This window comes from Heyndrickxia sp. NPDC080065, from assembly GCF_050281185.1.
GTDB lineage: Bacteria > Bacillota > Bacilli > Bacillales > Bacillaceae_C > Heyndrickxia.
In genome coordinates this window covers 57,672-115,342 of record NZ_JBNNWS010000007.1, presented here as the reverse complement: position 1 = coordinate 115,342, position 57,671 = coordinate 57,672, and the positions used below count along the sequence as shown (strand labels likewise).

Annotated in this window: 53 protein-coding genes and 1 riboswitch (1 of these 54 only partly in view); of the genes, 27 read left to right on the top strand and 26 right to left on the bottom strand. The window is 35.9% G+C overall.

What is annotated here, in order from left to right; translation table 11 throughout:
* Positions 1 to 508 carry the 3' portion of an HAD family hydrolase gene (locus ACQKP0_RS09905; protein WP_427405673.1) on the top strand. It extends 326 nt beyond the left edge of the window, so only the last 508 of its 834 coding nucleotides appear in the window; the start codon falls outside the window, past its left edge; its stop codon occupies positions 506 to 508.
* Positions 509 to 554: 46 nt separating this feature from the next.
* Here ACQKP0_RS09905 and ACQKP0_RS09900 read toward each other — a convergent pair whose 3' ends face one another.
* The 4 genes from ACQKP0_RS09900 to ACQKP0_RS09885 all read right to left on the bottom strand — a co-directional run bounded on the left by ACQKP0_RS09900 (position 555) and on the right by ACQKP0_RS09885 (position 4,694).
* Entirely contained in the window at positions 555 to 2,210 is a 1,656-nt protein-coding gene (locus ACQKP0_RS09900) for a methyl-accepting chemotaxis protein (RefSeq protein WP_427405672.1), read from the bottom strand.
* 187 nt (positions 2,211 to 2,397) lie between these two features.
* On the bottom strand, positions 2,398 to 3,297 hold the full coding sequence (locus ACQKP0_RS09895; protein WP_427405671.1) for an NAD(P)/FAD-dependent oxidoreductase: 900 nt from the start codon (positions 3,295 to 3,297) through the stop codon (positions 2,398 to 2,400).
* 271 nt (positions 3,298 to 3,568) lie between these two features.
* Positions 3,569 to 4,186 carry a hypothetical protein gene (locus ACQKP0_RS09890; RefSeq protein WP_427405670.1) on the bottom strand — a complete coding sequence of 206 codons (618 nt, stop codon included), beginning with the start codon at positions 4,184 to 4,186 and terminating at the stop codon, positions 3,569 to 3,571.
* Entirely contained in the window at positions 4,161 to 4,694 is a 534-nt protein-coding gene (locus ACQKP0_RS09885; RefSeq protein ID WP_427405669.1) for an RNA polymerase sigma factor, read from the bottom strand. Before ACQKP0_RS09885 ends, ACQKP0_RS09890 begins: the two co-directional genes overlap by 26 nt.
* A 786-nt stretch (positions 4,695 to 5,480) precedes the next feature.
* Here ACQKP0_RS09885 and ACQKP0_RS09880 point away from each other — a divergent pair.
* Positions 5,481 to 5,951, top strand: a complete 471-nt coding sequence (locus tag ACQKP0_RS09880) for a hypothetical protein (protein WP_427405668.1) — start codon at positions 5,481 to 5,483, stop codon at positions 5,949 to 5,951.
* A 60-nt stretch (positions 5,952 to 6,011) separates the two neighbouring features.
* Here the strand turns inward: ACQKP0_RS09880 and ACQKP0_RS09875 are convergent, their stop codons facing one another.
* Positions 6,012 to 6,629 carry a class I SAM-dependent methyltransferase gene (locus ACQKP0_RS09875; protein ID WP_427405818.1) on the bottom strand — a complete coding sequence of 206 codons (618 nt, stop codon included), beginning with the start codon at positions 6,627 to 6,629 and terminating at the stop codon, positions 6,012 to 6,014.
* A 405-nt stretch (positions 6,630 to 7,034) separates the two neighbouring features.
* Between ACQKP0_RS09875 and ACQKP0_RS09870 the strand changes: the two genes are divergently transcribed.
* Complete coding sequence (locus tag ACQKP0_RS09870) at positions 7,035 to 7,949, top strand: nuclease-related domain-containing protein (RefSeq protein ID WP_427405667.1); 915 nt, start codon at positions 7,035 to 7,037, stop codon at positions 7,947 to 7,949.
* A gap of 920 nt (positions 7,950 to 8,869) precedes the next feature.
* Here ACQKP0_RS09870 and ACQKP0_RS09865 read toward each other — a convergent pair.
* Positions 8,870 to 10,594: an ABC transporter ATP-binding protein gene (locus ACQKP0_RS09865; RefSeq protein WP_427405666.1), complete on the bottom strand. Its 1,725-nt coding sequence runs from the start codon at positions 10,592 to 10,594 to the stop codon at positions 8,870 to 8,872.
* 194 nt (positions 10,595 to 10,788) lie between these two features.
* On the opposite strand from ACQKP0_RS09865, the gene ACQKP0_RS09860 reads away from it, so the two are divergent.
* On the top strand, positions 10,789 to 11,331 hold the full coding sequence (locus tag ACQKP0_RS09860) for a hypothetical protein (RefSeq protein ID WP_427405665.1): 543 nt from the start codon (positions 10,789 to 10,791) through the stop codon (positions 11,329 to 11,331).
* A 54-nt stretch (positions 11,332 to 11,385) separates the two neighbouring features.
* Here the strand turns inward: ACQKP0_RS09860 and ACQKP0_RS09855 are convergent, their stop codons facing one another.
* From ACQKP0_RS09855 to ACQKP0_RS09830, 6 genes are all read right to left on the bottom strand, one after another.
* A complete protein-coding gene (locus tag ACQKP0_RS09855) occupies positions 11,386 to 11,853 on the bottom strand; it encodes a (2Fe-2S)-binding protein (protein WP_427405664.1) in 468 nt (155 codons plus the stop codon).
* Between the two features lie 7 nt (positions 11,854 to 11,860).
* Positions 11,861 to 12,694, bottom strand: a complete 834-nt coding sequence (locus ACQKP0_RS09850) for an FAD binding domain-containing protein (RefSeq protein ID WP_427405663.1) — start codon at positions 12,692 to 12,694, stop codon at positions 11,861 to 11,863.
* Complete coding sequence (locus tag ACQKP0_RS09845; RefSeq protein ID WP_427405817.1) at positions 12,681 to 14,948, bottom strand: xanthine dehydrogenase family protein molybdopterin-binding subunit; 2,268 nt, start codon at positions 14,946 to 14,948, stop codon at positions 12,681 to 12,683. Before ACQKP0_RS09845 ends, ACQKP0_RS09850 begins: the two co-directional genes overlap by 14 nt.
* A gap of 59 nt (positions 14,949 to 15,007) precedes the next feature.
* On the bottom strand, positions 15,008 to 15,640 hold the full coding sequence (locus ACQKP0_RS09840; RefSeq protein WP_427405662.1) for a nucleotidyltransferase family protein: 633 nt from the start codon (positions 15,638 to 15,640) through the stop codon (positions 15,008 to 15,010).
* Positions 15,637 to 16,653, bottom strand: a complete 1,017-nt coding sequence (locus ACQKP0_RS09835) for an XdhC family protein (RefSeq protein ID WP_427405661.1) — start codon at positions 16,651 to 16,653, stop codon at positions 15,637 to 15,639. The genes ACQKP0_RS09840 and ACQKP0_RS09835 overlap by 4 nt, the downstream gene beginning before the upstream one ends.
* A 233-nt stretch (positions 16,654 to 16,886) precedes the next feature.
* Positions 16,887 to 17,876 carry an FUSC family protein gene (locus ACQKP0_RS09830; RefSeq protein WP_427405660.1) on the bottom strand — a complete coding sequence of 330 codons (990 nt, stop codon included), beginning with the start codon at positions 17,874 to 17,876 and terminating at the stop codon, positions 16,887 to 16,889.
* A 622-nt stretch (positions 17,877 to 18,498) separates the two neighbouring features.
* Here ACQKP0_RS09830 and ACQKP0_RS09825 point away from each other — a divergent pair.
* From ACQKP0_RS09825 to opp4C, 5 genes are all read left to right on the top strand, one after another.
* Positions 18,499 to 19,470 carry an ABC transporter ATP-binding protein gene (locus ACQKP0_RS09825; protein WP_427405659.1) on the top strand — a complete coding sequence of 324 codons (972 nt, stop codon included), beginning with the start codon at positions 18,499 to 18,501 and terminating at the stop codon, positions 19,468 to 19,470.
* 13 nt (positions 19,471 to 19,483) lie between these two features.
* Positions 19,484 to 20,500 carry an ABC transporter ATP-binding protein gene (locus tag ACQKP0_RS09820; RefSeq protein ID WP_427405658.1) on the top strand — a complete coding sequence of 339 codons (1,017 nt, stop codon included), beginning with the start codon at positions 19,484 to 19,486 and terminating at the stop codon, positions 20,498 to 20,500.
* A gap of 65 nt (positions 20,501 to 20,565) precedes the next feature.
* On the top strand, positions 20,566 to 22,425 hold the full coding sequence (locus ACQKP0_RS09815) for a peptide-binding protein (protein ID WP_427405657.1): 1,860 nt from the start codon (positions 20,566 to 20,568) through the stop codon (positions 22,423 to 22,425).
* A 186-nt stretch (positions 22,426 to 22,611) separates the two neighbouring features.
* A complete protein-coding gene (locus tag ACQKP0_RS09810) occupies positions 22,612 to 23,577 on the top strand; it encodes an ABC transporter permease (RefSeq protein ID WP_427405656.1) in 966 nt (321 codons plus the stop codon).
* Positions 23,578 to 23,588: 11 nt separating this feature from the next.
* Positions 23,589 to 24,512: an oligopeptide ABC transporter permease gene (gene opp4C, locus ACQKP0_RS09805; RefSeq protein ID WP_427405655.1), complete on the top strand. Its 924-nt coding sequence runs from the start codon at positions 23,589 to 23,591 to the stop codon at positions 24,510 to 24,512.
* A gap of 135 nt (positions 24,513 to 24,647) precedes the next feature.
* Here the strand turns inward: opp4C and ACQKP0_RS09800 are convergent, their stop codons facing one another.
* Positions 24,648 to 24,827 carry a small acid-soluble spore protein H gene (locus ACQKP0_RS09800; RefSeq protein WP_427405654.1) on the bottom strand — a complete coding sequence of 60 codons (180 nt, stop codon included), beginning with the start codon at positions 24,825 to 24,827 and terminating at the stop codon, positions 24,648 to 24,650.
* Between the two features lie 224 nt (positions 24,828 to 25,051).
* On the opposite strand from ACQKP0_RS09800, the gene ACQKP0_RS09795 reads away from it, so the two are divergent.
* Positions 25,052 to 25,450, top strand: a complete 399-nt coding sequence (locus tag ACQKP0_RS09795; protein ID WP_427405653.1) for a DoxX family protein — start codon at positions 25,052 to 25,054, stop codon at positions 25,448 to 25,450.
* Positions 25,451 to 25,511: 61 nt separating this feature from the next.
* Here ACQKP0_RS09795 and bioB read toward each other — a convergent pair whose 3' ends face one another.
* The 3 genes from bioB to ACQKP0_RS09780 all read right to left on the bottom strand — a co-directional run bounded on the left by bioB (position 25,512) and on the right by ACQKP0_RS09780 (position 29,484).
* Positions 25,512 to 26,528, bottom strand: a complete 1,017-nt coding sequence (gene bioB / locus ACQKP0_RS09790; RefSeq protein WP_427405652.1) for a biotin synthase BioB — start codon at positions 26,526 to 26,528, stop codon at positions 25,512 to 25,514.
* A 105-nt stretch (positions 26,529 to 26,633) separates the two neighbouring features.
* Positions 26,634 to 28,817, bottom strand: a complete 2,184-nt coding sequence (locus ACQKP0_RS09785; protein ID WP_427405651.1) for a histidine kinase dimerization/phospho-acceptor domain-containing protein — start codon at positions 28,815 to 28,817, stop codon at positions 26,634 to 26,636.
* Positions 28,795 to 29,484 carry a response regulator transcription factor gene (locus ACQKP0_RS09780; protein ID WP_427405650.1) on the bottom strand — a complete coding sequence of 230 codons (690 nt, stop codon included), beginning with the start codon at positions 29,482 to 29,484 and terminating at the stop codon, positions 28,795 to 28,797. The genes ACQKP0_RS09785 and ACQKP0_RS09780 overlap by 23 nt, the downstream gene beginning before the upstream one ends.
* A 473-nt stretch (positions 29,485 to 29,957) precedes the next feature.
* On the opposite strand from ACQKP0_RS09780, the gene ACQKP0_RS09775 reads away from it, so the two are divergent.
* The 4 genes from ACQKP0_RS09775 to ACQKP0_RS09760 all read left to right on the top strand — a co-directional run bounded on the left by ACQKP0_RS09775 (position 29,958) and on the right by ACQKP0_RS09760 (position 33,566).
* Positions 29,958 to 31,328, top strand: coding sequence for an MATE family efflux transporter (locus ACQKP0_RS09775; RefSeq protein ID WP_427405649.1), 1,371 nt, complete (start codon positions 29,958 to 29,960; stop codon positions 31,326 to 31,328).
* A gap of 151 nt (positions 31,329 to 31,479) precedes the next feature.
* Positions 31,480 to 32,718: a peptidase T gene (gene pepT / locus ACQKP0_RS09770; RefSeq protein ID WP_427405648.1), complete on the top strand. Its 1,239-nt coding sequence runs from the start codon at positions 31,480 to 31,482 to the stop codon at positions 32,716 to 32,718.
* A gap of 168 nt (positions 32,719 to 32,886) precedes the next feature.
* On the top strand, positions 32,887 to 33,270 hold the full coding sequence (locus ACQKP0_RS09765) for a hypothetical protein (protein ID WP_427405647.1): 384 nt from the start codon (positions 32,887 to 32,889) through the stop codon (positions 33,268 to 33,270).
* Between the two features lie 8 nt (positions 33,271 to 33,278).
* Positions 33,279 to 33,566 carry a hypothetical protein gene (locus ACQKP0_RS09760; RefSeq protein WP_427405646.1) on the top strand — a complete coding sequence of 96 codons (288 nt, stop codon included), beginning with the start codon at positions 33,279 to 33,281 and terminating at the stop codon, positions 33,564 to 33,566.
* A gap of 148 nt (positions 33,567 to 33,714) precedes the next feature.
* Here ACQKP0_RS09760 and ACQKP0_RS09755 read toward each other — a convergent pair whose 3' ends face one another.
* Positions 33,715 to 34,491: a sulfite exporter TauE/SafE family protein gene (locus ACQKP0_RS09755; protein WP_427405645.1), complete on the bottom strand. Its 777-nt coding sequence runs from the start codon at positions 34,489 to 34,491 to the stop codon at positions 33,715 to 33,717.
* Positions 34,492 to 34,817: 326 nt separating this feature from the next.
* Positions 34,818 to 34,929: riboswitch (SAM riboswitch) on the top strand.
* A gap of 101 nt (positions 34,930 to 35,030) precedes the next feature.
* Between ACQKP0_RS09755 and ACQKP0_RS09750 the strand changes: the two genes are divergently transcribed.
* Positions 35,031 to 36,161, top strand: a complete 1,131-nt coding sequence (locus ACQKP0_RS09750) for a 5-methyltetrahydropteroyltriglutamate--homocysteine S-methyltransferase (protein ID WP_427405644.1) — start codon at positions 35,031 to 35,033, stop codon at positions 36,159 to 36,161.
* A 246-nt stretch (positions 36,162 to 36,407) separates the two neighbouring features.
* Here the strand turns inward: ACQKP0_RS09750 and ACQKP0_RS09745 are convergent, their stop codons facing one another.
* Positions 36,408 to 36,980: a hypothetical protein gene (locus tag ACQKP0_RS09745; RefSeq protein WP_427405643.1), complete on the bottom strand. Its 573-nt coding sequence runs from the start codon at positions 36,978 to 36,980 to the stop codon at positions 36,408 to 36,410.
* 9 nt (positions 36,981 to 36,989) lie between these two features.
* Positions 36,990 to 38,171 carry a ParM/StbA family protein gene (locus ACQKP0_RS09740; RefSeq protein ID WP_427405642.1) on the bottom strand — a complete coding sequence of 394 codons (1,182 nt, stop codon included), beginning with the start codon at positions 38,169 to 38,171 and terminating at the stop codon, positions 36,990 to 36,992.
* A 393-nt stretch (positions 38,172 to 38,564) separates the two neighbouring features.
* Between ACQKP0_RS09740 and ACQKP0_RS09735 the strand changes: the two genes are divergently transcribed.
* On the top strand, positions 38,565 to 38,693 hold the full coding sequence (locus ACQKP0_RS09735) for a DUF4023 family protein (RefSeq protein ID WP_427405641.1): 129 nt from the start codon (positions 38,565 to 38,567) through the stop codon (positions 38,691 to 38,693).
* 97 nt (positions 38,694 to 38,790) lie between these two features.
* Here ACQKP0_RS09735 and ACQKP0_RS09730 read toward each other — a convergent pair whose 3' ends face one another.
* The 3 genes from ACQKP0_RS09730 to ACQKP0_RS09720 all read right to left on the bottom strand — a co-directional run bounded on the left by ACQKP0_RS09730 (position 38,791) and on the right by ACQKP0_RS09720 (position 41,804).
* Complete coding sequence (locus tag ACQKP0_RS09730; protein WP_427405640.1) at positions 38,791 to 39,786, bottom strand: alpha/beta fold hydrolase; 996 nt, start codon at positions 39,784 to 39,786, stop codon at positions 38,791 to 38,793.
* Between the two features lie 206 nt (positions 39,787 to 39,992).
* A complete protein-coding gene (kynU, locus tag ACQKP0_RS09725) occupies positions 39,993 to 41,279 on the bottom strand; it encodes a kynureninase (protein ID WP_427405639.1) in 1,287 nt (428 codons plus the stop codon).
* Positions 41,280 to 41,318: 39 nt separating this feature from the next.
* Positions 41,319 to 41,804: a PaaI family thioesterase gene (locus tag ACQKP0_RS09720; protein WP_427405638.1), complete on the bottom strand. Its 486-nt coding sequence runs from the start codon at positions 41,802 to 41,804 to the stop codon at positions 41,319 to 41,321.
* A gap of 228 nt (positions 41,805 to 42,032) precedes the next feature.
* Between ACQKP0_RS09720 and ACQKP0_RS09715 the strand changes: the two genes are divergently transcribed.
* The 7 genes from ACQKP0_RS09715 (at position 42,033) to ACQKP0_RS09685 (ending at position 48,070) form a co-directional block, all read left to right on the top strand.
* On the top strand, positions 42,033 to 42,419 hold the full coding sequence (locus ACQKP0_RS09715) for a GntR family transcriptional regulator (protein ID WP_427405637.1): 387 nt from the start codon (positions 42,033 to 42,035) through the stop codon (positions 42,417 to 42,419).
* The gene (locus ACQKP0_RS09710; RefSeq protein WP_427405636.1) at positions 42,416 to 43,312 is read left to right on the top strand and encodes an ABC transporter ATP-binding protein; all 897 of its coding nucleotides are present in this window, start codon (positions 42,416 to 42,418) and stop codon (positions 43,310 to 43,312) included. The genes ACQKP0_RS09715 and ACQKP0_RS09710 overlap by 4 nt, the downstream gene beginning before the upstream one ends.
* Entirely contained in the window at positions 43,299 to 44,045 is a 747-nt protein-coding gene (locus ACQKP0_RS09705; protein WP_427405635.1) for a hypothetical protein, read from the top strand. The genes ACQKP0_RS09710 and ACQKP0_RS09705 overlap by 14 nt, the downstream gene beginning before the upstream one ends.
* On the top strand, positions 44,042 to 44,752 hold the full coding sequence (locus ACQKP0_RS09700) for a hypothetical protein (RefSeq protein ID WP_427405634.1): 711 nt from the start codon (positions 44,042 to 44,044) through the stop codon (positions 44,750 to 44,752). Before ACQKP0_RS09705 ends, ACQKP0_RS09700 begins: the two co-directional genes overlap by 4 nt.
* A gap of 385 nt (positions 44,753 to 45,137) precedes the next feature.
* A complete protein-coding gene (locus ACQKP0_RS09695; RefSeq protein ID WP_427405633.1) occupies positions 45,138 to 46,631 on the top strand; it encodes a peptide MFS transporter in 1,494 nt (497 codons plus the stop codon).
* 102 nt (positions 46,632 to 46,733) lie between these two features.
* The gene (locus tag ACQKP0_RS09690; RefSeq protein ID WP_427405632.1) at positions 46,734 to 46,904 is read left to right on the top strand and encodes a hypothetical protein; all 171 of its coding nucleotides are present in this window, start codon (positions 46,734 to 46,736) and stop codon (positions 46,902 to 46,904) included.
* Positions 46,905 to 47,434: 530 nt separating this feature from the next.
* The gene (locus ACQKP0_RS09685; protein ID WP_427405631.1) at positions 47,435 to 48,070 is read left to right on the top strand and encodes a lysoplasmalogenase; all 636 of its coding nucleotides are present in this window, start codon (positions 47,435 to 47,437) and stop codon (positions 48,068 to 48,070) included.
* Between the two features lie 99 nt (positions 48,071 to 48,169).
* Here the strand turns inward: ACQKP0_RS09685 and ACQKP0_RS09680 are convergent, their stop codons facing one another.
* From ACQKP0_RS09680 to ACQKP0_RS09670, 3 genes are all read right to left on the bottom strand, one after another.
* Positions 48,170 to 48,985 carry an ABC transporter permease gene (locus tag ACQKP0_RS09680; protein ID WP_427405630.1) on the bottom strand — a complete coding sequence of 272 codons (816 nt, stop codon included), beginning with the start codon at positions 48,983 to 48,985 and terminating at the stop codon, positions 48,170 to 48,172.
* Positions 48,982 to 50,013, bottom strand: coding sequence for an ATP-binding cassette domain-containing protein (locus tag ACQKP0_RS09675; RefSeq protein ID WP_427405629.1), 1,032 nt, complete (start codon positions 50,011 to 50,013; stop codon positions 48,982 to 48,984). The genes ACQKP0_RS09680 and ACQKP0_RS09675 overlap by 4 nt, the downstream gene beginning before the upstream one ends.
* Before the next feature lie 262 nt (positions 50,014 to 50,275).
* Positions 50,276 to 51,166, bottom strand: a complete 891-nt coding sequence (locus ACQKP0_RS09670) for a LysR family transcriptional regulator (protein WP_427405628.1) — start codon at positions 51,164 to 51,166, stop codon at positions 50,276 to 50,278.
* Positions 51,167 to 51,283: 117 nt separating this feature from the next.
* Between ACQKP0_RS09670 and ACQKP0_RS09665 the strand changes: the two genes are divergently transcribed.
* Positions 51,284 to 52,474: a coenzyme F420-0:L-glutamate ligase gene (locus ACQKP0_RS09665; RefSeq protein ID WP_427405627.1), complete on the top strand. Its 1,191-nt coding sequence runs from the start codon at positions 51,284 to 51,286 to the stop codon at positions 52,472 to 52,474.
* 131 nt (positions 52,475 to 52,605) lie between these two features.
* Here the strand turns inward: ACQKP0_RS09665 and ACQKP0_RS09660 are convergent, their stop codons facing one another.
* Positions 52,606 to 53,511 (bottom strand): alpha/beta hydrolase, encoded by a 906-nt coding sequence (locus ACQKP0_RS09660; RefSeq protein ID WP_427405626.1) that lies wholly within the window; start codon positions 53,509 to 53,511, stop codon positions 52,606 to 52,608.
* A gap of 464 nt (positions 53,512 to 53,975) precedes the next feature.
* On the opposite strand from ACQKP0_RS09660, the gene ACQKP0_RS09655 reads away from it, so the two are divergent.
* The 3 genes from ACQKP0_RS09655 to ACQKP0_RS09645 are packed head-to-tail and all read left to right on the top strand — an operon-like array spanning position 53,976 to position 57,609.
* Complete coding sequence (locus tag ACQKP0_RS09655; protein WP_427405625.1) at positions 53,976 to 54,707, top strand: GntR family transcriptional regulator; 732 nt, start codon at positions 53,976 to 53,978, stop codon at positions 54,705 to 54,707.
* Positions 54,700 to 56,238 carry a gluconokinase gene (gene gntK, locus ACQKP0_RS09650; protein ID WP_427405624.1) on the top strand — a complete coding sequence of 513 codons (1,539 nt, stop codon included), beginning with the start codon at positions 54,700 to 54,702 and terminating at the stop codon, positions 56,236 to 56,238. The genes ACQKP0_RS09655 and gntK overlap by 8 nt, the downstream gene beginning before the upstream one ends.
* A 24-nt stretch (positions 56,239 to 56,262) precedes the next feature.
* A complete protein-coding gene (locus ACQKP0_RS09645) occupies positions 56,263 to 57,609 on the top strand; it encodes a GntP family permease (RefSeq protein WP_427405623.1) in 1,347 nt (448 codons plus the stop codon).
* Positions 57,610 to 57,671 lie beyond the last annotated feature (62 nt).

The following is a 57,671-nucleotide window of genomic DNA, read 5'->3' as shown; positions in this document are numbered from 1 at the left end:
TATCGGAGACCTATGGTGGGTTCCAGCAGCTATCGCCAGACATTATGGAATCGATAACCATGAAGCAGAGGCATCCTTTCGAGAAACTCGCGAATATATGATGAGTGACGAATTTCAAATGAAAGAGGTACCAGGCTTTAAAGAAATGCTTAAGCATTTATCAAACAAAAAAAAGTTAGTATTACTTACAAATTCTCCTGAGAGAGATAGTGAGGTCATTATGTCCAAGCTTGGATTCCAGGAATATTTTGATAAAAAAATATTTGACGGACGAAAGCCAATAAAAACAAAAGAACATTTAAATAAAATTAAAGAATATTATCAAATAGAGTTTAATCAAATACTTTCCATCGGGGATAATGCGATTAATGAAATTTTTCCTGCCAAAGAATTTGGCTGTCAAACAATTCTAATTGATCCACATAAAATAAGTGAACCGTCCCATGGGGATCTAATTGTCAATAATTTATTAGAACTTGTTCATGCATTAGAAACAATTGAATGTTAAAAACCCTCTATTATGAGGGTTTTTGTTTATTTTTGATCGATGGTGCCTATATTTTAAAACTACTTAAGACTGTTTCAAGCTCCTTGGCTAGCTTGTTTAAGGTATTCGCTTCTTTAGATACCTCATCCATAGATGCTTGTTGTTCTTCTGATGCAGCCGAAACATGCTGAATTGCTTCTGCAAATTGTTCAGAAATTGAAGCAATCTCTTTCATTTGAGGAACCATATTTTTCGTTTGTGTACTTACATTTCTTACAATCGTAGAAACATCTTTTGTTTCATTGGTGACTTTTCCTACAGCTTGAACAATTTCCTCAAATGCTTGTTCTGTTTGATGTACCAGCATAGTTCCGTCTTTTAAAACCTTCAATCCTTGTGTGACCGATAAAACTACCTCTTCGGTTTCACTTCTTATTTCATCAGTTATATTTTTGATATGCAATACTGCCTGTCCTGATTGATCTGATAATTTTCTAACCTCTTGTGCTACAACAGCAAATCCTTTTCCATGTTCACCTGCACGTGCAGCTTCAATTGTTGCGTTTAATGATAAGAGACTGGTTGAATGAGAGATCTCACTAATTAAATTTAATATTTGGTCGATATCTTTCGTTTTTTCATATAAAGAGTCAATCATTTCTGCCGTTTTTTCTACTGTTTTTTGTACCAAATTTATTTGTTCTACTGTATGATCTACTAAATCATTTCCTGTATTTGCTTTTTGTAGTGCTCTATTAATAGATTTTTCAACACTATGTATGGAATGTGCGGCCTGATCCATTCCTGTAGATATTCCTGAAATCTGGTCAGTAGCAATTGTTGCATTTCCTACTTGTATCTCTGTCCCTCCCGCTACTTCTTCAATCGCGCTAGATATTTGCTCTACAGCTAATTTAGACTCAGTTGATGTCATTCGGAGCCCATCAGAAGATAAAGTTACTTGATTTGCACTTGCTTCCAAATGCACCATTAAGGAATGAAGACGCTCCACCATTTGATTAAAGCCTATTGATAACGAATGGATTTCTTTACTAGAATGATCTATTTTTATTCTTGTTTGTAGATCCCCTTTTGAAACTTGTTCCATTAATTTTTTTAATGACAAGATCGGATTTGTTACTTTACGAATAGTAAGGAATCCAATAGCACTTGCAAAAAGAACTGTGAGGAAGGTTATCCCAATTAATAGATTTCTATAATTGTATACTGGCTTTAGGTAGTCTTGGTCGTTCAAGGCTATGACGTAGACCGATCCATCTAGTTCTACTTGATAAGAAAATGCTAATGTCAGTCCATTACTATGAAGACTACCTTGCTTTTGTTGGTGAATTTTTTTCAAAGTACTTTCAGAAAGGTGAGGAACGGGACTTTTAAATTCTTCAAATGATTCAATTTTAAGGTCCTTTGAAATTCTAAATTGCATCGGATCTAAATTAGAGGACCTAAAGCTATTTTTATTTTGGGTTAAAGCATAGGATAATTTTTTATTAAACTGTTCCTTTGGTACGGTCGATTTTAACATCGTTATTTTTTCTTTTATTACCTCAGCAGAAGATTTCATTTGCTGCTCCACCGAGAGAATGGTTATTTGCTTATTTTTTTCATAGCTGACATAGGCAATGATGATAGAAGATAGCACAATCACCAAAATAATAGGTACTACTAAAATCGTTCTAAGGCTTAACTTATGCAGGAAAGTCATTCATCTATTACCTCTTTTGTTTTGTTAAAATCTTCTATTATTTATTTAATCCTATAATTGTTAAGGAATTGTATATATTACGTTAAGATTTGATAAAGCAATCGTATTTTATAGGTAAAAAGTTATAGATTAGGCACTAGATTTAATGCTTTAGACCCGTTTTTTGAAGAAGTTTTCTCCCTCTATTTTAGTTACTCTCGAGTAAACTTTTATGGATCCATATAGCTGCCTGGGAGCCTTCTCCCATCGCAATGGTCACTTGTTCAGAGTGGGCAGCGACATCTCCCGCAGCCCATACGTTTTCAATATTTGTCATTTTCGTCCTTGGATTAGTTAAGATATGTTTATTTTCATGCAGCTCTACACCTATGTTTCCTGCCAGTTCAGATCGAATTTCATTGCCTCCTAGTGCAACAAAAGCATGCTTCCCATCTAACACAATTCCACTTTTTAAAACAACCCCCTTAAACTGTGATTCTTTCCCTAGAACCTTGCTGATTGCTTCTTGATAGTACGTGATATTTTCTATCTCTAATTGTTTTTGGAGTTGATCATCAATATTGGTTATTTCATGATTAACGTAGATAATCTCATGTGTCCAATATTTTAAGGTTAGTGCCATATTTGCCCCTGCATTTCCTGCCCCTATAACAATCGTACGTTTATTTTTCACCTCGTAGCCATCACAATCAGGACACACATACACACTTATTCCCAGACATGGTATTAACTCAGGAAAATCTGGTAAACGATCCATAATTCCAGTAGCAAATAATAAACGTTTGCCGATAAATCTTACTCCATCCTTTACCGTACAAACGAACTCATTGTCTTGATTTTCAACAGCTATTACCGTTTGATTAATAAACTCCACTCCTAATTCTTCTGCTTGTTCCCTTCCAGTTCTCCGAAGATAATCACCACTTACACCGTTACCCCATCCCAGAATATTGTGATATGCCCTACATAGGTTTGATCTTCCGTGATTAGAATCAATCACAAGAATTTTATGCTGATATCTGCCTAATTGAATCGCCGCCTGTAATCCTGCAATTCCACCGCCAATAATGATACAATCATAAATCAAAATATTTTCACTCCAAATTGATTAGTATCTTGGTATTTTATCCAATCTGTTACTATTTAGTCTGGAATTTGATGCCTGTTGAGTATTTATTATTGGGATATTTCGCTAAATATTTTTAAGTAATTTATATAGTGAAGGGTCAAATTCAGAGGATAGTGAGAAAATTCCTGTTATGAAATAGGAAATATTATAATTCGATTTGGAAGAGGGCATTAAGTAAAAAATAATCATATACATGAAAAAAACTACAGTCAAAGTTCTGTAGTTCTTTTCATCTTAAAGTAGTTAAATGATTTAAGATATAACCAAATCCTTTCGAAAAATCACTTTTTATGGAGTAGTAAGAGCTTGTTTTAAAATCCTTAAAAATAATTAATTTGTCATTGATCCAGATTTTGAATTTTATAACAGTTTCATTATTAATATAGATCATTAAATCATATCCTGGATCATCTGTAGGAGGATTCTTTATTTCATTCATAAAAATCAAAGCGTCCTTCAAAGTTTCATTCCAACGTATATCGTCCGTTATCATAGCAACTGGATCTGGACTACGATTTAATTGACCTGGGGTAAAGGTATAAGGAGAATTAGATTTTGATATTAAAGATTGGGTGATTTGTTTTCCTTTTATCATTTTCACATAAGGATTATGTGTACTCTTCAATTGTGATGATGAATCAGAATTAAAGACATTTGTCACCGTTAATAGTGTAAATAGTATTGCTATGATAATAGCGCATGTACTTATAAAAAAAGGAATAATCTTTGTTCTTTTTCTCTCTAATCTTTTATTTAACGAAGAAAGAGTAGCATATTTTTGTAGGTTTGAACGTTCTATATTATTTAACTGACTAAATGACTCATCCAATTTCAATGAAGTTCGCATCAAAATCCTCCCCCTTTTCAGATAATATTTTTCTTAGAGATACTATTGCTCTTGATGTTGTATTCTTAACCTTCACTTCACTCCACCCTAATATTATGGAAACCTCTTTAATTGAAAAATCTTTAATTTTTCGTAAAATGATGACCTCCTGATATTCTAACTTTAACTTTTTTATAGCCTCATATAATATTTGTACTCTTTCACCTTTGATAATAATTTCCTGAGGAGTATCATTACTAACTCTTTTATCATTATATTTTTCAATAGAGAAGAAACTTAACACTCTTCTTCTTCGATAGAAGTCATATGTTAAATTTCTACCTATCTTTATCAGCCAGGTGTAAATACTTGCCTCCTCCTTAAAAGAATGAATTTTCCTATAAGCTTTATAAAAAGTTTCTTGAGTTAAATCTTCTGCTAGCTCTTTATTTTTTACTAATAAAAAAATATAACTATAAACTTTGTCGCTATATTCAAGATAAATAGCTTCAAAATCATTATTGAGCATATTTGGTTCCCCCCTTTACATTAATAGACGGATATGATGCATTGAAAGAATCACTTTATGTAAAACAAATGATGGAGATTTTAGGGTCGTAGTACTTTTTATTATTACATCTGCTTTGTTAAGGAGTGTAGAGGAATGGACTATTCTTTTCCCTAAAAGAAAGATCACTACAAACGTAATACACGAATTATGTATGGTTCTTTCTAATAACTTTAGGCTGTTTTCGTAAAGTTTGTTGCTTTTTTAGTGATATTTTATTAACAATCTGAGTTGATTGTAGCGGAGGACACTTGACTCCTGCGGGAAAAAGAGGGAAGTGGGAGACCCCACAGGCGGTAACGCCGAGGAGGCTCCCATCACTCCCCGCGGAAAGCAAGTGTCTGGAGCGGAAATCAACGGACTAAGTTTATAGTCTAAAAGCAACAATTTATACGAAAAGAGCCTAACTTTAAGATCATAGGACATGGTCTGTCTTCTTATTATGTTCGTCAGAGCGAAACAAAATGAAGTCTATATCATATCTTTTATTGATTAAGAGTATCTGAGGATCATTACCTTCTACCAGCCATCATCTTAGATAATGCCTCTTCTCTTTTGAGGTACATCTTTAACTGATTTTACAGATGATGTGCTTCATCCCGCTCTGTTAAGGTACATCTTTGTACGATTTTTCGAATGATAAAGATATATTAGCTTATTGTTAAACAAGTCCCGTACTTAGATTTTGAAAAAATATGGATTATGATATAATTGTGCAATTAAATCATATTTTTACGTGGAGGCTATATGCTTACTTTTGAAGATAAACTAGCAATTATTGAATCCTTTCCAGAGCTGGAAAGGAAAAATGTATCACTGGGGAGAATAAATTTTCATTATGAAGAAAGCTCATCTGATAAAAAGAATGTCGTTTATCATTTACATCCAAATGGGAATGGCTTTGTTTACGCGGGGAATCTGAGCGATTATCAGGTGGATGATAAAGGAATGGTAAACATTCGAGATTTTTCCGAGGAAGAGCTTCGGACCATCATTCAAAAATCTATTCTCTCACTTGCTCCGAAAACAGCCATTGAATCATCCATTGTTGGAGAGCAAACGGAAGAAAAATGGATTAACCAGGACAACCATACATTAATTCTTATAAATGAAGATGATATGTGGAATGTTTATGCAGGCTTAAATCTGGATGGCACATTTAATTCATACCAAGAAGCTGCTGAATATTTGCATGAAGAGGGATTTTCTAGATTATAATGACAAAAAATTCGCCCTGATAGGTTCAAATTTCCGACCTACTTCAGGGCTTTTTTACTCTTACTTTGTACAAACCGCCACTCCAATAAAATATCGGACTCCCTCACGCTGCCTCTCAAATGTCGGTCCTCTTTGATAATAAATTTCTACATTAGAAAAGCGGATAAATAAATCCTCAAACTCTTCTGGTGTAAGCTGATGAACATGGAAAGGTTCACTCGTCGGCATCCCGCGACCTCTTCCAAAAGGACTAGATAACACCAATGTCCCCCCAGGCTTTAACATTTGATACAAATAATCCATAAACAATTGATCATCCTTAACATGTTCAATCGTTTCAAAACTTAAGATTGTATCAAACATTCCTAATTTTTCTGGCAGTTTCGGATCTAAACAGTCTCCTTGTAGATAGGTAATCTTTTGATGATGATATTCCCGGTTGGCATACTCGATTGTTTCTTTATCAATATCCACTCCGATCAATTCCACTAGCTCGCGTTTTCGATCCTTAGCGACCATATGGCAGCCATAGCCTGTGCCACAAGCAATATCCAATACTCTCCCTTTTATATAAGGGGTCGCAAAATAGTACCTCGCAATATGTTCTAATAACATCCCGTTTGTGGGCTTCAGTTGTTTCGGAATAATTCTTTCACCTGTCCATTCAAGCAATGACATCACCATTTTCTTACAATTTTAAGATCTTGATGTCCATTATAATAGGATTTTTAAGAAATTGCGATATTAAACATGGATACCCATTACACAAAAATATAACCGATAATATATCTACGGGATTTCCATGTTATCCGCAACTTTTTGATTTTATCCTCGATACTCTGCCAACACAAACCTTCCGTCCCAAGTGAAAAATACCTCTATTTGTCCAAAGATGATCCCGGTGTACATTTATATAAGATGGATGATACAATCAAATTTTTTGATGGAGCAATATTTATACCTTTGAAGCTAAACTAATTAAAAAAAATTGTGTTCTATAAAGGCTTTTTAAAATAGTCTGAAGTATTATACTATTTAAAGAGAGGAAATTACTAAACTTAATACAGATTGGAGATGTAGAAATTGATTTTTAAACCTCGCAATGAATCAGTAGAATTAAAACTTCTAAGATACTTAAATGAGCGAATGCATTTATCAGAAAAAGATAAAATGAACTATTTAACCTTAGAAAAAGGCTTTAAAGGAGAGCAAACTTTTGATGAGCGGATAAAGAACATTTCGAACGATTGGCTTATATTAAACGATTTACTTCTCGAAAGTAATAATACGATTTGTCAAATTGATTCGCTATTAATCTCTAATCCAACAATATACATGATCGAAATTAAAAATTATGAAGGAGATTATTATATCGAAGCTGATCGATGGTACTCAATATCCGGAAATGAAATAAAAAACCCAATACTCCAGTTAAAACGAAGTGAATCCTTATTTCGAAGACTACTCCAAGATCTTGGATTGAACTATCCAATCGAATCATATGTTATCTTCATTAACCCCGAATTTCACTTATATCAAGCTCCACGAAATCTTCCTATTATTTTTCCAACACAGCTTTCTCGATTTATAAATAAATTTACTCAGAGAACTTCAAAAATGAAAGACAAATACTTAAAATTAGCTGAACAATTAGTTTCCGTTCATTCAGAAGAGTCCCCTTACAAACGGATACCTGACTATACTTTTGATCAACTAAAAAAGGGGGTAGCTTGTGCACGCTGTCGTTCCTTTGTTAACGATTTCAGTAAAAACTCATTAGTTTGTGAAACATGTGATCACAAAGAAAATGTTACAGCTGCAGTAATACGGAGTGTAGAGGAATGGGCAATTCTTTTTCCTGAAAGAAAGATAACTACAAACGAAATACAAGAATGGTGTAAAATAATACCAAGAAGGACCATTCTCAATATTCTTTCAAAGAATTTTAAAATAATAGGGTTTGGACGTACTTCTTATTATATGTCATATGAAACATGATGAATCTTAAATTCTTTTAAAGAATATGAGTAATATAGGAAATATTGCTTCATATACTAGGTTATATTATTGAATGCTTAGGTTTGTTTATTTATTTTGAAGTACATCTTGTCGCGGCTTTCCGCTTGGTGTACTTTTTTTGTTTTTCTGGTAGATCTTGTTGCGGTTTTCCTTCTGGATCTACTTTTTTTCGCGTTTTTCTGGTAGATCTTGTTGCGGTTTCCCTCTTAATCTACTTCTTTCCACGTTTTTCTGGTAAATCTTGTTGCGGTTTCCCTCTTGATCTACTTCTTTCCACGTTTTTCTGGTAGATCTTGTCGCGGGTTCCCTCTGGATCTACTTCTTTTCGCGTTTTTCTGGTAGATCTTGTTGTGGTTTCCCTCTGGATCTACTTCTTTTTGCGTTATTCTGGTAGATCTTGTTACAGTTCCCCCTTAATCTACTTCTTTCCACGTTTTTCTGGTAGATCTTGTTGCGATTTCCCTCTTGATCTACTTCTTTTCGCGTTTTTCTGGTAGATCTTGTCGTGATTTCCCTCTTAATCTACTTCTTTTCGCGTTTTTCTGGTAGATCTTGTTACGGGTTCCCTCTTGATCTACTTCTTTCAGCGGTTTTCTGGTAGATCTTGTTGTGATTTCCCTCTTAATCTACTTCTTTTCGCGTTTTTCTGGTAGATCTTGTTACAGGTTCCCTCTTGATCTACTTCTTTCAGCGTTTTTCTGGTAGATCTTGTTACGGGCTCCCTCTTTGATCTACTTCTTTTCACGCTTTTCTGGTAGATCTTGTTACAATTATCTACTTGATGTACATCTCAGTAGAAGTACATCAAGTACCAATTTTCAATCAATAAAATATAGTCTTACAAGCAGATTCTCACGACTTTGATTGTTTTTTCTACATTAGAAAAGCGAACAGTTTAGTTAAACCCCTTGTTGCTGATATTGTACTTGGTGGAGCTTGGCGAAAATACCACCTTTTGCTATTAATTCATTGTGGGTTCCTTCTTCTGCAATGCCGTCTTCAGTGACGACGATAATTCGATCCGCGTTTTGAATTGTAGCAAGTCTATGGGCGATGATGAGAGTTGTACGGTTTTTGGCTAGTTCATTCAATGCTTGTTGAATAATTCGTTCAGTTTCTGTGTCTAGTGCAGATGTTGCTTCGTCTAAAATTAAAATAGGCGGGTTTTTCAAAAACATACGTGCAATAGCGATTCTCTGTTTTTGCCCTCCTGATAGTTTAAGTCCCCGCTCTCCAATTTGTGTTTCGTAACCAAATGGAAGGGAATGAATGAACTCTTCTAAATGAGCACGTCTTGCTGCTTCTACAATCTCTTCTTCAGTTGCATCCAGCTTCCCGTAAGCGATATTTTCACGCAATGTTCCTGTAAAAAGGAAGACATCCTGCTGAACAATACCGATTTGTGATCGAAGTGATTCTTTCGTCATTTTGCAAATATCGATTCCGTCAATTAATATCTTTCCAGCATCTACATCATAAAATCGTGGAATAAGCGAGCAGATGGTTGTTTTCCCTGCTCCAGAAGGTCCCACGAAAGCAACTGTTTCACCAGACTGAATTTTTAAATCGATGTTCTCAAGAACTGGCTTGTGCTCATCATAACTAAAGGTCACATCTTCAAAAGCAATGTCTCCATGAAGGTACGGAACTTCCATCGCCCCCTTCACATCTACTACTTCCGGCTCTTGGTCAATTAATTCTGTAAAACGTTTGAAGCCAGCCATTCCTTTTGGATACAGTTCCATTAGAGCACTAATTTTATCAATTGGTTTAAAAAGAACATTCATATAAAGTATGAAGCCGACAAGTTCTCCTGGAGAAAGCTTGTTGTTAAAATTAAGCCAAGCACCATATATTAAAACTGCGAGCACAATGAATCTCGTCATCATATAAATTCCCGAACTGCTAAATGACATTACTTTATAGCCGCCAAGCTTCGCTTTTCTAAACTTGCGATTATTCTTAGTAAATCTTGAAATCTCATACCTTTCATTTGTAAACGATTGGACGACACGAACTCCGGATACGCTATCCTCTACCCGTGCATTCACATCCGCAATATCACTATACATTTGTTTCCATGCTTTATTCATTTTTAAATTACAAACAACAATTAACCAAATTAGAAACGGAACAATAACAATCGTTACTAATGCAAGTTGAACATTAATCGTTAACATAATCCAAAATGCTCCAACAAACGTCATTACAGCAATAAACATATCTTCAGGACCATGGTGGGCAAGCTCCCCAATATCAAATAAATCATTCGAAATCCGGCTCATAATATGTCCAGTCTTCGTATTGTCGAAAAAACGAAAGGACTGTTTTTGTACATGCTGAAACAATTGCTGTCTCATATCCGTTTCGATATTAATCCCTAGCTTATGTCCCCAGTAGTTCACAATAAATTGTAAAAAAGTACTCATTAAATACAGTACCAGTAAACCAACACTAACCGAGACAATTGTAGACCAATTTCCTTCTGGTAAAAGATCATCAATAAACCACTGCACAGCAAGTGGAAAAGCTAATTCTAAAATCGCAACTACTACTGCACTACAAAAATCTATAATAAATAGTTTTTTATGCGGCATATAATAAGAAAAAAACCTGCGTAACATAATGCATCTCCCATCTATTTCTATTCATCTTAAGCGATTATAAATTTTATATAAAGAAGCTGCAATGAAAAAGCGAAATTATTCTAATATTTTTTCGGTTCGAAAATATTATTCTACTAACTTACCAAAAAATTTATTTTATTTTCAGAATTATATGTAAATATATGGTATACTATTTATAAGGGGGTGTAATATTGAGGAAAAACTTTATCATTATTCCTTTAGTTTTTATCCTAGCACTTATTATATCCTTTATATTTTCGGAAAAGGATCCTGCAAAAAAGAGAGAAGAAGGAATTCCTGTCGGTGGTGGGGTAGAAGAAAAAATGGTTTTAACTGAAAAAGATAAAAATAGTATTTGGATTGATATTCAGAAAGCAACAGGTAAATTACTGAATTTATCGGTTAATTTTAGTAGGGATGCTTCAAAATTACCTACAAGAGAGGAACTTGACCGTATTTTACCAAATTACTATGATGATCCTATCCTTACTGAACTCAGGGAAAATTGGTATGACAAGATCATTACAGGTTCAAGAACCATATTAGATTCCCTGCCTTTAATCCCTAAAGAACAACCAAAATACACCGTTATAACAAATGAAAAAGTAAAGGTCGTTTGGGATAAAGCAGAATCTCCCTCAGATCCAAAACAAATAGCTAAGCTAGAAATAACCGTTGTAAAAAAAGACGGTAAATGGAAGATCTCTACCCAAGAGATTACACCTGTTCAGTAATCACCAGATTACTAAGCATCTTAACACCACGAAAATAGCGGGTTTCCGCACCCGCTACTCCGAAGACCCTTTCATCTCAAGCACTGATTTAACCGCCATTTCAATTTCTTGATACCCTGTACATCTACAAATATTTGATTCTAGCCATTCTTGAATCACCTGATCAGTTGCATTCGGATGTTTCTGAATTAAAGAATGACAATTCATTATAAATCCCGGTGTACAATAGCCGCACTGAAAAGCAAATGACTCGATAAAGGCTTGTTGGATCGGTGCATTTTTTAGTCCTTCTATCGTAGTTATCTGTTTATTTGCAGCTTCTACACCTAGCATAAGACACGACTTCATTGGCCATCCATCAATATTCACCGTGCAAGCACCACAATCACCATTAAGGCAGCCAGGCTTTGCACCAGTCAAACCTAACTTCCCCCTTAAAACATTAAGAAGTGTTTCAGAACTTCTAATGCTTACCTCTCTTTGTTCCCCATTTACGTCTAATATTACCGTCACAAGTGACATCACTGCTTCACCCCTTCTCCAATTCTATTAGAATATCAAACAATATATTTTTTAAAACAAACAGTCGATACTCTGAAGAACCTTCTGTATCATTTAATATCGGGGATGGAAGATGCAAAATAGCATCCTCTATTTTTTCATCCATTGTTAATTGGTCATTATTAAGATGCTCTTCCATTTCAAATGCCCGAAACGGAAATGGACATAAACCACTGATGGCTACTCTAATTTGATTATCGATTTTCAGCGCAGCAACTGTTATTAGAGGATAGCCTGTATTCCATTGCCTTCTCCTTTTTATACTTACATAGGGAGCTTCGATAAATTTACGATCCGTACTAACTTGGACAAGGAACGATCCCTCATTTAGATGAAGATAACGATCAAACACTTGATGAATTGGAAAGAATTTAATACCATCAAATCCCGCAATCATCAGGATGCTATCAGATAGTAAAAAGGGCAGCACCGCTTCTCGGTAATAAATTTCGGCACATATATTACCGCCTATTGTAATCTTTGTACGTGATGTATGGTCGGCAATCTCACTTGAGGTCTTTGATAATAATGGAAACGGATTTGATTCTTCAATTTGAACAATAGAGAGTCCTCCTCCTACAATCAATCGACTTTCACTAGAATATAAGACTTCATATTCCGGAATTCCCTTTAGATCAATGACAGCATCTGTATATACTACATTTAATCTCCCAAGCGTAATAATTTCTGTCCCACCTGAGAAATATTTTGGACTTTTCCCTTCAAGCTTCAGGGCATGGAATAGAGAGGTCGCTTCTTGTATGGATTTTGGCTGATAATAATCGAAATCATAGGTAGCCATCCAGTTTCCCCTCCTTCGTTCTCCAAATAAGTTCGGGGATTAAAGGGAGATGCTGCAGTGATACACCGGCAGCAATCGATAAGCTGTTACCGAGAGCAGCAGGCATTCCCAATATTCCATGCTCACCAACACCACGTAATCCGTATGGGGAATCTAACTGCGGGGTTTCAATAAAATCAACCAAATACTCAGGATTCTCTCCATAATGAATCGGCCGGTAGGTTCTTAACTGTGGATTTATTACTCTCCCTAGCTCATCAAAAATAAATGTTTCACGACCGCCATAGGATAATCCCATGCTCATAGCCCCCATTACTTGCCCTTTGGCTGTTTTTTTATTTAACACTTTTCCAATATCAGCCACTGTACTCGCGCGAATAATCTTATACGTAAAATCTCTTTTATCAAATTCCACTTCTACAACTGATGCACATACCGACCATTCAGGTCCTGGATTTCCAGCACCAGTTTCACGATCTATATTGGTCATCCTCCGTAAAATGTAATTTCCTCTTCCAATAATTTGCCCGCCAATTGCATTGCCATTTGGGTACTTATAACCGTGCACAATCTCGGGAAATGCAAGCCCTACTCTAGGATCATCTCGTAAAAACACCCTGGAATTGGCAACAACTAAATCATCTGGTGAACAACGTAAAACACATGAGGCAATATCTTTCAATTGTTTTTCTACATCATCAGCCGCCTTCAGTAAGGCTCTCCCCGCCATAAACGTTCCGCGACTAGCCACCGTTTTCCAATGATCCGGTGTCGTTTGAGTATTCACTTCCATTCGTACATGTATTTGGTTAACATCCATTTGTAAACGTTCAGCAAGGATTTGGGCTAAAACTGTTTTTGTCCCAGTTCCAATCTCAATTACACCAGACATTAAATTTATACTTCCATCAGTATTAAAAGTTAAAATGACACCTGAGCTTGCATCTGAATCAATTGTAGATGTTTTCCATCCACAGCTAGCACCTTTTACACGGACAAAACGCTCATCAATTTCAATGACTTGCCCCTCATCCCAGTTTGCTAATTCTTTTACACGATCAATGCATTTTTTAAGATTTCCAACATTACTATGATTGAGAAGAACTTGAGTAGGGGTAGTATTACCAGGGAGGATTGCGTTTTTGTAACGTAATTCAAATGGATCCATCTGCAGCTTTTGGGCTAAAAGATCCATCGTCCTTTCAATGGCAAATAAAAGTTCGGAATGACTGAATCCACGAAAAGGGGCTGCATAAGGATGATTTGTATACATACAATATGAATTACACCAAGTGTTTTCTATGTGGTATGGCCCTGTACAGTCAACTGCTGCTGCTCTGCTCAGATCTACTGATTTATCTGAGTAGGCACCGCCATCAAATAAAAAAATTATTTCAGCAGCTTTTAATATCCCGTCCCTTGTACATCCTAGTTTTATCTTCGCATCCAACCCAATATGACAAGGTGCAGTAATTGAATCCTCTTCTCGTGAATACGCAATTTTCACAAGTTTCCCACCAACTGCCTTGGATGCAAGATAGGCAAGAAATTCGGATTGAGAAGAAGCCTTCCCACCATATGCCCCTCCAACGAGCGGGGTATTTACAATAATTTTTCCGATATTTTCATTAAAATATTGGCCTATTAACTGTTTTACCATAAAGGGGGCTTGTGATGTCGTTGAGATCACAATGGTCCCATCAGATTTTATCTCTGCAGTTGAACATCGGGTTTCCATTGCAGCATGGTCAGATGGATTAAAGGAAAAATTGGCCTCTACCGTTATTTCGCTTTCACTCCATCCTTTTTCCATATTCCCTTTACGGATTTTTTGTAAGCTTGCAATGTTTGTACCAGGAACAGGATATACACCGGAAATTTTTTCGTAAGTTCCTAAGTCCTCATGGATGAGTGGCGCATCTTTTCTAAAAGCTTCTCTAGGTGAGTTAACCACTGGAAGGGGCTCATATTTTACTTTTATTAAGCTTGCAGCCTTATTAGCTATAAATAAGCTATCCGCTACTACAACTGCAACAACTTCTCCATTATAACGGACTTTATCTACAGCAATTGGCGGGCGGTCTCTCATTTCCTCACCTATTAAAGGAAACCTTTCTCCAGCAATAATCGCTCGCACACCAAGTATCTTTTGTGCATTTGTTACATCAATACTCTTAATTTTTGCATGCCCTAATGGACTAACAACCAGTGCCCCATGTAACATCTCTGGAGAGTGATAATCATTAATATACATTGCTTCACCTGTTACTTTTTCAATGGCATCCTTTCGAATAATACTTTTCCCAATCACCTTCAATCTTTTTCCCTCCCTGAATCTAGCTTTCTAATTGATAAATAATCCATCTCGTGATCGACATCTAAAAAGGATAAACGATCTTGAAATTCTATTATTAGCTTCTTATCTTGTATATTTCTTCTTAAAAGTTCTCGGGCACCTTTATCCCCTTGTAGTTTCAATAATTCAGGATAGAGGTTCTCTGAAAAAAGAATGGGGGGTCTAGGAATTCCATTAAAGGATGCAGCTACAATCGAGTTATCTTTGTTTGTACTATATCGAAAAATTAGATCATTTATTATTTTCCTTGAAATAAAGGGTTGATCTGCAAGTAATATCATGACTGCATTTGCATTCAAATCTATTGCATTTTTTATGCCAAATCTTAAGGAATGAGATTGCCCTTTGTCAGCATCATCACATGAAAAAGAACACCACTTCTTATTCATCTTTAAAGAGGGTGTTATCCATGAGAGCTCATCTGAGGGATTAGTGATAATGATAATATGATCAAGTTCTGTTTGAAGGGCTGTTTTTAAAGCAATGCTGCCTAAGCAATCGTTCATTAATGGTAAAGTAAGCTTATTTTTCCCCATCCTCTTGCTTTTACCTGCAGCAAGATATATCCCTATGATCCTATCTTGTTTCAACTTGACCACATTTTCTCTTTGACTGGTTTACGTAACACTTCAATCATTTCAGCAACAATACTTATAGCTATTTCCTCTGCCCCCTTAGCACCAATGCTTTTACCAACTGGCGAAGAAATCCAAGAAGGAATTTCCTCATGATTCAATAATCGTTGTGTTCGTCTTTTCGGTCCTAAAATACCAAGATAATTTAGCTTTTCATTCTTTAGAAAGGACAGCAGCTCCTTATCCCTTTGAAAATGATGGGTCATGATAATAACGAAGTCATCTTTTCTGAAGGATAATTCTTCACAAATTTCACGTGGGAACCCAATCATGCAATTACTTATTTTAGGAAATTTTTCTTTATTGCAAAATCCCGGACGCCAATCACAAACAGTAACTTCAAAACCAACATCTTCAGCAAAGTTTGCCAATGGTATGGCATCAGGACCGGCTCCAAATAAAAATAATCGCGGTTTAGGTTTATATAAATGAAGGTACATAGGAGCTGCTCCATCTATATTTAATAATCCATTTCTTTGTTTCACATGTTTATCTTCAATTAAATGATGGGAGCTGCCAAACTCACTTCCCTTTAACGGATAATAGCCATATGCAATAAGGTTAAAATCCTCGGTAAACTGTTTGATATGTAATACGGTGTCTCCTGCATCTAAAAACCCCTTTAAACTCAACAAATCTTCCTGTAGCTTTGCTGTTATAGGCTCTAACAAAATATGCAAAACACCATTACAACCTGCTCCTTGCCCCCAGGATAAATCCGATTCCTCTTTCATGTTGTAGATGAATACCTTTGCCTCTTGTTCCTTCCAAACTTGCTCTGCCTTATATTGAAGTTCTTCCTCTAAACATCCTGCACTTAGCATACCGATTTGTTCGCCGTTCTCTAAAAACAACATAGTCGATCCTTCTTTTTTATATGAAGACCCTTCCACATGAATAATTGTTGCAAGGACACCTTTTCCATTAGAGATGCGAAGTTCGTTTAAAATTTGAAAAATATCCTCCATGCCATTCACCGCTTTCCAGGGTACTATATAATGTATATTCAGTGTATGGAGTAATTATTAGAACTTCCCAATTTCAAATTTCGATTACTAAGGCTGTTTTCGTAAAGATTGGAAAAATCCTACCAGATATTTACTTCGTAAAATCATTGATATTTACTTCGTAAAATATTATTAAATCTATAGATGCATGCTGGTTTAATTAAGTTTTTCAATTTGAAAGTAATGAGCCTTTACTAATTTTCTTCACAAAATTGTTTCGTTTCTTGATAAATGGCAATATGATATTGTTGTTTCTGTTGTTCTGCTTTCAGTGAGACTTGAAGTAAGCCTTTTGGCGGAAATGAGAGCTCCTTTTTCTTCTCAAACCTTTCAAGCCCATCATTCAATACTTTCATTTGATTTGCCCATGTTTCCTTGTCACTTACTGTCATGGAATGAGAGGAACCCCATTCTTTAAATGTCACCACCACATCCAATAAGTAGATATATCCGTTACTCAACATTTTTGTTTTTTGATGATATTCCTGCAAAACAGTACTCTTTTGCTTACAAAATGGAAAATAGCTAAACACCTTAGAAACCATTTTTAGATCTTTTTTCATCGGGTGCAAATCCTGAATATATTTTTTTAATTGATTTTGATACTCCCTGCCTTTTACAGGATCGCAGCCTCCTAAAATCCAATTTGAGAATTCTAAAAACAATGAGGATAACATGCTGTAGTATTCGTTATATGTAGAAGCTGCCTTTTGGGTAAAAAAATTCGGAAAGAAATAGACATTCACTAATATAGCAAGTACTGCTCCTATAAACGTATCTTTAATTCGGTCTGAAGCATATTCTCCAGATTGATGCCCCAAGACAAATACAAGTAAAATTGACAGGGCAACTTGTTCGATCACTGTTTTATCTAATTTCATCCATTTTGTAATGAATGAACCTCCTAAAATTAAAAGTCCCAGCATCCATCCATTTATTTGTATGTATTTATAGAAAAATATAATAAGAAATATCCCAATAATGGTGCCAATCATACGATGAAAGGAAAAGCGGATTGTTCGGTTTGGATTCGCTTTAAGACACAAAATAACGGTCAACGGTGCTAAATAAGGATGATTGGATCCTGTTAACTTCGCGACTTCCCAAGAAAGTGCCGAGGCAATTGCTACTTTCCATATAACCAATGATATGTTTTCAAAAATTTCCTGATTCTTTTGTTTCATTTCGTATTAATCATTCCTTCATAAATTTCCTAACTAATAGTTTTTATATTTTTTTTCCTTTTATACGTTTCAATTTATATCTAACACCACATTAACCATTATAAAATTTTTTCTAATCCCAATTTTCGATATATTTTGAATATAGTGTTGACAAATATTTTGATACTACTGTATATTTTGATATATCAACGAGTAAAAAATAACCAGATTTCCTAACCTCCTTTATCGTGCATAAAGTAATTTAAAAAAATAAACATAATTTCCCCTTAGACTAACATAAACAATTTTTTAAATCTTTTAGCTATCAAAATACATAGCTGCAGGTAAGAAAATTGTCATTACATTCATTAAATCGAAAAGATTACCCTCCTTGAGAATGCACCACGAAATTGGATTCACACATTTTAATACTTCCATTTTTGTGATTTTTTTCTATTTCCCATATTGGTTCTACATCTTTTTCTCAAAATACTTGTATTGAAATGAATTTATTTTTATCATATTACAAATTTTTTACACATAGTAGTTAAAGAGGCTGTATAAATAGGAAAATATTATTCTAATAAACTAGGTTTAAGAATTTTCGTTACTCCAATTAATAGAATTGAATCCGAGGTGACAAGTGATGCAAGACACACTATTAAAAGTTGAAGGATTAAAAACTTATTTCTATCTAGATGATAAAAAAATATCTAAAGCAGTTGATGGGATTAATTTTTCCATTAATCCCGGTGAAACAGTTGCTCTTGTTGGAGAATCTGGAAGCGGCAAGAGTATTACCTCACTTTCAATTATGCAATTAATTAACAAGCCAGGAAAAATAAAAGAGGGATCAGTTACCTTTAATGGGGAGGATCTTGTAAAGCTTTCAGACAAGCAAATGGCAAAGGTACGAGGCAATGATATTGCAATGATTTTTCAGGAGCCAATGACTGCATTAAATCCAGTATTTACAATTGGAAATCAGATTATGGAAACATTGATGAAGCACAAAAAACTATCAAAGATACAGGCACAGAAAAGAGCCATAGAATTGCTGAAAATGGTTGGTTTTCCAAGAGCAGAAGAGACAGTGAAGGAATATCCTCACCAACTTTCTGGCGGTATGCGCCAACGGGCAATGATTGCAATCGCTATGTCATGTGACCCTAAGCTACTAATTGCAGACGAACCTACAACTGCACTTGATGTAACGATTCAAGCGCAAATTCTAGATTTAATGAAGGAAATGAAGGAAAAATTTAATACTGCCGTTCTTCTAATCACTCATGACTTAGGTGTAGTAGCTGAATACGCCGATCGAGTAATGGTTATGTATGGTGGACAAATTGTTGAAGATACAACGGTTGAACGTTTGTTTACTAACCCCAAACATCCTTATACCATTGGTTTACTTGAAAGTCTGCCAAGTATTGAAAAAGAAGTAAGAAGGCTTGGAGCAATTAAAGGAACCGTACCGCCGTCACATAGTTTTCCAACAGGGTGCCGGTTTTCGGATAGATGCCCTAAGGTAATGGATAAATGTAGGGAAATCCATCCGGAGCTTATACCAACAGAAACAGGTCATGATGTACGATGCCATCTTTACGAATAAGGAGGATACTAACGTGCCACTAGACAAAACCGAGCTGATCAAAGACACAGAGCAAGAATATATTTTACAAGCCAAAAACATAAAAAAATACTTCCCCATAAAGGGAGGACTACTCCGTAGTACAGTCGGCTACGTAAAAGCAGTAGATGATGTTTCCATTGATATAAAAAGAGGTGAAACTCTTGGAATTGTTGGAGAGTCGGGGTCTGGAAAATCTACTTTAGGAAGGGTTATCCTTCGTCTACATGAACCTACAGAGGGACAAATTATCTTTGAAAATGATGATATTTCGCATTTAGGCAATAAGAAACTTCGGCCTTACCGTAAAAATATGCAAATCGTATTCCAGGACCCATTTGCATCACTGAATTCGAAAATGAGTGTAGCTGAATTAATAGAGGAGCCATTAGTTGTACAAACCTCCCTTACTAAAAAAGAACGTAAAGAAAAAGCCATCGACTTATTAGAAAAGGTTGGACTTAGAGCAGATGACCGCCTGAAATACCCCCATGAGTTTTCCGGTGGCCAAAGACAGCGTATCAGCATTGCGCGGGCTTTAGCACTCAACCCCAAATTCGTCATCTGTGATGAACCTGTCTCTGCACTTGACGTATCTATCCAAGCCCAAGTACTTAATTTAATGGCTGATCTGCAAGATGAATTTAATTTAACTTATTTATTTATTTCTCATGATTTAAGTGTCGTGAAGCATATAAGTGATCGTGTTGCGGTTATGTACCTTGGGCGCATCGTAGAAATTGCACCGAAAAAAGGATTATATGAACATCCATTGCATCCATACACACAAGCACTACTATCATCTGCACCATCAACGAATATCCATAATCGTCGTGAAAAAATCTTATTAAAAGGGGATTTACCAAGTCCATCCAACCCTCCATCTGGATGTGCCTTTAGAACTAGATGCCCTCTTGTCCATGAGAAATGTTCCAAGGTACGCCCCGATTTAACACACATGCGGGATGGCCATTTCGTCGCCTGCCATTTACATACTGAGGCGAGTGTTTAGTTTGGGGAAAATCGGCATTTTAAATATTTAATTATTATATAAGCTTATTACCCATATATCATAATTTGAATAATATTAAAAAGGGGGTGATGAATGGCGGAAGGCTTTGGCGTTTATTTGTAGTTTGTGAAAAATACAAAGGGGTGAATCATTTGAAGAAAAAGAAAGGTTGGCTTCTCAGTCTTATCTTCATACTGTTATTGAGTATGGTGCTTTCGGCATGTAGTGGTGGAGGTAAAAAAGTTGATAACTCCAAAGAAAATCCTGGCTCAAAAACAGGTGAACCACAAAAAGGGGGAACCATTACAGGGGCAATGGATACTGCTCCAGCCGGGGTATTTAACCCGATTTTCTACACAGATGCCTACGAAAGCAATATCTTGTCATTCACACATGAAAGTTTAGTTTCACAAAATGAAAAATTAGAGTTTATTCCTTCATTAGCAAAAGAATGGAAGTTCAATGATGACCAAACCGAAGTTACATTTACCTTACAAGAAGGCGTAAAATGGCATGACGGTCAACCATTTACAGCGAATGATGTTGTATACACTTACAAAGCCATTTCTAGCCCTGATTACGTAAAAGCAGGCGGTGTCCGTACAGATTATGTCGATAAATTACTAGGATACGAAGATTTCTCTTCTGGCAAAACGGATAAATTTGAGGGTGTTGTTGCAGTAGATGAACACACCGTTGTATTTAAATTTACACAACCAAACGTAACAGCATTAGACAATGCAAGTTTTACAATTATTCCTGAGCATATCTTTAAAGATATCCCAATTAAAGATATTCCTAAAAATGAGGCATCGCTTAAAGCTGGCAAAGTCATTGGGACCGGGCCATATAAATTTACAGAAATGGTCGATGGTGAACAATATATTCTTGAAAAGAATAAGGATTACTGGCAAGGAGAGCCATACCTCGATAAAATCGTTTGGAAGGTTGTCAACCAATCAGTCATCGTCGGAATGTTAGAAACTGGAGAACTCGACTTTGTAGCAGACCCGAATGGTTTCCAACCTGCAGACTATGATTCAGTTAGCAAGATGGAAAATATTGAGATTATTGAACAACCGAAATTCGGTTATCAATTAATGGGATTTATGACCAACCATCGTAAGCCTGAAGATGTAAAAGAAGGAGTCATAAAACCTGATAACTGGGTACCGAATAAAAAAATCTCGGATAAGCGTGTACGCCAAGCCATTGCCTATGCAATTAATCGCGAAGGCCTTATTAAAGCTTTACTCTTCGGACGCGGCGCGGTTATCAATGCACCAATCGCAACACAGTTCTCAGCCTATGATGGCGAAAAGCCAAATCAATATAAATTTAATGTAGAAGAAGCAAAAAAACTACTTGATGAAGCAGGATATGTTGATAAAAATGGTGATGGGTTCCGCGAGGATCCTCAAGGTAACAAGTGGGTGCTCAATTTAAACTATCCAAACGGAAACGAAATTCGGATGCGTTCGGCACCAATTATTCAAGAAATGCTTGAGGCAGTAGGAATTAAAATCAACCTCCGTCAACCAATAGAATTTTCAACTTACTCTGATACTCTTGAAAAGAAAAGTGATGATTGGGATCTCTACTTATTAGGCTGGAGCCTAAGCAGTACAGATCCAGATCCAAGTGGGCTATGGAGTTCCACTGCTGCTTACAATTACGGTCGTTGGAACAATAAAGAATCGGATGAATTAATGAAAAAGGCTATACAGCCACCTGATGCATTTGATCAATCCTACCGTGATCAAGTATATAGCGATTGGCAAGTACTATTCCAAGATGATTTACCTGCTTTAATCCTATATGCACAAAACACTTTATGGGGTTACAACAAACGCTTGCATAACATAAAACCTTTACCATATTCAATGTATAACGATACACATTTATGGTATGTGTCAGATAAGTAAGAAAAAGCTAACCATTTTTCATAGGTAAAAGATCATAGTTGGTTTAGAGGAAATCGGTGACTGAGCCGATTTCCTTAATCGATATCTATCTAAGACTTCCAATATTACGAAAAATTAATGGGTAACAGGGTGTGTAATTGTACGATGCACACTTTGTCCCTTTTCAAAAGAACGGAGGGGAAACCGATGTATAAATTTATCATACGCCGGCTTCTTATTTTTATCCCAATGCTGCTCGGTTTAACTATCATTGTTTTTGCACTTATTCAAGCTGCACCGGGTGATACTTTTTCTGGGCGAATGGTTGATCCTAAGATTGATCCAAAGGTATATGAGGAACAAAGGAAAGCGCTTGGGTTAGATGACCCCATTTATGTACAGTATTGGCACTGGCTAACAAATGTAGCGAAGGGAGACCTTGGTCAATCCTATACATATAATGGGCGTAGTGTCACAGAATTAATTGGAGACCGCATCGGAAATACTTTGAACTTAGGCTTATTTTCGTTAATAATAACGCTTATTGTATCCATTCCTATTGGCATCTATTCTGCCAAAAAACCGTATTCATTGCTTGATTATGGAGCCACTACTTTCGGATTTTTTGGTCTAGCTGTTCCAAATTTCTTTTTTGGACTAGTTGCCATTTATATTCTTTCGATTACTTTAGGTTGGTTTCCATCCCAAGGTTCCGTCTCAACACCTGGACTTACAGGAATGGAATTATTTTTTGATAAGCTCCATCATCTTGTTTTACCAGGACTTACCCTTGGACTAGCAGGGACAGCAGCTTATATGCGTTATATGAGATCTGAAGTGCTTGATGTTCTAGGGAAAGATTTCATACGTACTGCTAGAGCAAAAGGGATGACTGAGCGGAATGTCCTATATAAGCATACCCTTCGCAATGCAATGATTCCAATCATTACTCTAATGGGGTTTGAAATAGGATCCCTATTAAGTGGAGCAATTATTACAGAAGGAGTGTTCCAATACCCTGGTCTTGGCACATTGTTTATTAGATCGATAGGGAGTCGTGATTATCCCGTGATAATGGCCATTAACTTATTATTAGGCTTCTTTATCCTTTTAGGTAATTTATTAGCAGATATATTCTATAGCATAGTAGATCCAAGAATCCGCTACGATTAAGGGGTGAATTTATGCAATCCAATGCAGATGTTACATTAGACTCAAACCCTAATACTCAGCCAAAGGGGAAAGCCATAAAAGGAAAAAGCCCCTTTCAACTTGCCCTTAGGCGTTTCTTAAAAAATAAACTGGCAGTTGCCGGCCTTATTATCCTTTTAATCATTGTGCTGGCCGTTCTATGTGCACCTTTATTTACAAATCAAATCCCCACTAAGTCTAATTTGATGCTTATCGAGTCATCATCTAGTGCTGAACATCCATTAGGAACTGATAGTTCTGGAAGAGATAACCTAGCGAGGTTATTGTACGGTGGCCGAATTTCACTAATTGTTGGTTTTAGTGCAATGTTGTTTACTCTTGTTATTGGAGTAACTCTTGGTTCAATCGCAGGATACTATGGTGGAAAAGTAGATAGCATCATTATGCGTATTGCTGACATTGTTCTTGTTCTACCTTTTCTTGTACTTGTTTTGACAATAGTTGCTATTTTACAAAAGGTAACAGTTAGTATATTTGTTACGGTCATTGCGATAACGTCATGGCCAAACTTGGCAAGGATTATTCGTGGAACGTACTTATCCCTTCGTGAACAAGAATTTGTCCTTGGTGCACGGGCAATAGGAGCAAGTGATTTCCGAATTATTTTTAAACATTTTATACCTAATGCAATTGGACCCATTGTTGTAAATGCCACTTTAATGATGGCTACAATGATTATAGTTGAATCAGCTCTCAGCTTCATTGGTTTCGGAATTCCACAGCCTACTCCAACATGGGGAAACATGATTTCTGAAGCACAAAGCATACGTATACTACGCAATCATCCAGAAGCATGGATACCGCCTGGATTAGCCATTTTATTGACTGTATTATGCATCAATTTTATCGGTGATGGCCTTCGTGATGCCTTTGATCCAAAAAGTAATAATCGGTAAGAACTAACAACCGGAGAAAATAAATCACCGTCCAATATCTGGACGGTATTTTAAATAAATGCAAACTTGAAGAGGGTGACTTACAGGTTTTTTACACTTTACTTTTGTGTCACCTTTATCAAATTGATCTACAATTTATTTCTCGACCAAACTGCTTAATGACACATCTTGTTCATTTTCTGGTTGACCAATTGGAAAGATTCTCGCTGTTTCATTATTTTCATCAACATGTTGAATATAAATTGGCTTTCCGTTGTATGTAACATTACACATAACCGATGATTTTGCAATTTCTTGGGCACGTTGTTTATTCATTTCACTCGACCTCCTCTCGGCTTCAATATGTATTGTCACTCAAATTACAGAAACTATTCGATATCATCCTGATTTCTTCTAATACAACTTCTAGTCTAAACACTTCCGAATACGCAAAATATGTTCCCTATATTATTAAAAGAATAAAATATACTTACTCGTCTATACTAATTTAGAGGTAATTTTTGAAGGCGGATTTTTGAAAGCTGAAAGAGGGAATATGTATGGCTAATCTTGGACTATTAATCATTCGACTAGTCATCGGTCTTACATTTGTAGGTCATGGAGCCCAAAAATTGTTTGGTTGGTTTGGTGGTACTGGGCCTAGTAAAACAGGTGAGTGGCTGGAGTCCATTGGAATAAGACCAGGTGGGACCATTTGGGCTATTTTAGCAGGGTCGTTTGAATTTGTAGGTGGTTTATTATTTAGCGCAGGAGTATTTACCCCAATAGGTGCAGGTCTTATCACGATTATTATGATTGATGCCATTCTTTCTGTTCATGGTCGTAATGGCTACTGGATAACTAATAATGGGTTTGAATATAACTTAGTATTAATAGCGGTTGTTATTGGAGTGGCATTAATTGGACCAGGTGAATATGTACTGTTCTACCATCTATAATCCGTAAAAAAAAAGCGTCTATTATTAAAAAAATAGACGCTTATGTAAAATATGACGCGATCTAATTCATACAATTTGCAAAGTCTTGACTTTCTGTTTCAAATGGATTCTCTTCAATTTCAAATCCAAGGTCACTAATCATCTGGTAATCTGCCTCTGCCTGTTGACCATTAGAAGTTAAGTAGTCTCCTACAAAAATTGAATTAGCAATATAAAGCCCTAAACTTTGCATGGAACGAAGATTATATTCACGACCACCAGAAATACGAATTTCTTTTGTTGGATTTACAAAGCGGAATAAGGTAAGTATTTTCAAGCATGTATTTGGAGTCAGCTCATCCATGTTTTCCAACTTTGTTCCCGGCATTGGAATTAAAAAGTTTACTGGTATGGAATCAGCATCAAGCTCTTTAAGAGCAAAAGCCATCTCAACAATATCATCATTCGTTTCGCCCATCCCGCAAATAACACCGGAGCATGGAGAAATCCCTACTTTTTTAAGCGTCTCGATGGTCTTTACTCGATCATCATATTGATGGGTAGTTGTTATAGAAGAATGGTGGTTGCTGCTAGTATTAATATTGTGGTTAAACCGATCTACACCGGATTCTTTTAAACGTTGTGCTTGTTCTTCAGAGACAAGACCCATACAGGCACAAATTTTTAGTTGGTCAACCTCTTCTTTAATCTCCTTGACAGCCGAAACAACCGTATCCACTTCTCTATTTGTCGGTCTTCTACCGCTTAAAACGATACAATAAGTACCGATTTTATTCCTTTTTGCTTCTTTAGCACCTTCAACAATCTTCTGTTTACTTGTAAGTGTATACCTCTGTATATCTGTCGTTGCTTTTATTGATTGAGAACAATAGCCGCAATCCTCCGGACATAAACCACTTTTCGCATTAATAATAAGGTTTAGTTTTACCTTTTTCCCATAATAGTGTCTTCTAATTTCATATGCTGCATTAACGAGCGATAATACCTCTTCATCTTCTGCAAGTAAAATTTGTTTAGCTTCCTCTTTAGATAGACGATATCCGTCAATTACTTTTTTAGCTAGCTCCATCCATGACATATTTATCACCTCACCGTTTATTTGTTAACCAAATTATAAAAATAGTTAACAAATAAATTATATCTCATGGGTATGAATAATCAATATTTTCCCAAGAGGAGATTACTACTCTAAAATATTTATTCGAATCGTCACCTTAAATAAGTCCCCGTCTACTTCCATTTCCATGCTTCCCTCATGAAGGTCGATAATTGACTTGGCAATGGCAAGCCCGAGACCTGATCCATCTGTATGCCTGGATGTATCTCCACGTTTAAAGCGTTCGAATAGTTCATCCGAATTTTCACTAAGCTCATATTTTGTGACATTCTTAAATGTAATAACCACTTTGTCATTAGAAACATGTATCGATATATACACTCTCGTGTTTTCTAAAGCGTATTTAAGAATATTTCCGATTAAGTTATCAAATACCCGCCAAAATTTCTGTCCGTCTACATATGCATAAACCGGTTTCTCTGGGGTAGAAATTCGAAATTGTAAAGTTGATTGTTTGATCGTTTCGTCATATTCAGCAAGTGCCTGTTCCAATAATTGAATCATATCAACTTTTTTCTTCACAAGCTCGATACTGCCACTAGCCATTTTTGATGCTTCAAATAGATCATCGATCAATACCTTTAACCGTTTTGATTTCCGATCAATAATCTCGACATAGGCTGTTCTTTCATCTTCACTTAATCCTTTTGACTTTAGAAGTTCAGTATAGGTAATAATTGATGTTAATGGTGTTCGTAAATCATGGCTAACATTTGTAATAAGCTCCGTTTTTAGCCGTTCACTCTTTGCTTGCTCTTTTTTGGATGTTTTAACACCATGTTTTAACTGATTAATATTCCCTGCTAAATCAGCTAACGGAGATCGTCCTATAATTTTTAAATCTGGCTCAAGGTTTCCTTGTGCTAACTCGGAAGTATTTTTCAGAATGCGGTTAAAATAACCCGCCCTTTTTACAATCATGATGATCGATGGAATGACAAACAATAGAAATAGCAATGAGTAAAGATAAAGATATTTTTGCTCTCTTGCAACATAAACAGCCCCAATGATAAAGGCTAGAAAGATACCTAATAAAATGATCGTTTGTGTACCAATGCTTCGAATAAGAAAGGCTTCCTTTATACCTGTATACATTTTATATAGAATACTTTTTTCCCACTCAGCTTTAAACCTTTCAAACTCTTTTATTCTATCCGACAATAACATTAATTGAACGACCGTAATATAAACAAAAAGGACAGACATTAAAAACTTTAAGAAAAAATGACCAATTGGAAAATAATCATTCAAATATAAATTACTTATTCTCCCTAAAAAAGCAATTGCTCCATAACTAGCAATACCAATAAGGATAAGCAAACAAATATCTAGCGGAATCATTCGGTAATATTTTTGTATTCTTTCTGTTAATTGAAATGGTTGTAATTTTTTCATGATCAAAATACTTAAAAATAATGCAACTAATCCGCCTATTGTGTATAAGTAAAAAGCTGTTTGTTTTTGTGGATAGCGGTGGTAATTTGATATGACAGGTACGTTCTTCGGTGCCGATTTTAATACACCAATTTTTCCGACTAATTTCTTTGCTGTAGCATCCAATCCCGGAGGTGTATCAGTAGTTAAATAGTTCTCGTCTTTAGAGGCAAAATGGCGAATATAAGCCATTTCCTTTTCCGTAAATTGAGAATTGATTAGCTTTTCATTATTAGAGTATATATTGGTGTAAACCTCACCTGTAGTCCTATCTGTTAAATAATACTTAAACGCCTTTTTAGCTTCATAAAGTTCAGGGAGATCATTTTCTTTATTACGAAAATACTCATCAATATATTTTTCCTTTTCTTTTAATATTTCATTTCTAACATAATTGTCATTCTTAAATATTTTCTTTATATCTTCTAATTTCTTGTCTCTTTCAGTCAGATAAACATCCGCTGCGGTTTGATTTTTTTCAGATAATGCTTCATCAATATTCGACTGATATTCATTGGTAATCTCCTGAACTCGATCCGTATAATATCCATACTGATCACGGTAGCCCATTATTTCATCAGCTGTAACGGTCAGGTGATTTTTTGCTTCGTCGTTCGTCATAGCATTTAATTCATACATACTTAATTTTTGAGTAAAAGATTGAAATTCGCCCTTAAAGTCATCTGTATCAAAATAGTTCTTAAAAAGATATTCATGGCCTTGTGTAATAAGTGAGACTATACTGGTTAAACCAAATGTAAACAAAAGCAAAGCAATGGTGAAGTAAATCATCCTACTTTTCCATTTTGTAACCAATACCCCACACCACCTTTAAATACCTTGGATTTTTTGAATCGAATTCAATTTTTTCGCGAATTTTCCGAATATGGACAGCAACAGTATTTTCAGCATTATAACCAGGTTCCTTCCATACCTGTTCATAAATTTCCGAAATAGAAAAGACACGCCCTGCATGGGTCATAAGCAGTTCCACAATACGGTATTCAATGGGAGTCAACTTCACAACCTCCCCATCAACTCTCACTTCTTTCGCTGCTTGGTCCAAGAGTAGACCATTCAATTGAATGGTTTTTTTTGATCCTTCATATGTACCGAAAGTCACATACCTACGCAGCTGCGATTTCACCCTTGCAATGAGTTCAAGTGGATTAAATGGCTTTGTAATGTAATCGTCTGCACCAATTTGCAAGCCTAATATTTTGTCTGTATCTTCACTCTTTGCACTTAGAATAATGATAGGGATATCCTTTTTTTCACGAATCTTGAATGTTGCTGAAGTCCCATCCATTCTCGGCATCATCACATCTAAAAGAATAAGATGAATTTCATTTTCGTTTAATTTTTCGATAGCTTCTATCCCATCTTTAGCCTTTATCACGGTGATTCCTTCATTTTTTAAGTAAATTTCGATAACATCCCTTATTTCTACTTCGTCATCAACCACTAATACACGATATTCCAACTTCCACCCTCCATCCTTGTTTATTTCAGCTATTTCTATAGTAAAATAGATTTCTTAACAATCATCTAGTGAAAAAATGAAGAATTTCTTAAGTTTCTATATTTTCTATATTTCATTATAAATGGTAATTTTTTGTCTTTCTATTAAACTTGATACAATATAAAAATTTTATAACACAAAAATCAACAAATATTTTTCAGCTATTATCATATTTTTCTATTTCACTTATATACCTATAGAGTTACAATGGTCTTTATATATGGCTGTTTTCGTAAAGATAGTTGCTTTTCGTAAATCGCATAAATACTTAATTAATATGGTTTCGTGCTCTTTTCTTCATCCCATACTTTTTATATAAGTGCAAAAACAACCGTAAAAATCCTACTGCCGATTTTTACTTTGTTACAAATAACAACAAAGTATTAGAAAAGAGCCTTATATATTAATTTGAATATAGAGTAGGAGAAATTTCATTGGATGCTAGAACAAATAAATTTCAAGAACAGACTCTCTTTAACATAACTTGGCCGCTTTTGATTGAGTTGACACTTCATATGGGAATGGGCATCATGGCAACTCTTATGCTTAGTCATTATTCTGATGATGCGGCTTCAGGAGTTGGCGTAGCTAACCAATTGCTAAATATTTTCATCCTAGTTTTTACCGTTACTTCAATCGGTGCAACGGTATTAATCAGTCAAAGTATAGGTGCCGGTCAATTGCAAAAAGCAAGACAATTGTCTCGGTCCGTATTCAGTTTAAATTTTTGGTTTGGAATCATCGTAGCAGTTATCGTTTTTCTTTTTGGCGACCATCTCCTTCGGTTATTTGACATCCACGGGAAAGTGTTTGATTACGGACTTATCTTTGTACGTATTTGCGGTGCATCCCTTTTTCTTGAGTCTTTATCATTAGCACTAAGTGCCGTGCTTCGCAGTCATGGTTATACGAAGGAATCAATGGTTGTCACGGTTATTATGGACTTAATAAGCATTTGCGGGAATATCATTGCTACTACAGGTATATTGGGTTTACCGATTACAGGGGTTATAGGAGTATCTTGGGCAATGGTAGCTGCACGAACCTTTGCCGTTATCGCGCTAATTTATTTTGTTTACAAAAGACTTTCATTAAAATTAAAAATTAGTGATCTATTCCATACAAAAAAGGAGGATATTAGAAGTCTCCTTTCGATAGGGATTCCATCTGCAGGGGAAAACTTATCTTATCAATTATCTCAGTTAGTCATTACCGGGTTTGTTGTTTCTATCGGAACATCAGCTCTTGCTTCCCGTATTTATCTATTAAATCTGTCTATGATTTGTTATTTGTTTACATTAGCAATTGCACAAGGTACTCAGCTCCTAGTTGCCCGTTATATCGGCGGGAAACAATTTGATCGTGCTCTCCGCCGAGGCATTCGTACGTTAAAAATAGCGATGTGTGCATCTTTCATTGCATCACTTATCTTAGCACTTATTGGATCACCCGTTTTAAAAATCTTTACAGATGATCCACAAATTATTGCGATTGGTTTACCTGTTTTATGGGCAATTGTTGTTACAGAACCAGGAAGAGCCATGAATATCGTTTTAATGAATGCATTAAAATCTGCAGGGGATGTTCGTTTTCCTGTCATCATCGGAATCATCTCTATGTGGGGAGTAGCTGTTGTTCTCAGCTATATACTAGGTGTACATTTTGAACTCGGTCTTTTAGGAATTTGGATTGCCCAAGGAGCAGATGAGTGGTTTAGGGGTAGCTTTGCCTTGAGAAGATGGATGACAAAGCCTTGGGAACGTAAAGCAGCAAAAATGAAATTAAGAGCCTTAAAATCATCATAACTAGAGAAACAAATTTTTATATTATTTGCCCCTTCTCCTTCCCCCTTTCTATTCATATAGAGGGGGAAGCTTTTTTTGCCAATTCCCGCGTGTGTAATCAATTTAGGTTCATGATAAGATAGATAGATAATACTAAAGGGAGATGAAGAAAATGAAAAATGAAATCATTGAAAGATTTACTTCCTATGTAAAAGTGGACACACAATCGAATGAAGAAAGCGAAACTTGTCCTTCTACACCTGGACAATGGACACTCCTTCACATGCTAGTAGATGAATTAAAGGCAATTGGTATGGAAGAAGTAACGATTGATGAAAATGGGTATGTTATGGCAACACTTCCATCAAATACTGAAAAAGAAGTTCCAACTATTGGGTTTTTAGCACATGTAGACACAGCGACTGACTTTACAGGAACGAATGTTAACCCACAAATTGTAGAAGATTATGATGGCAATGATATTGTATTAAATGATTCATTACATATTGTATTATCACCACAGGATTTTCCTAACCTTGCTAACTATAAAGGTCATACATTAATTACTACTGATGGAACAACTCTTCTAGGAGCGGATAACAAGGCGGGTATTACTGAAATCATGACTGCGATGGCTTATTTGATCAAGCATCCAGAAATTAAACATGGAAAAGTTAGAGTAGCCTTTACACCAGATGAAGAGATTGGAAGAGGACCACAAAAATTTGATGTGACAGCCTTCAATGCGAAGTATGCTTACACAGTAGATGGAGGACCGATCGGTGAATTAGAATATGAAAGCTTTAATGCTGCTGGAGCGAAAATCACGATTAAAGGAAACAATATTCATCCTGGTTCGGCGAAAGGAAAAATGGTCAATTCGGTAAAAATTGCAATGGAACTGCAAAGTAAATTACCTGTAGAAGAGGCTCCAGAATATACAGAAGGCTATGAAGGATTCTATCACTTGCTTTCATTAAATGGTGATGTAGAGCTAACAAAAATGAACTATATCATTAGAGATCATGACAAAGAAAAATTTAATGCTAAGAAGGCAAACCTTGAACAGATCGTCAATGAACTGAAAGTAAAATACGGAGAAAAGAATATTATTCTAGAGATGAATGATCAATATTACAATATGAAAGACAAGATTGAACCAGAAATGCATATTGTTGATATTGCTTATGAAGCAATGAAGAGCTTGGATATTGAGCCGATTATTTCTCCTATTCGCGGCGGTACAGATGGTTCACAATTATCCTATATGGGACTGCCGACACCAAATATTTTTACAGGTGGAGAAAATTTCCACGGTAAATATGAATTTACCTCAGTCGATAACATGATTAAAGCAACAAACGTTATCATCGAAATTACTAAGTTATTTGAAGAAAAAGCAGAAGCGTAAATTTGAAAAAGCTAGCCTATTCACGGGTTAGCTTTTTTTATACATATTAAAAGATACAAATTTTATTAATTTTTGTTTAATTAATTTATTTTTGATTATACAATTAACTTAAACAAAAAGAGGAAATCACTCCAAAAGAAGCCATTAAACAATAGGGGGACTTGAAAAATGAAAGAAGAAATATCAAAATTATTAACTTTAGTAAAAGAAGATAAAATCGATAACGAGGAAGCGACAGAACTACTATACTTACTTAAAGTCAAAGAAGAAGGGCTTGCCACTCAAAAGTCTGCTGACTATTTAAACAAAACACTAAAAATAAGCATTCAATCTGAAGATGGAGATAATATTAATGTTAATTTACCGATTAAGTTGATATTATCCCTATTAAAAGTGGGACATAACATAGCAAAATATGTTCCTGATGCGGAAAAGTACATGAAAGGCATCGATATGGATTTGTTAACAGGAGCCATTGAAAATGAACTAGAAGGGCAAATCGTTGATATCCAATCTGCAGATGGCGATAATGTATCGATTATTATTGAGTAGGTACTCCGATGATTAAAGTAAAAATAAAAACAGAGGGTAAAACATGGAACATCCCCCTGCCTTATGCCTTATTAAATATTAGCACATCGATATTATGCTCAAAATTTTTATGGAGAAATATAGACAAACAGATTAATAAACATGCAGAAAAAAAAGCTGTTCGTTTCTTACCTTTAGATCAGAAAATAATGAAACCCCTTCTTAAAGAACTCATTCAAGAATTAAAGAATTATAAAAATCATGTACTAATTGATATAAAAACAGAAGATGGAACAGAAGTCATCGTAAAATTGTGACGGTGTCAGGCACCGCTCGTGGACAAATCGGATATTTTTCCACTCCACACGGACATTATTCAAAATATTGGTATTTCAGAACTATGAATGTCCACCTGGAGCGGAAAAAAACAATAAAAGTCCACGAATGGTGTCAGGCACCATTATTTTATAATATACCGATCCAAATCTTAATAGCTGTTGCTAAAATCATGACTGCTAATATGATTTGGAGAATTTTTGTGTTAACCCTTTTCCCTGTGGTTGCACCTAGTGGTGAAGCAATTAAGCTTGCAACGACCATAATAATCGAAGGTAGCAGCTCAACTTGACCTGTTGAAAGTTTTCCAGTAATCGAACCAATGGATGAGATAAATGTAATTGCGAGAGATGAAGCGATGGTCATTCTTGTTGGGATTTTTAACACTACAAGCATTATAGGGACTAATAAGAATGCTCCACCTGCTCCGACAATACCAGCGGCTATTCCAACGAGTAAAGCTAGTAAGGAAGCGAGCCATTTGTTAAATCTCACTTGGTCAAAACGCTGATCATCGATTCCCCTTTTAGGTATAAACATCATAACAACTGCAATTAAGGCAAGTATGCCATAGACTAAGTTAATGCCGCCCTCTGTGAAAAATTTTGAAGAATATCCCCCGATAAAACTGCCGATTAAAATACTAATACCCATGTATGCAATTAGTGATTTATTTAGAAAACCGCCTTTTCGATAGGCCCATACCCCGCCAATCGTAGCAAAAAACACTTGAACAGCTGTTATTCCTGACACGGAATGTGCGCTAAACTGGGCAACTCCCAACATAGCTGGTATATACAACAACATTGGATAATTAATAATGGCTCCACCAATACCTAGCATTCCCGAAATAAAGGATCCAACAAAACCGATAATAAAAATTGTAATAATAAAGCTGAAATCCATTGTTGCTCCTCCTTAAAATGCATTGTTAAATATCAGATGAAAAGCAAACCTTGAATGGTCCCCTTTTCATTATCCCTTTTTTATCCAAAATTTCAATACACCATTATCGTTTTCATGCTTCAATAACTCATGCCCACCAAACTTGACCATGTAGTTAAGTCATTTTTTGAGCATTCTTATACCCTGCAAGGTATTCCACCAACCATTATTTTTAATAAAATATTTAGTATTTATTGCTAAATTCAAAAGACTAGCAACCCTGATGGTTGACTATTTCAAAATTAATATAATATGATAAATATTAATAAAATTAAATTTTATAGTTTTCCTTATCAAGAGAGGTGGAGGGACTGGCCCTGTGAAACCCAGCAACCACTGTTTATTTAAACAGAATGGTGCTAAATCCTTTAGAACTATTTATGTTCTTGAAGATGAGGAAGAGACTTTGTCAATAAGCTCTTCCTTTTTTAAGGAAGAGCTTATTTATTATTTATCGTTTGTTCTTAATATCATATATTTTTTCAAAGGAGAGAGAGACAATGGTTCAAAATGTAGAAAACGTAAAACACACTTTTCAGACAATCACTCCACCTTTTCGTGCAGATCAAGTCGGGAGCTTATTAAGGCCTGAACGTGTAAAACATGCCCGTTTGCAAAAAGCGGCAGGAAAGATCACTGCTGATCAATTAAGGGAAATTGAAAATGAAGAAATTATTCGTATCGTTCAAAAACAAAAGGAAGTCGGCCTTCAGGCAGTAACTGATGGAGAATTAAGGCGAGCATGGTGGCATTTTGATTTTCTTGAAAACCTTGATGGAGTAGAAGGCTATGATTCGGAAAACGGCCTACAATTTCATGGAAAAACAACAAAGGCACATTCTGTTAAAGTTACAGGAAAAATTGATTTCACCAATCATCCAATGCTTGATGATTATAAATTTTTGCATAGCATTACTGGAGACAGCATAGCAAAAATGACTATTCCAAGCCCAAACATGCTATTTTTTAGAGGGAAAATAGCAAAAGAAGTTTATCATGACCAAGAAGAATTTTTGCATGACCTAACTATTGCCTATCAAAAGGCAATTCAAGCCTTCTATGATGCTGGCTGCCGATATTTGCAGTTAGATGACACATCATGGTCTTCATTTTTCTCAGAAGATGGTGTTAGAAAAATCCTGGAAAAAGGACAAAATCCTAAACAATTACAACAATTTGCTGCAAGAGCTATAAATGAATCCATCGTAAATCGACCTGATGATATGAAAATCACTATGCATATATGTCGGGGGAACTTCCGATCCACATGGAAAGAGTCCGGCGGATATGATGCGGTATCAGAAATATTATTCGATGGTCTAAATGTAGATGGTTTATTCCTCGAGTTTGATGACAATCGATCCGGCGGCTTTGAACCACTACGATATGTGAAACGCCCTGATTTGCAAATTATTCTTGGATTAATCACTTCTAAGTTCGGAGAACTAGAAAATCCAGGTGATATTAAGCGTCGAATCGATGAAGCTTCAAAATTTGTAAACTTAAATCAATTAGGGCTGAGTCCACAATGTGGATTTGCATCGACCGAAGAGGGGAATATTCTTACCGAAGAACAGCAATGGAATAAACTTCGTCATGTAATCGAAATTGCCCATGATGTTTGGAAATAGAAGTGCGAAAGCGCCTCGATCATCCTAGGGCAAAAATGTTCCGGGAAAATCAGCTTTTGGATTTTCATCAATGAAGTCCGCTCTTTAACTTCATTGGGAAAGTACTAAAGCAGACCTTCCTCGGTAGCCAGTTTCTGACCTCGAGGGGCTAGGAGCTGGACATAAAGGAATTAGGTTTAGTCTGTACAAAATTATAGATCTAATAAAATGTTGTCAGGTATCAATGATGCCTGACAACATATTTTTCTATTTATTCATTTGTGCAAGAAAGTCCCCAAGAAGATCCTCAATGTCTTCTGTTTCTTCTTTTACGGAAGAGATTTCTTCTTCTTCTGTAGCTATATGCCAATCAAAGTTTTCTAAATCGTCATCCTGAACCACTTTTTCTTCATCAAGCTTCGGTTCATAATGTTCCATTCTCATTTCATTAATATCTATTTCACCATCAGTAGACTCTTCCATAAAATATGGGTAATCATCCACTTCTACTTTATTTAAGGAAGCGATCAGAGATGCGGTTCTGACAGGGTCTGTTAATAATTGATAGACAATGCTGCCTAACAAAGCCTGAGATTGTTCGTGTTTTAACCAATTTCGCTGTGCTTTGTTTAGACCTTTAGGTAATGGGATTGTTAACGTTTCTCGGTGTTTTGATAAAGATTGTCCAACCCCAGTCATTACAAATTCAGCGATTTTACTTGAAAAATTTCTTCTTTCAGTTTCCTTTAGCTTTTCCAAATGTCTTAAAATATGGTCTGGTGTATCAGAGGGGATTCGAAATGTGATTGGCTGTCCCCGCTTCATTTCTATTCCTTTCATCTAATCACCTTATTTGGTTTTGGCTAATTTTTTTTCTTCTTTTGGCTCATCTTTTTTATTTTTTCGAGTAAAGTCCGTAATTAACTTATAATAAGCATTTACCATCATCCAAATACTTTCTTTTTCATCTTCAAAAAAATCGATATTATAGCCATCTAGATTATTGTTCATCGTTTTGAGATAGTCCTTTAAAATAATTGAACCACCACCTATGAAATAACAAATTTCTGTTTGTGAATTTTTTTGCCAAGTATTCCTTAAAATACGGTATTGCTTTTTAGCTAAATCAAATAAAATTCGATCCACTATATCGTGAACGCTTGTCCGGCTTCCTTTGACCATGATGTGGTTACGATCATTTTTCTTCGTAATGATTTCAACAACATCTCGTCTGCTATCAAGCTCGACACCATGTTTAGACCTAATTTCTTCCCTTATTGATTCAAGAGACTCTGAAACACCTAAGTTATACCCTTGAGCTTTATCATCATCTACTTTGCGGTTTTTAATAACTGCAATATCTGTTGATAAGCCTCCAATGTCTTGAATGAGGATTCTTTTATCAATTAATTCCTTATTAATAATATTTAAATTGTTATCCATCACAAGATTGATAAAAGCAGCAAAACCTTCTGGATATACTTTTACTTCCTCAAATTTGATATTTACCTTTTGACCTTGATATCTCGGGGTAACTAAAAATTCAACTTGATGAACAGATCCAAGCAAACGAGAGCGGAAACCAACATCTTTTCCTTCCTTTACTTCCCTAAGTGGAAGGCCGGTACCTAAAGTATAGTTTGCTTCAATGACATGATTAGAACGTTTAAAAATCTGGGAATTTTCTTCACTAACCGCATCCAAGGCTAAGCTAGCAAATAACATAATAAGTGTTTGATCTTCCTCTGATTTACTGCTTCCTGGGTCTAATTCGGTTGAATTATTGCTCTTTGTCGCGAGGTGCCCTACACGGTAAATTGCATTATTATCTTTTAAAATGGGAGAGTGGACACGTATATGTATTCCATCAATGGGATTTTGTTTATCTAAATCTTCTAAACCAATAATTGGGCGATCCTCTATATCCCTAGCAACTACATTAGGAATATTTATTTCTTTATCTAGTTCTCCAAATATACCTTTAAGAGAATCGTTACCTACATCAATTGCTGCAATACGTGAATTTGTCAAATGAATCATCCCTTTCACAATATGTCGAATAAAAGGTTATTAGATCTAAACTGACCCGTCAATGAATCATGAACATATATCACGAATATTTATAAATAGACATGCATTTGTAATCTTGTATACGGATTTGTAAACATAGCGGGATAAGGACTAAAAAATCCTTATATATCAATATGTATACGCATTTGTGTACAAGTATACATTTCCGTACACAAATGTATACAATATGTGTACTTGTTTACAAATATGTATACATATTGCTTTTTCAATAAAATTTCAGCAATCAGAAACCATTTCTAATTCTAAAGGTCCTATTTATTTTTCACTCATCTGCATGATTTAAATACAGATGGAAAAAGTAACAACGAGATTCTATTATAGGAGGATGAATCAATGGAAAACACACATGATTTTGTAGAAAAACTCCACAATGATCAAGAAAAAGCTGAACAAAATAGAAAACGGGGTAAAGGCAGTCCTGGCAAGAAATTACCGACTAAACAACACGGCACAAATAAATAGTTCTTCATAAAAAGGAAGAGTGTCCCATAAGTGTCCGCATATTGCAGTTGGGTCACTCTCCCTTTAATTAAATCAACACTTTCTAACCTCTACCGGTTTAAGTATTTACTTCTCTACTCCATTCATTAGCAGTATCAAGAATAAATCGGTTAAAAGCTTCACTTTCCTCAAACATAGGTGAATGTGCAGACTTCTCAAACCACACCCATTTCTTAACGGGAGCTTGAAGATCTTTAAAAAAGGCTTCTGCTAATACACTTGGTGTAGTAAAATCATGGCGACCGCAGCAGAAAGCGATAGGAACTTGAAGGTTTTTATTCGACTTAAATAGATCAAAACAGGCTAATTCTTCTTTTAATAATGACGTTGAAAAAAATTTCCCTCTCATCCATCTAATAAAATCAAATAAACGATATTCAGTACTTTTTAATATTGGCTTGAATAATAAACCCGCAAGTTTCCCGTTATGGACTAAACCTACTTCAAACTCCTGCAGCCATTTAGTTAATATCCAATCGAAACATAACTTATTCCATGGAGGTGGCCCAATTCTCTTAAGCTCAGCATAGGCCTTTTCATTCCCAATCTCTTGAGACTTTTTAAGTATAAACTCATATGAAACTCTATCATTTTCAGTCCAACTAATAACTGGAGAAACAGCAAAAAAACCATAAAAAAGCTCTGGATGACGACTGGTAGCCAAAAATGAGAGAATAGCTCCAAACGAGTGACCCAGAATATAGACTTTTTCTTTTGAAAAACGCAAACAAAGTTTTCTAACGATTTCAACTAGATCTTCCACCATTTGATTTAACGTCATCGAATCATTAGGTATGTTTTTGGAAAAGGAAAGTCCAGTACCCCGTTGATCCCAGTTAACAACGAGATATTCCTTTTCAAGTTCCCTAGTAAACTGTCTTATATAACTAATTTGTGCTGCACCTGGCCCGCCATGAACCCAGAGGAGGATCGGTTTACTTTGATCCCATCCGCGTAATAGAAGCCATTGTTCAACACCGCCGATCGTCATCGATTCAAGTGAGGATATACTATTTGGTGCATTCTGTATAGCCGGGGTTCTACGAATGAACATAATCCTCACCTCCTAAATCGATTTTAATACCCACATTTTAAAGTTAAAAAATAGTATTAACAACTTTTAAGCTTCTACAAAACAGTGAGTACAAAAAACTTAAGTATTTTCATTAATTTCGAATGATAACAGAAAACAGGAGAAATTACTTCCTCCCGTTTTATAAAGATAATATTTTCTAATTCGTTTATTCCTATTCCCCTAAATTAAGCCACAACCTCACGCTTATTCTCAAACTGTTTATACTGCTCTTCTCGCATAATCTGGTTCAGAATTTGGACTGAATTCCAAACTTCTTCATACGTATTATAAAGAGCAACTGGTGCAAGACGAATTCCGTTAGGTGTTCGGAAATCCGGGATAACCCCATTTACTTTTAAAGCCTTGCAAATTCGTGCAGCTTCTTTATGCTCTAAATAAATATGCCCACCACGTCTATAATCATCCATAGGATTTCCAATTGTGAAACCTTGATCCTTTAGATAATATGCAATGAGGTCCATCATATATCGTGTCATATGCAAGGATTTTTTTCGGATATTCTCCATACCCGCTTCCTTGAAAATGGCGAGAGAACCAATTAATGGTGCAACACTCAAAATATGCGGTGTTCCAATTTGATAAGCTCCGGCATTCTCTGCAGGTGTCAGTGTATGCTCCATATCAAATTGTTTATCTTTACGAGAACCAAACCATCCTGCTAACCCAGATGATTTCCCAAAATGCTTTTTATTTACATATAGACCACCAACACTGCCTGGACCACTATTTAAATATTTATAATTACACCAAACCGCAAAATCAACATCCCACTCATGAAGTTCATGCGTTATTGCACCAATTGAATGACAAAGATCAAAGCCAATTAATATCCCTCGTTTATGTGCTTCTTCTGTTAAACGCTTCATATCAAGAATTTGTCCGCTTCTGTACAGTACACTTGGTAAGACGACTAAGGCGATGTCGTCTGTCAATGCTTCAATAATATCATCTTCCTCAATTATTAACCCATCCTGGCTCTTCACTCGAACTAAATGGTCATCAGGATCAAGGCCTCTTAATTTAATCTGACTTTGCAGAGCGTAAATGTCTGAAGGAAATGTTAGTTCATCAGCAAGGATTTTTGCCTTCTTCCCCTTTGGCTCGTAAAAGGTTGCAACCATTTGATGAAGATTCGTTGTTGTGGAACCGCTTACGATTACTTCTTCAGACAACGCACCAATTAAGGGAGCAATCGAATCTCCTAATCGCTCAGATAAGTCAAACCAAGGATATTTTCCTTCTGTCCACCCATTAATACCAAACTGTTTCCACGAATCAAGTAATTCTAATAATGATTGTTCCGCCCTTTTTGACAACAATCCGAGAGAATTTCCATCGAGATAGATCGTTCCCTCTTTCATATAAAATTCATTTCGGAAGGCTGCTAAGCTGTCATGTTTATCTAATTGACGAGCATACTCAAAAGAAGCATCGAAGTTGTGATCATCCATTAGGTGGTTTCCTCCTATCAAAACATCTCTAAGAAAAAGTTAATCTTTTTTCATAAAGGTATTTGGCATCACTACAGCAATGACTTCTCCTCGAGCACAAAGTGTGTCTTCAGCATATACCTCTGTATCCACTTTCCACTTCTTTGGATGAATCTCTTGTATCGTCCCTATCGCTTTCAAAGGAACACCATGTGGAGTCGGTTTAACAAAATCCACTTTTAAAGAGGCTGTCACAAACCGAGGCGGTTCCGATCCATCTCCCACTTCATGTCCATTTTTCTGATGAAGCGCTATCGCCGCCGAACCAGTACCATGACAATCAATTAAAGATGCAATCAAACCTCCGTAAACAAAACCTGGAAGCGCCATATGCTCCGGTTTTGGTGTATAAATCGTCAATGTATTTTCCCCTTGCCAAACTGTTCGAAAATGGTGCCCCGCTTCATTCAAACGACCGCAGCCATAACACCATGCAAAATCTTCTGGATAATGATCTTGAATTGCGTTTTTTACTTTTTCTACCATAATTTTCCCTCCCTTTTCAGAATAGTATAACATATCAAAAATATGAGGTGGAATGGCTAAGCTTTAATAAATTACTTATAAATAATTTCTAGGGTAAATATGAAGTACTAATAAGTTTATTTCAAAAAAAACAATTAATAAAAAAAATTCCCTATTGTCAATTTATTCATTGTAATATATACTACATTACAACACTAATGCACTAATCCTCAGGAAGGAGGAAAAAGCTTGATATTAAACACGGATGGAATGAAGCCAATATATGTGCAAATTTCAGAATGGTTAGAAAATGAAATTCTCAATGGCAATTTTAAAAGCGATCAAAAAATGTATTCTCAGTACCAGCTTGCAGAGATGTTTACCATTAATCCAGCAACAGCTGCTAAAGGACTAAATATTTTGGCTGAAGAAAACATCCTCTATAAAAAACGCGGACTCGGTATGTTTGTTACAAAACAAGCGACTGAAATCATCCTTGCAAAAAGGAAGGGACAAACCTTGAAACGTTTAATCTTTGAAATCGTTAATGAAGCAAAAAATCTTAACATAGATGAAGAAGAATTAATCCAAATGATTCAAACCGCAAATAAAGAAATAAAGGGGGAAGGAAAATGAATGCCATTGAATGTCAGCATTTGATGAAAAATTATGGTCAAACACGAATCTTAAATGATCTTTCTTTTACCATAAAAGAAAATACCATTACAGGATTGATCGGAAGAAATGGGGCGGGAAAAACAACCCTTTTAAAAATAATCGCTGGGTTTTTACATGAATCTTCCGGCGAAATCACTGTATTTTCGAAAAAGCCATTTAATAATCTTTTTGTCTCAGCAAATACAATTTTCATCGATGATCAAATGAATCTCCCAGATTCATTACAATTAAAAGAAATATTAGAAGAAGCTAGCCGTTTTTATCCTAATTGGAATGCTGATCTAGCGAGTCGTCTATTTGACTATTTTTCACTCCATCCGAACCAATATCACAGCAATTTGTCCAAAGGGATGAAAAGCACATTTAATATGATTATCGGACTATCTTCACGCTGTGCATTAACCATCTTTGATGAGCCGACAACCGGTATGGATGAATCTGTCAGAAAGGACTATTACCGTGCCTTATTAAAAGAATATATTGCACACCCAAGAACAATTATTCTATCAAGCCATCATTTAAATGAAATAGAAGACTTACTAGAAGATGTATTACTTATCAAAGACGGAAAAGTTCTCTTACATTGTCCTATAGCAGAACTAAATGAGTTCGCAATTGGGTTAGAAGGGGCAAAAACATTGATAGAACAATGGACGGAGAGCAGTGAAATTTTGTATCAGAAGGAAATTAGTTCTAACACTATATACACCGTAGTAAAAAATAACTTTGCCCCTTTTGATCTTGATAATATGCAGTTAGCTGGAATCAAGCTTACACCAGTTTCTTCAAATGATTTATGCGTTTATTTAACGAGGAAGAATAAGGGAGGGATAGATGATGTCTTTAATTGAAATCCGTCAAACAGAAATTGTGAAAAAACAATATTTTTTCAAATTAAAATCGTATGCTCAATTTTTTAGCACGATGATGATTCTTCAAGTAATTAGCTTTTTTTTAGCAATTGGGGGAACGGACAGTTATGAAAGTGGTAGTAATTATTTTCGAGTTCATATCACCTACTACTCTGCAACCGCTATAATCTCATTGACCTGTTTATGGGCATTTATTTCAGCGATTCTTATTACTACAAAGGCTAATCGCTACGATGATTTTGCGTTTATCACAAATAGGGTGACAAGCCATTTATCTAACATATTATTTCTGCTAACTGCAAGTATCATTGGAGGAATTACTTCTTTCTTATCAGGATTCTTATTAAAAATGATCATTTACTCCTTCAAAAATACGGAATTTTTACACGGAAGCTCTTTTACTTTAACAATAAGCGAAATATTCATAGGAATTACAGCAACCATTCTTTATGTTTTGCTATTTTTTGCATTAGGTTATCTCGTCGGGACACTTGTTCAATTACACAAGATATTTATTGTTATCATCCCAGGATTATTAATTGGACTAAATATATTGTCATTAAGAAATAGCGGCTACTTTACTGAAATGATTGCAGGATTTTTCTACAATGAGTCCTCTTTCCTGATATTTTTCATTAAAGTTATCTTAACTGCAGGTTTACTCTTTACAATTTCTATTGCGATTTCCAACCGATTGGAGGTTAGAAAATGAGCTTTTTGTTATTGTTTCTTATTATCTTTTTGGTTATTTTTTTCTTTCGAAAAAGCAATACCTCTTTTCCAAAAAGGAAAAAAAGCAGGGTAAAAATAAGCAATAAAATAAGCATGATTCTAAGCATTTATATAGGAGTGTTATTATTATCAGCGATATTATGTGCTTTTATTCCCCAGTCAAAAGAAGTCACATTTAATAAAAAAAATGAAACAGAAAATCAATGGGAGTATTTAGATAAGTTAATATCAGCCGGGAAGGTGGATCAGATCAACCAAAGTTTTGTCGCGGAAAAATGGGAAAAGGACTATCCTCATAAACAATTAAAAATCGAAGTGAATAGTGATACATTAGAATTGAGCATCTTAGTCGAAAGAAAACAGACAAATGATGACAAAATTGAAGGTTTAGTATTTAAGCCAGAAATGGAGATGGATAATTTCAATATTGAAATAGGAGAAACATTCAAACCTTATCAATTAGAATGGATGAATGACACTGTCTCCTTTGGTTCTCAAAAGCCGATTAATTTAACTTACTCATTGTTTAAAAAGGAGTTTACGATTACACAATTTACAGGTGAAACATCAGAAGATAATCACCATGGAGGCTCATATAGATATCCGGTGCTTTACTTAAAAGTACCAAAAGATCTAAAGATTATTCATGATGAAGATAAGGTGAATATTGAGTATATCGGACAATGAGTAATAGGTTTAAATCAAACATCCATATTTTATTCTTAACATCAAAAAAAATTTTTAAGACGAGAAAAAAACTCTCGTCTTTTTCTTTTAAGCATGCAAACGACATGAGTTTTTTTTTATCTGCGAAAATTGAGTCATTCACCTAAAAATAATGAGTAATCGAGTTTGTTTTTGACATAATAACAACATAGATTCATTTGAATAACGTAGTGTCCAGATAATAGATGAAGAACAAACTACTATTTCCAAAAATAAATAATTATTTCAAAAAAATGTATTTTCAATACATTACCTCCACGTTCATTATAAATCATTATCCAAATAATGTTTTTGACAATAAAAAAAATTAAAAGTATTATTTTATAATAGTAAGGGAGGTTGTGTAATGTCAGGATTAAACAGACAGAAAATTGTGGAAAGTGTCCCTCAAAAAGGTTTTTTTGGACATCCTAAGGGATTATTCACTCTTTTCTTTACAGAATTTTGGGAACGTTTCTCGTATTATGGAATGAGGGCAATCCTCGTTTATTATATGTACTATGAGGTTTCAAAAGGCGGATTAGGCCTTGATCAATCTACTGCACTTGCAATTATGTCTATCTATGGATCTTTAGTTTATATGTCTGGAATTATTGGCGGCTGGATGGCTGATAGACTCTTCGGAACCTCCAAAGCCGTTTTTTATGGTGGAGTACTGATTATGCTAGGGCATATAGCATTATCTATACCTGGAAATTTGGCGATGTTTTTTGTCTCCATGGTTTTAATTGTACTTGGAACAGGACTTCTTAAACCGAACGTTTCTAGCATTGTCGGAGAGATTTATAGCGAAGAAGACAATCGTCGTGATTCAGGATTTAGTATTTTTTATATGGGGATTAACTTAGGGGGCTTCCTTTCGCCATTAATTGTCGGAACAATCGGAATGAAGAATAATTTCCACCTGGGTTTTGCTTTAGCAGCTATTGGTATGTTTATCGGACTAATCCTTTTCATCATCACTAAGAAAAAAAATCTAGGTCTTGCTGGAACTTTCATCGCAAATCCTTTATCACCGGATGAAAAGAAAAAGGTCTACACAATCATTGGATTAGGCGTAGTGATTATTGCTGTATTAGTAGCCATTACGATTCCGGCTGGAATACTAACATTTAAAAGCTTCGTCGCTTTAATAGGGATTTTGGGGATTCTAATTCCGACTATCTATTTCGTAGTGATGTATCGTAGCCCTAAAACAACAAAAGTAGAACGTTCACGTATTATCGCTTATATTCCATTGTTTATTGCTTCAGTTATGTTTTGGGCCATTCAAGAGCAAGGCTCAACTATTCTTGCAAACTATGCAGATAAACGAACACAATTAGACTTCGCAGGTATCCATATTTCACCTGCTTGGTTCCAATCATTAAACCCATTATTTATTATCGTTTTTGCACCTGTATTTGCTTGGTTGTGGATGAAATTAGGAAAACGTCAGCCATCTATACCGCAAAAATTCTCATTAGGTTTACTGTTCGCAGGTATTTCATTCCTTGTTATTCTTTTACCAGCCTATTTTGGTGGATCCAATTCATTAGTAAACCCATTATGGCTTGTACTTAGTTATTTTATTGTCGTTATAGGGGAATTATGTTTGTCTCCTGTAGGATTATCAGCTACAACTAAATTAGCACCTGCTGCTTTCTCTGCACAAACAATGAGCTTATGGTTTCTATCGAACGCTGCTGCTCAAGCACTTAATGCACAAATCGTTAAATTTTATACACCTAAAACTGAAATGGTCTACTTTGGAGTGATAGGTGGGGTATCTATTCTTCTTGGAATAATCTTGTTAATCATATCACCAAAGATCCAAAGCTTTATGAAAGGTGTTCGCTAGCTATTTATAAAAGGCTGTTTTCGCATAGATTGTTGCTTTTCGTATATAGCTCCAATCCTTAAATAAATAGGCTTCGTGCTCTTTTCATCATCCATCCTCATTATGAAAGTAGTAAATAACCGTAAAAATCCTACTGCCGATTTTTACTTTGTTGCAGAAAGCAACAATGTTTCAGAAAAGAGCCTTATAAAAAAACACCATTTAAAGACGAGAGAATTGCTCTCGTCTTTTTCTTTTTATAAAGCTGTTCGTAAAGATTGTTGCTTATCGTAAAAAGCTACATCCTTAATTAAATTGGTTTCGTGCTCTTTTCTTCATCCCATACTCATTGTATAAGTGCGAAAACAACCGTAAAAATCCTACTACCGATTTTTACTTTGTTACAAATAGCAACAAAGTATTAGAAAAGAGCTTTTTATAAAAAGAAGGAATTTTCAAACTACTAATAGAAACTTATTACACAGTTATTCTTAAAAAACAGTATTGTTCAATCATTAGAAAGTGATGCAAAGACATAAGAAAAGCGCAAGCGCCTTGTCCATCGGCGTACGGATTTCGTAGTCTTCGACTGAGATAAAGGAGACACGGCGAGGGACGAGTCGATGTTGACTTATCGTAGGGAGTAGACGGAGAAATCCGCTAGCCGATAGGCGCTGGAGCTAGACATAGCAGACACTTTTCATGTCTAATATCATTAGTAAAATTTTATGCTTTCTTACCTTTTTAAAAAGTTTCAAAAAATTATTTTTCTTAAGGAAGTGGTTTCTTTGAGATCTTACTGGCTACCTATTCTCATTTTGCTAATGAGCATTCTCTACATTTTCTTTATCCCTGATCATCCACTGATGGTAAAGCTCCTATTTAAGTTAATTCCAATGTGGTTGATTATTTATTATGCCTACCGACAATTTCCTTATAAAAAATTACTTACTCATTGGATTATGTTAACCGGTTTGTTTTTCTGCATGCTGGGTGATGGCCTACTTCACTGGTTTGTAATTGGTTTATCAGCATTTCTTATTGGACATCTCTTTTATTTAGCGGGTTTTTTGAGTAGATGGAGTTTTTCAAAAATACGATTCGTCATGATATTACCTATTGGCATTTACGCTAGTATTATGGGCAAGGAATTAATTTCAGCATTATCTCGAGATGGAAGCGATTCTTTAATCGTACCTGTTCTAGCTTACGTAACCGTAATCTCCTTAATGGCTTGGTCAGCCATCATGACCGGAAACAAGTGGGCAATCATCGGGAGTCTTTTGTTTGTCATATCTGACTCAATTCTATCATGGAATATGTTTATTTCTAATATCAGCTTCTCTGGTCCGCTCATTATGACAACCTATTACACAGCTCAATTTCTTATTGCCCATAGTATTGGAACGGTTAAGATCGGTAACAACAGCATCAATCAGTCTGGTTTTGTCCTCAAATAATGGAAAAATGCCATGTCCAAACAGAAGGACATGGCGACAGCCCAATGAAATCATGTATCCGAAGAACCCAAGTTCCAAGTGGTGAGACTATCTCTTCGCCTATGTCCGACGCATATATGCACGAACAGTGATTGGCGCAAAGACCGCCACAATGACAGCCGCGCCAATGAGGGAGACGAATAGGTCCCAACCTATGGTACCAGAGTTGGCGAGATCTCTGACGGCAGTAACGAGGTGCGAGATTGGATTAATTTTTACAAACCACTGAAGCCAGTCAGGCATGGTCTCTGCGGGCACAAAAGCGTTGGAGAGAAACGTGAGAGGAAACAGCACAAGCATTGAGATCCCCTGTACGCTTGATGCAGTACGCGCAATTACACCAAAGAAAGCAAAAATCCAACTGATGGCCCACGAACAGACAATCACAAGAAGTGCTGCGATGGCGACATGACCAAGACCTCCATCCGGACGATATCCCATGATATACCCCATGGCGAAAGTGAGCACTGTCGCAATAGTATACCGAATAGTATCAGCCAGCAGGGCTCCTGCTAATGGAGCAATTCGCGCAATAGGCAGCGACTTAAATCGGTCGAACACACCCTTATCCATGTCCTCACGAAGTTGGACTCCGGTGACGATTGAGGTTGTAATTACTGTCTGCACGAGAATACCGGGAATGATAACGGGCAAATAGTTATGCACGTTTCCGGAGATTGCCCCACCAAAAATGTAAGTAAACATCAGAGTAAAGATGATGGGCTGGAGCGTGACGTCGAACAATTGCTCAGGTGTACGCTTAATCTTCAGTAAACCTCGATACGCCATCGTTAACGAATTGCGTACCGTTTGGCTGAAGCTCGTTTTGTTGCGCAGCTGACGTTCTGAAACTTGATTAATAGAAGTACTTTTCATGCTCTTACCTCCCTTGCTCTGTCGAATTCATTGTATATTTTAGAAGCTTCCTCCTTAACACCGTGGCCGGTGATGGTCAGAAAGACTTCATCTAGGGTCGGTTTCTGTACACTCAACTCGGCCAACTGAATTCCTGACTCACGGAGAGCGATAAGCAGATCAGTAACCCGGTCGGCTTCCGCCATCGGAGCAGTAATCTTTCCACCTTCTGGTGAAACAGATGACTGGACCTTAAGAACCTTTTCTACGGTCTGGCGCGCCTCTTGAATGTCCTGTGGATTTTGGATGTTCAAATGCAATGATGAGGTACCGACTGAAGCTTTTAATTCATTCACCGTACCCTCCGCGACTACCCGGCCACGATCAATAACCGCGATTCGATCGGCCAGCTCATCTGCCTCTTGGAGGTACTGTGTTGTTAACAACACAGTTGAACCCGTCTTTACCAAGCGGCGGATCGTATCCCACATTTGATTACGTGTTCGCGGATCTAGGCCGGTAGTTGGTTCATCTAAGAAAATCAGTGGCGGCTGTGCAATGAGACTTGCCGCAAGATCCAGCCGGCGACGCATGCCACCAGAGAAATTTTTCAACGGACGCTTCGCAGCTTCTGTTAAACTAAATTCCTCCAACAATTCCTCAGCTTTACGCCGTGAATCTGCTCGCCCCAACCCTAGTAGTCGAGAGAAGATGACCAGATTCTCAGTAGCGCTAAGAGACTCATCGACCGATGCGTACTGACCGGTTACCCCAATTAATTGACGTACAATTTGCGGCTCTTTCTCCACATCGTATCCAAAGATACGCGTCGATCCTGCGTCCGCTCTCAGTAAGGTCGCCAGCATTCTAATCGTGGTGGTTTTGCCTGCCCCATTCGGACCAAGCACACCGTAGATCGTACCGGCACGTACATTCATATTTACCCCGTCGACTGCACGATTGTCGCCAAAATTCTTAACAAGGCCGCGTGCTTCAACAGCCCATTCAGCATTATCTATAATTGTTTCTTTTTTGTTTAAATTATTCATCGTAATTCCTCCCTCTTCGTATTACTATAATTTGTATTTTTTATTTTAAAAATGATCTCTCGTCGGGAATCCCTTCCGTCTTAAGGCGGATTTTTCCATTGCACCTCTCACATCAGGATATTCGCCTGTATTTTTTTTTTATAACTTTTTATTTAAAGATGATAAACTTCATTTATGAACTGAATATGAACAATACAAAAAAAAGACGGAGTTACATTTAAAACTTCGCCTTTTTTAAATCATATAGATTTTAGTTATCGGTTTATTCCAATTTATTTTCCAATATCTCCACAAATTTTGTTGAAGCAGGTGATAAAGGCACGCTTTTTAAAAAACATACTCCAATAGATCTCTTCGGAATTTCTTCAGTTAGCTGTATTTCATGGAGTAGTCCTTTTGTTAAATATTCTTGGGAAAATTCCTTTGTCACGCATGCAATCCCTACATTTATTTTGGCAAGCTCTAATAATAAATCATGTGAGCCTAATTCAAATTCAGGAGAAATCTTTATTCCTTTAGATAATAGATAATCTTCCACATATCTCCTTGAGTTAGATTTCGGTTCAAGTAAAATTAATGGCTGTTTGACTAGTTGTTCGAGGCTTAAAGGTTGAGAAATTTGCTTCCTATAGTTCTCCCCGCAAACAAAAATATCATGAATATCAATACATGGTTTAAGTTCTAATGCAGGGTCATTAATTGGAAAGTTACAAATGGCAAGATCCACTTCTCCTGATTTTAGTATTGAACAAATTTCTAAAGTTGTTCCATTCACCATGCGAAACTTAATATTTGGATATTGATTATGAAAAGCTTCTAAGTATGGGATTAAGAAATACCGAGCAATTGTATCACTTACACCTATCTTTAGTTCACCTGTCGTTAAATCCTTAAACTCTAAAATCTTTTCTTCTCCAACATTAATCAACTTAATTGCTGCATGAACATATTCAAATAGAATACTCCCTTCATTTGTTAAAGAAACTCCTTTTGGTGTCCGATTAAATAGACGTGTATCTAATTCCCTTTCTAATTGCATAATTGCTTGACTAACTGCTGGTTGTGACATATAAAGATCTTTTGCTGCCTTAGAAAAACTTTTAACCTTTGCCACACTACAAAAAATTTTATATAAATCTAATTTGCTTATCATATAACCAGTCCTTATATCTTATATTACATATATTAATTTTACTTATATCACTTAACAGGTGTATATTACAAGTAGATACATAATTCTTAATAAACCTGGTGATTAGGAGGAATTATTTTGGAAAGATTAGTTGGAACAGTTGTTAGAGGACTTCGTGGTCCGATCATCAATCAAGGAGACAACATTGAAGAAATTGTTGTAGATAGTGTGTTAAAGGCATCAGAAGCGGAAGGCTTTGAAATTAATGATAAAGACATCGTTACGGTAACAGAATCAATCGTTGCCCGTGCTCAAGGGAATTATGCGACAATCGATCATATTGCAAAAGATGTTCAGGCGAAATTTGGTGAGGAAACGGTTGGTGTTATTTTTCCTATCTTAAGTCGTAATCGTTTTGCCATCTGTCTGCGTGGGATTGCAAAGGGTGCGAAAAAAATTATTTTAATGCTTAGCTATCCAGCAGATGAAGTGGGGAATCACCTAGTAAATTTAGATATCCTTGATGAAAGAGGAGTGAATCCTTGGACAGATGTTTTAACAGAAAAACAATTCCGAAACCACTTTGGCTATAATAAACATCCATTCACTGGCGTGGATTATATCGATTATTATAAATCATTAATTGAAGAATACGGTGTGGAATGTGAAGTTATCTTCTCAAATAATCCAAAGACCATTTTAGACTATACAAAAAATGTTCTTACTTGTGATATCCATACAAGATTTAGAACGAAGAAAATACTAAAAGCTAATGGTGGAGAGAAAGTCTATAGTCTCGATAACATCTTATCAGAACCAATCGATGGCAGCGGATATAATGAAGCTTATGGTTTGTTAGGTTCAAATAAATCAACAGAACATAGTGTTAAGCTTTTCCCACGTAATTGTCAGCCTATCGTTGATAAAATACAACAGATGCTTAACGAAAAAACAGGTAAAAATGTTGAAGTCATGATTTATGGAGATGGCGCATTCAAAGATCCAGTAGGGAAGATATGGGAGCTTGCTGATCCAGTAGTATCACCAGCTTTTACATCAGGACTAGATGGTACACCGAATGAAGTGAAACTTAAATATCTTGCTGATAACAACTTTGCCGATTTAAAAGGTGAAGAATTAAAACAAGCAATCTCTCAATATATTAACAATAAACATTCTGATCTAACCGGAGCTATGGAAGCACAAGGAACGACACCAAGAAAACTGACTGATCTTATCGGTTCCCTATCGGATTTAACCTCAGGAAGCGGTGACAAGGGTACTCCAATTATCTTTATTCAAGGGTACTTTGATAATTATACGAATTAATATATACGAATTAATATCGTGATAAAAAAGCAATGCTAGTTTTTACTAGCATTGCTTTTTCAATTGGTTTTCTTTTCATTTCTTAGATCTAGAGAGGGCTTATGGCTCATTGTTCCATTATTAACCAACTATTATTCTCTTTTATCAGTATAGAACAATAAATAACGTTCTGTTTGACTGGACCAATATTTATAATCATGACCTCCTTGAGCAGTTACATATTGAACGTCGATATGTTTGCCTTTTAGCTTCGTATACAAGGATTTCATTCCTTCAACAAGCCAATCATGGTCAATTGTTCCATGATCTAAATATACGAAAATGTCTTTTTTATCCAGGTTATCAGCTAGATATAGCGGGTCAATTTGCTCTCTACGATTGCCGTTGTTAAATAGCCAACCGATTCCTGAACCAGCGTTTTCATCCGCCCTTATTGCTGCACTATGACCTCCGACCTTGCAAAAGAAGTCAGTATGAATGAAAGCTAAGTGTAAAGCAGCAAAACCACCCATTGATATGCCACCAATATATCTTCCATATTTGTCTTTAATCGTGCTGTATTTTGAATCAATATAAGGTATTAATTCTTTCATAATATAATCTTCATATAGTCCTATATCATGATCATCGATCTTTTTAGTAATTGCCGATGAATTTATTCCATAGCTATTATCGATCATCGGACTAACAATAATTAAAGGGGGGATTTTCTCTTCTTTAATTAGGCGGTCTGCTGTTTGATCGATCTTAGCAGCATTTATTCCTAAAATTCCATTAAACCAGCTCTGCTCGTTACCATCTTTCCCATGAAGTAGGTAGAGAACAGGGTACTTGTGATCCTTTTTATAATTTGGAGGCAAATAGATATTGACTTTTTGTACTTTTTTTAAAGAATCGCTATCTATTTTTAATTCAATCATTCGAGGATGATAAAATTCTCGGATAATAGATTCTAATGAAAAACCATTCATTACAAATACAATTAAGATAATAATAAATAATAAAGGCATTATACGATATAAAAACTTTTTTAACATATTTTCCTCCCCTGACTTAGACTAATCGTATAAAAAACTAAGTTTCTACTTTAAAGCCCAATTAATCTTTCGCATAGCAGGATTCAATAAAATGTAGTTTAAAAATTATATCTGTATTAAAAGTATTCTGGATACTCAATTGACATTACTTACTGACATACAATTTCTATGGTTGAAATATTTATAAGCCTATTTTACTTATTATACGGCTCACCATACCTAAGTAATTGGCAGTTTAGAGTTATACCACAGTTGGATTAATACCTCTTTATTTAAACTGATTGTAACCCTCGTTATACACCTTTTTCCAATAGTTATTTTCAAACAAAAATCTTATTTTTTCTATATCCTTACCAAGCTTTGAAAAAATTTCAGGGCAAATTTATTTAAAGCGTTTGCAAATCTAAAATCTTATTCTATAATACTTGTATACAAGTATACTTGAATAATAGGAAGGTAAATATATGACTGAATCAATGGAATTTCTTTATCCTGAAAAATGGCTTTCAAAAGCTTCCGCTGGTGAACGTGTCACAAGTGAGCTTAGAATGCGGATTATTGCCGGCAAGGTTGAAAGCGGTACCATATTATCAGAAAATAAATTAGCTGCAGATTTTTCAGTGAGCCGGTCTCCCATTCGTGAGGCATTAAAAATACTTGCTTCTGAAAACATGATCCGATTAGAAAGAATGGGTGCCGTTGTCATTGGATTAACAGAAAAAGAAATAGAAGAAATTTATGATGTACGTCTACTTATAGAAACCTTTGTTTTTGAACGGTTAGCAAAGATTGACGTTTCCGGGTTAGTAACGGAACTTAATAAGATACTTGAAATGATGAAAGTTGCTATAAAATACCGTGACGCAGATGAGTTTTCTTATCAAGATGTCCTGTTCCACGAAACCATAATCGGTGCCATTAATCATTCCTACATGATGATGATTTGGAAAAATTTAAAGCCTGTTATGGAAAGTTTCATTCTTTTATCGATGCGTGCACGTTTTAAAGAAAAGTATGATGATTTTGAACGGATTATTAAAAACCATGAGCTTTATATTAAAGCGATTGATACAAAAGACAGGGCCCTGATGATAAAGTCCTTACATCAGAACTTTGATGATGTCCAAGGTAAAGTAGAGGACCTTTGGATGTCACAACAACTGTTATCAAAAGGAGTAGAGCAAAAAAATGACTAGCTATATGTTAGGGGTAGACATTGGTACCACAAGTACCAAAGCTGTTTTATTTACAGAAAAAGGTGAAGTAATCCAACAAGAGAATATTGGATATCCCCTATATACACCGGATATGTCAACAGCTGAACAAGACCCAGAAGAGATTTTTCAGACTATCTTACAAGCCATTTCAAATATAACCAAGCATTCTCAAAAAAAGCCATCGTTTATATCATTTAGCAGTGCCATGCATAGTATCATCGCAATGGATGAAAATAATCAGCCGCTGACGCCTGTCATCACTTGGGCCGATAATCGTGGTGAAGCATGGGCCAAAAAAATAAAAGAAGAGTTAAACGGGCATGAAGTATATCGAAGAACAGGGACACCTATTCACCCCATGTCGCCATTAAGTAAAATTGCCTGGATTGTCAACGAACGGCCTGAAATTGCTTCCAAGACAAAAAAATATATTGGGATTAAAGAATACATTTTTAAAAAGTTCTTTGATCAATATGTTGTCGATTATTCCTTAGCTTCTGCCATGGGGATGATGAATCTCAACAACTTGGATTGGGATGAAGAGGCTTTAAAAATTGTGGGTGTTACAAGAGAACAATTATCCGAACTTGTACCAACCACCAAGATATTCAGGAACTGTCATCCGGATTTAGCCAAGCAGGTTGGAATCGATCCACAGACACCCTTTGTCATTGGCGCAAGCGATGGCGTCCTTTCTAATTTAGGAGTAAACGCCATTAGAAAAGGCGAAATTGCCATCACCATTGGAACAAGCGGTGCCATCCGAACGATTATTGATCAACCAAAAACAGACGAAAAAGGAAGAACATTTTGTTATGCCTTAACAGAAAACCATTGGGTTATTGGCGGCCCAGTTAACAATGGCGGGATGGTCCTTCGCTGGATAAGGGATGAATTTGCCTCATCCGAAATAGAGACGGCGAAACGACTAGGAATCGATCCTTATGAAGTATTAACCAAGATTGCTGAACGTGTAAGACCAGGTGCGGATGGATTATTATTTCATCCATACCTTGCAGGTGAACGTGCACCCTTATGGAACCCGGACGTACGCGGATCATTTTTCGGTTTAACACTGTCACATAAAAAGGAACATATGATTCGTGCAGCCCTGGAAGGTGTTATTTACAATCTATATACAGTATTTTTAGCATTAACTGAATGCATGGATGGTCCTGTTACCCGTATCCAAGCAACAGGAGGCTTCGCAAGGTCAGAGGTTTGGCGTCAAATGATGTCCGATATCTTCGAATCTGAAGTAGTCGTTCCAGAAAGCTTTGAAAGTTCGTGTCTTGGTGCCTGTATTTTAGGTCTTTATGCATTCGGAAAAATTGACTCTTTTGAAGTAGTCACTGAAATGGTGGGCAACACCTATAAGCACACGCCAAAGGAAGAAGCAGTTCAAGAGTATAGACAATTATTACCGATTTTCATCAACCTCTCCAGAATATTGGAAAAGGATTATTCAAGGATTGCTAGTTATCAAAGAAGTTTAAATAAGCATATCTAGGATATTTAATTTGGAGGAATTGAAATGCCATTAGTTATTGTAGCATTAGGAATTTTAGCATTACTCGTATTAATAATGGGCTTTAAATTAAACACCTTTGTTTCACTAATCATTGTTTCGTTCGGTGTGGCTATTGCCCTTGGGATGAAATTAGACGAAATCATTCCTACTATTGAAGCAGGGCTCGGAGGGACACTTGGTCATATCGCCCTCGTCTTCGGACTGGGTGCAATGCTGGGTAAATTGATCGCAGATTCAGGTGGCGCCCAGCGAATTGCGATGACCTTGGTGAATAAATTTGGTGGGAAAAATATTCAGTGGGCTGTGGTAGTTGCTTCATTTATAATTGGAATCGCTTTATTCTTTGAAGTAGGACTTGTATTATTAATCCCAATCGTATTTGCCATTTCCAAGGAATTAAAGGTATCTATCCTGTATCTGGGTATTCCAATGGCCGCAGCATTATCTGTAACCCATGGTTTCTTACCACCGCATCCGGGACCAACAACCATTGCGGGTGAATTTGGTGCAGATATTGGTCAAGTATTACTTTACGGTTTCATCATTGCTATACCGTCTGTTTTCTTAGCCGGACCTGTATTTACAAAAATCGCGAAAAAACTTGTACCTGCATCTTTTAGTAAAACAGGAAATATTGCATCATTAGGGGAACAAAAGACGTTTAAATTAGAAGAAACACCTGGCTTTGGTATCAGTGTCTTTACAGCTATGCTCCCAGTTATTCTAATGTCAATTGCAACTATTATTACGTTACTTCAAAAAACAATTGGATTTGCTGATAATATATTCCTCGCTATTATCCGTTTTGTCGGCGGCGCATCCCCTGCTATGGTGATTTCTTTATTAGTTGCCATTTACACAATGGGATTAGCAAGAAATATTCCAATCAAAACGGTTATGGATTCTTGTTCAACAGCTATCTCACATATCGGGATGATGCTATTAATAATCGGTGGCGGTGGCGCCTTCAAACAAGTATTAATTAATGGTCATGTAGGTGACTATGTAGCTGAACTATTCAAAGGAACTTCCATGTCACCAATTTTACTTGCATGGATCATTGCAGCTATCTTACGTATTTCTTTAGGTTCCGCTACTGTGGCAGCGCTAACAACTGCTGGCTTAGTAATTCCGATGTTAGGTCAATCTGACGTTAACCTTGCTCTAGTTGTTCTTGCGACTGGCGCTGGTAGTTTAATAGCTTCACACGTAAATGACGCCGGCTTCTGGATGTTTAAAGAGTATTTTGGTTTAAGCATGAAAGAAACCTTTGCAACATGGACTTTGCTAGAAACCATCATTTCAGTATCAGGATTAGGATTCGTTCTACTATTAAGTTTGTTTGTATAGATTAATAAGAGAAACCGGGCATAGCCCGGTTTTTTAGTTAAGTAAATATCCAATAGCTTGTA

Excerpts from the sequence above, each read along its gene's own strand:
- ACQKP0_RS09900 (WP_427405672.1), bottom strand. The coding sequence starts at position 2,210 with ATGACTTTCCTGCATAAGTTAAGCCTTAGAACGATTTTAGTAGTACCT.
- ACQKP0_RS09890 (WP_427405670.1), bottom strand. The coding sequence starts at position 4,186 with ATGCGAACTTCATTGAAATTGGATGAGTCATTTAGTCAGTTAAATAAT.
- ACQKP0_RS09885 (WP_427405669.1), bottom strand. The coding sequence starts at position 4,694 with ATGCTCAATAATGATTTTGAAGCTATTTATCTTGAATATAGCGACAAA.
- ACQKP0_RS09880 (WP_427405668.1), top strand. The coding sequence starts at position 5,481 with ATGCTTACTTTTGAAGATAAACTAGCAATTATTGAATCCTTTCCAGAG.
- ACQKP0_RS09875 (WP_427405818.1), bottom strand. The coding sequence starts at position 6,629 with ATGTCATTGCTTGAATGGACAGGTGAAAGAATTATTCCGAAACAACTG.
- ACQKP0_RS09865 (WP_427405666.1), bottom strand. The coding sequence starts at position 10,594 with ATGTTACGCAGGTTTTTTTCTTATTATATGCCGCATAAAAAACTATTT.
- ACQKP0_RS09855 (WP_427405664.1), bottom strand. The coding sequence starts at position 11,853 with ATGTCACTTGTGACGGTAATATTAGACGTAAATGGGGAACAAAGAGAG.
- ACQKP0_RS09850 (WP_427405663.1), bottom strand. The coding sequence starts at position 12,694 with ATGGCTACCTATGATTTCGATTATTATCAGCCAAAATCCATACAAGAA.
- ACQKP0_RS09845 (WP_427405817.1), bottom strand. The coding sequence starts at position 14,948 with ATGTATATTAATGATTATCACTCTCCAGAGATGTTACATGGGGCACTG.
- ACQKP0_RS09835 (WP_427405661.1), bottom strand. The coding sequence starts at position 16,653 with ATGGAGGATATTTTTCAAATTTTAAACGAACTTCGCATCTCTAATGGA.
- ACQKP0_RS09830 (WP_427405660.1), bottom strand. The coding sequence starts at position 17,876 with ATGAAACAAAAGAATCAGGAAATTTTTGAAAACATATCATTGGTTATA.
- ACQKP0_RS09810 (WP_427405656.1), top strand. The coding sequence starts at position 22,612 with ATGTATAAATTTATCATACGCCGGCTTCTTATTTTTATCCCAATGCTG.
- opp4C (WP_427405655.1), top strand. The coding sequence starts at position 23,589 with ATGCAATCCAATGCAGATGTTACATTAGACTCAAACCCTAATACTCAG.
- ACQKP0_RS09800 (WP_427405654.1), bottom strand. The coding sequence starts at position 24,827 with ATGAATAAACAACGTGCCCAAGAAATTGCAAAATCATCGGTTATGTGT.
- ACQKP0_RS09795 (WP_427405653.1), top strand. The coding sequence starts at position 25,052 with ATGGCTAATCTTGGACTATTAATCATTCGACTAGTCATCGGTCTTACA.
- bioB (WP_427405652.1), bottom strand. The coding sequence starts at position 26,528 with ATGTCATGGATGGAGCTAGCTAAAAAAGTAATTGACGGATATCGTCTA.
- pepT (WP_427405648.1), top strand. The coding sequence starts at position 31,480 with ATGAAAAATGAAATCATTGAAAGATTTACTTCCTATGTAAAAGTGGAC.
- ACQKP0_RS09765 (WP_427405647.1), top strand. The coding sequence starts at position 32,887 with ATGAAAGAAGAAATATCAAAATTATTAACTTTAGTAAAAGAAGATAAA.
- ACQKP0_RS09760 (WP_427405646.1), top strand. The coding sequence starts at position 33,279 with ATGATTAAAGTAAAAATAAAAACAGAGGGTAAAACATGGAACATCCCC.
- ACQKP0_RS09755 (WP_427405645.1), bottom strand. The coding sequence starts at position 34,491 with ATGGATTTCAGCTTTATTATTACAATTTTTATTATCGGTTTTGTTGGA.
- ACQKP0_RS09750 (WP_427405644.1), top strand. The coding sequence starts at position 35,031 with ATGGTTCAAAATGTAGAAAACGTAAAACACACTTTTCAGACAATCACT.
- ACQKP0_RS09745 (WP_427405643.1), bottom strand. The coding sequence starts at position 36,980 with ATGAAAGGAATAGAAATGAAGCGGGGACAGCCAATCACATTTCGAATC.
- ACQKP0_RS09735 (WP_427405641.1), top strand. The coding sequence starts at position 38,565 with ATGGAAAACACACATGATTTTGTAGAAAAACTCCACAATGATCAAGAA.
- ACQKP0_RS09730 (WP_427405640.1), bottom strand. The coding sequence starts at position 39,786 with ATGTTCATTCGTAGAACCCCGGCTATACAGAATGCACCAAATAGTATA.
- kynU (WP_427405639.1), bottom strand. The coding sequence starts at position 41,279 with ATGGATGATCACAACTTCGATGCTTCTTTTGAGTATGCTCGTCAATTA.
- ACQKP0_RS09720 (WP_427405638.1), bottom strand. The coding sequence starts at position 41,804 with ATGGTAGAAAAAGTAAAAAACGCAATTCAAGATCATTATCCAGAAGAT.
- ACQKP0_RS09710 (WP_427405636.1), top strand. The coding sequence starts at position 42,416 with ATGAATGCCATTGAATGTCAGCATTTGATGAAAAATTATGGTCAAACA.
- ACQKP0_RS09705 (WP_427405635.1), top strand. The coding sequence starts at position 43,299 with ATGTCTTTAATTGAAATCCGTCAAACAGAAATTGTGAAAAAACAATAT.
- ACQKP0_RS09700 (WP_427405634.1), top strand. The coding sequence starts at position 44,042 with ATGAGCTTTTTGTTATTGTTTCTTATTATCTTTTTGGTTATTTTTTTC.
- ACQKP0_RS09695 (WP_427405633.1), top strand. The coding sequence starts at position 45,138 with ATGTCAGGATTAAACAGACAGAAAATTGTGGAAAGTGTCCCTCAAAAA.
- ACQKP0_RS09690 (WP_427405632.1), top strand. The coding sequence starts at position 46,734 with ATGAAAGTAGTAAATAACCGTAAAAATCCTACTGCCGATTTTTACTTT.
- ACQKP0_RS09685 (WP_427405631.1), top strand. The coding sequence starts at position 47,435 with ATGAGCATTCTCTACATTTTCTTTATCCCTGATCATCCACTGATGGTA.
- ACQKP0_RS09680 (WP_427405630.1), bottom strand. The coding sequence starts at position 48,985 with ATGAAAAGTACTTCTATTAATCAAGTTTCAGAACGTCAGCTGCGCAAC.
- ACQKP0_RS09675 (WP_427405629.1), bottom strand. The coding sequence starts at position 50,013 with ATGAATAATTTAAACAAAAAAGAAACAATTATAGATAATGCTGAATGG.
- ACQKP0_RS09670 (WP_427405628.1), bottom strand. The coding sequence starts at position 51,166 with ATGATAAGCAAATTAGATTTATATAAAATTTTTTGTAGTGTGGCAAAG.
- ACQKP0_RS09660 (WP_427405626.1), bottom strand. The coding sequence starts at position 53,511 with ATGTTAAAAAAGTTTTTATATCGTATAATGCCTTTATTATTTATTATT.
- ACQKP0_RS09655 (WP_427405625.1), top strand. The coding sequence starts at position 53,976 with ATGACTGAATCAATGGAATTTCTTTATCCTGAAAAATGGCTTTCAAAA.
- gntK (WP_427405624.1), top strand. The coding sequence starts at position 54,700 with ATGACTAGCTATATGTTAGGGGTAGACATTGGTACCACAAGTACCAAA.
- ACQKP0_RS09645 (WP_427405623.1), top strand. The coding sequence starts at position 56,263 with ATGCCATTAGTTATTGTAGCATTAGGAATTTTAGCATTACTCGTATTA.